Annotated in this window: 37 protein-coding genes and 1 pseudogene; 24 read left to right on the plus strand and 14 right to left on the minus strand. The window is 47.3% G+C overall.

Annotation, left to right across the window (positions count from 1 at the left end):
• Positions 1–138: 138 nt before the first annotated feature.
• Complete coding sequence (locus tag H6F56_RS19380; RefSeq protein WP_190671443.1) at positions 139–447, minus strand: nucleotidyltransferase family protein; 309 nt, start codon at positions 445–447, stop codon at positions 139–141.
• Positions 448–641: 194 nt separating this feature from the next.
• Positions 642–863, minus strand: coding sequence for a hypothetical protein (locus H6F56_RS25920; protein WP_199313093.1), 222 nt, complete (start codon positions 861–863; stop codon positions 642–644).
• Between H6F56_RS25920 and H6F56_RS25925 the strand changes: the two genes are divergently transcribed.
• The 4 genes from H6F56_RS25925 (at position 838) to H6F56_RS19400 (ending at position 3,143) form a co-directional block, all read left to right on the plus strand.
• Positions 838–1,080, plus strand: coding sequence for a GNAT family N-acetyltransferase (locus H6F56_RS25925; protein ID WP_309236580.1), 243 nt, complete (start codon positions 838–840; stop codon positions 1,078–1,080). The genes H6F56_RS25920 and H6F56_RS25925 overlap by 26 nt on opposite strands.
• Before the next feature lie 147 nt (positions 1,081–1,227).
• Positions 1,228–2,226: an alpha/beta fold hydrolase gene (locus H6F56_RS19390; RefSeq protein ID WP_190671445.1), complete on the plus strand. Its 999-nt coding sequence runs from the start codon at positions 1,228–1,230 to the stop codon at positions 2,224–2,226.
• A gap of 86 nt (positions 2,227–2,312) precedes the next feature.
• Positions 2,313–2,612 (plus strand): hypothetical protein, encoded by a 300-nt coding sequence (locus H6F56_RS19395; RefSeq protein WP_190671447.1) that lies wholly within the window; start codon positions 2,313–2,315, stop codon positions 2,610–2,612.
• Positions 2,613–2,672: 60 nt separating this feature from the next.
• Entirely contained in the window at positions 2,673–3,143 is a 471-nt protein-coding gene (locus H6F56_RS19400) for a cupin domain-containing protein (protein WP_190671449.1), read from the plus strand.
• A gap of 443 nt (positions 3,144–3,586) precedes the next feature.
• On the opposite strand, the gene H6F56_RS19405 is transcribed toward H6F56_RS19400, so the two are convergent.
• Both H6F56_RS19405 and H6F56_RS19410 read right to left on the minus strand, forming a co-directional pair.
• Positions 3,587–4,192, minus strand: a complete 606-nt coding sequence (locus H6F56_RS19405; protein ID WP_190671509.1) for an RloB family protein — start codon at positions 4,190–4,192, stop codon at positions 3,587–3,589.
• Positions 4,185–5,468, minus strand: a complete 1,284-nt coding sequence (locus H6F56_RS19410) for an AAA family ATPase (protein WP_190671451.1) — start codon at positions 5,466–5,468, stop codon at positions 4,185–4,187. Before H6F56_RS19410 ends, H6F56_RS19405 begins: the two co-directional genes overlap by 8 nt.
• Positions 5,469–5,808: 340 nt before the next feature.
• Here H6F56_RS19410 and H6F56_RS19415 point away from each other — a divergent pair, with 340 nt between their 5' ends.
• Positions 5,809–6,102 carry a tannase/feruloyl esterase family alpha/beta hydrolase gene (locus tag H6F56_RS19415; protein ID WP_190671453.1) on the plus strand — a complete coding sequence of 98 codons (294 nt, stop codon included), beginning with the start codon at positions 5,809–5,811 and terminating at the stop codon, positions 6,100–6,102.
• 376 nt (positions 6,103–6,478) lie between these two features.
• Complete coding sequence (locus H6F56_RS19420) at positions 6,479–6,889, plus strand: thiol-disulfide oxidoreductase DCC family protein (protein WP_190671455.1); 411 nt, start codon at positions 6,479–6,481, stop codon at positions 6,887–6,889.
• A gap of 47 nt (positions 6,890–6,936) precedes the next feature.
• Here H6F56_RS19420 and H6F56_RS19425 read toward each other — a convergent pair whose 3' ends face one another.
• Complete coding sequence (locus H6F56_RS19425; RefSeq protein ID WP_190671457.1) at positions 6,937–7,365, minus strand: hypothetical protein; 429 nt, start codon at positions 7,363–7,365, stop codon at positions 6,937–6,939.
• A 135-nt stretch (positions 7,366–7,500) separates the two neighbouring features.
• On the opposite strand from H6F56_RS19425, the gene H6F56_RS19430 reads away from it, so the two are divergent.
• Positions 7,501–7,887, plus strand: a complete 387-nt coding sequence (locus H6F56_RS19430) for a histidine kinase (RefSeq protein ID WP_190671459.1) — start codon at positions 7,501–7,503, stop codon at positions 7,885–7,887.
• Between the two features lie 103 nt (positions 7,888–7,990).
• Here the strand turns inward: H6F56_RS19430 and H6F56_RS19435 are convergent, their stop codons facing one another.
• Both H6F56_RS19435 and H6F56_RS26950 read right to left on the minus strand, forming a co-directional pair.
• Complete coding sequence (locus H6F56_RS19435) at positions 7,991–10,417, minus strand: GAF domain-containing protein (RefSeq protein ID WP_190671461.1); 2,427 nt, start codon at positions 10,415–10,417, stop codon at positions 7,991–7,993.
• Between the two features lie 341 nt (positions 10,418–10,758).
• Positions 10,759–10,884, minus strand: a complete 126-nt coding sequence (locus H6F56_RS26950) for a hypothetical protein (RefSeq protein WP_255513756.1) — start codon at positions 10,882–10,884, stop codon at positions 10,759–10,761.
• Between the two features lie 129 nt (positions 10,885–11,013).
• Between H6F56_RS26950 and ffh the strand changes: the two genes are divergently transcribed.
• The 11 genes from ffh (at position 11,014) to H6F56_RS19490 (ending at position 20,109) form a co-directional block, all read left to right on the plus strand.
• A complete protein-coding gene (gene ffh, locus H6F56_RS19440; protein ID WP_190671463.1) occupies positions 11,014–12,492 on the plus strand; it encodes a signal recognition particle protein in 1,479 nt (492 codons plus the stop codon).
• Between the two features lie 266 nt (positions 12,493–12,758).
• On the plus strand, positions 12,759–13,142 hold the full coding sequence (locus H6F56_RS19445) for a nuclear transport factor 2 family protein (protein ID WP_190671466.1): 384 nt from the start codon (positions 12,759–12,761) through the stop codon (positions 13,140–13,142).
• Positions 13,143–13,336: 194 nt separating this feature from the next.
• The gene (rpsP, locus tag H6F56_RS19450) at positions 13,337–13,585 is read left to right on the plus strand and encodes a 30S ribosomal protein S16 (RefSeq protein WP_190671467.1); all 249 of its coding nucleotides are present in this window, start codon (positions 13,337–13,339) and stop codon (positions 13,583–13,585) included.
• The gene (locus H6F56_RS19455; protein ID WP_190671470.1) at positions 13,560–13,988 is read left to right on the plus strand and encodes a KH domain-containing protein; all 429 of its coding nucleotides are present in this window, start codon (positions 13,560–13,562) and stop codon (positions 13,986–13,988) included. Before rpsP ends, H6F56_RS19455 begins: the two co-directional genes overlap by 26 nt.
• A 109-nt stretch (positions 13,989–14,097) precedes the next feature.
• Positions 14,098–14,271 (plus strand): 30S ribosomal protein S21, encoded by a 174-nt coding sequence (gene rpsU / locus H6F56_RS19460; RefSeq protein WP_190671472.1) that lies wholly within the window; start codon positions 14,098–14,100, stop codon positions 14,269–14,271.
• 269 nt (positions 14,272–14,540) lie between these two features.
• Positions 14,541–15,494 (plus strand): PhoH family protein, encoded by a 954-nt coding sequence (locus H6F56_RS19465; protein WP_190671475.1) that lies wholly within the window; start codon positions 14,541–14,543, stop codon positions 15,492–15,494.
• Positions 15,495–15,506: 12 nt separating this feature from the next.
• A complete protein-coding gene (locus H6F56_RS19470) occupies positions 15,507–15,911 on the plus strand; it encodes a ChuX/HutX family heme-like substrate-binding protein (RefSeq protein ID WP_190671477.1) in 405 nt (134 codons plus the stop codon).
• Between the two features lie 186 nt (positions 15,912–16,097).
• A complete protein-coding gene (locus tag H6F56_RS19475; RefSeq protein WP_190671479.1) occupies positions 16,098–16,940 on the plus strand; it encodes a DUF6816 family protein in 843 nt (280 codons plus the stop codon).
• A 238-nt stretch (positions 16,941–17,178) separates the two neighbouring features.
• Positions 17,179–18,264, plus strand: coding sequence for a DUF262 domain-containing protein (locus H6F56_RS19480; RefSeq protein WP_190671481.1), 1,086 nt, complete (start codon positions 17,179–17,181; stop codon positions 18,262–18,264).
• On the plus strand, positions 18,251–18,979 hold the full coding sequence (locus H6F56_RS19485) for an MAE_28990/MAE_18760 family HEPN-like nuclease (RefSeq protein ID WP_190671484.1): 729 nt from the start codon (positions 18,251–18,253) through the stop codon (positions 18,977–18,979). Before H6F56_RS19480 ends, H6F56_RS19485 begins: the two co-directional genes overlap by 14 nt.
• An 11-nt stretch (positions 18,980–18,990) precedes the next feature.
• The gene (locus H6F56_RS19490) at positions 18,991–20,109 is read left to right on the plus strand and encodes a DNA cytosine methyltransferase (RefSeq protein WP_190671485.1); all 1,119 of its coding nucleotides are present in this window, start codon (positions 18,991–18,993) and stop codon (positions 20,107–20,109) included.
• Positions 20,110–20,291: 182 nt separating this feature from the next.
• Here the strand turns inward: H6F56_RS19490 and H6F56_RS19495 are convergent, their stop codons facing one another.
• From H6F56_RS19495 to H6F56_RS19505, 3 genes are all read right to left on the minus strand, one after another.
• The gene (locus H6F56_RS19495; protein WP_190671487.1) at positions 20,292–22,451 is read right to left on the minus strand and encodes an MASE1 domain-containing protein; all 2,160 of its coding nucleotides are present in this window, start codon (positions 22,449–22,451) and stop codon (positions 20,292–20,294) included.
• Positions 22,452–22,919: 468 nt separating this feature from the next.
• Positions 22,920–23,627, minus strand: a complete 708-nt coding sequence (locus tag H6F56_RS19500) for a pentapeptide repeat-containing protein (protein WP_190671490.1) — start codon at positions 23,625–23,627, stop codon at positions 22,920–22,922.
• Positions 23,628–23,689: 62 nt separating this feature from the next.
• Complete coding sequence (locus H6F56_RS19505) at positions 23,690–25,363, minus strand: GspE/PulE family protein (protein ID WP_190671511.1); 1,674 nt, start codon at positions 25,361–25,363, stop codon at positions 23,690–23,692.
• A gap of 537 nt (positions 25,364–25,900) precedes the next feature.
• On the opposite strand from H6F56_RS19505, the gene cysH reads away from it, so the two are divergent.
• The 3 genes from cysH (at position 25,901) to sbcD (ending at position 28,765) form a co-directional block, all read left to right on the plus strand.
• Entirely contained in the window at positions 25,901–26,632 is a 732-nt protein-coding gene (cysH, locus tag H6F56_RS19510; protein WP_190671491.1) for a phosphoadenosine phosphosulfate reductase, read from the plus strand.
• A 205-nt stretch (positions 26,633–26,837) separates the two neighbouring features.
• Positions 26,838–27,410 (plus strand): Uma2 family endonuclease, encoded by a 573-nt coding sequence (locus H6F56_RS19515; protein ID WP_190671493.1) that lies wholly within the window; start codon positions 26,838–26,840, stop codon positions 27,408–27,410.
• Positions 27,411–27,418: 8 nt separating this feature from the next.
• A complete protein-coding gene (gene sbcD / locus H6F56_RS19520; RefSeq protein WP_190671495.1) occupies positions 27,419–28,765 on the plus strand; it encodes an exonuclease subunit SbcD in 1,347 nt (448 codons plus the stop codon).
• A gap of 202 nt (positions 28,766–28,967) precedes the next feature.
• Here the strand turns inward: sbcD and H6F56_RS19525 are convergent, their stop codons facing one another.
• Positions 28,968–30,611, minus strand: coding sequence for a Ppx/GppA phosphatase family protein (locus tag H6F56_RS19525; RefSeq protein ID WP_190671497.1), 1,644 nt, complete (start codon positions 30,609–30,611; stop codon positions 28,968–28,970).
• A 210-nt stretch (positions 30,612–30,821) separates the two neighbouring features.
• On the opposite strand from H6F56_RS19525, the gene H6F56_RS19530 reads away from it, so the two are divergent.
• The 3 genes from H6F56_RS19530 to H6F56_RS19540 all read left to right on the plus strand — a co-directional run bounded on the left by H6F56_RS19530 (position 30,822) and on the right by H6F56_RS19540 (position 32,818).
• Entirely contained in the window at positions 30,822–31,706 is an 885-nt protein-coding gene (locus H6F56_RS19530) for a 4-hydroxybenzoate solanesyltransferase (RefSeq protein ID WP_190671499.1), read from the plus strand.
• Positions 31,707–31,787: 81 nt separating this feature from the next.
• Positions 31,788–32,285 carry a TIGR00725 family protein gene (locus H6F56_RS19535; RefSeq protein WP_190671501.1) on the plus strand — a complete coding sequence of 166 codons (498 nt, stop codon included), beginning with the start codon at positions 31,788–31,790 and terminating at the stop codon, positions 32,283–32,285.
• Positions 32,282–32,818, plus strand: coding sequence for a glutaredoxin family protein (locus H6F56_RS19540; RefSeq protein WP_190671503.1), 537 nt, complete (start codon positions 32,282–32,284; stop codon positions 32,816–32,818). Before H6F56_RS19535 ends, H6F56_RS19540 begins: the two co-directional genes overlap by 4 nt.
• An 84-nt stretch (positions 32,819–32,902) precedes the next feature.
• Here the strand turns inward: H6F56_RS19540 and wecB are convergent, their stop codons facing one another.
• The 3 genes and pseudogenes from wecB to H6F56_RS19555 all read right to left on the minus strand — a co-directional run.
• Positions 32,903–34,030: a non-hydrolyzing UDP-N-acetylglucosamine 2-epimerase gene (gene wecB / locus H6F56_RS19545; RefSeq protein WP_190671505.1), complete on the minus strand. Its 1,128-nt coding sequence runs from the start codon at positions 34,028–34,030 to the stop codon at positions 32,903–32,905.
• 435 nt (positions 34,031–34,465) lie between these two features.
• Positions 34,466–42,133: a DUF4347 domain-containing protein gene (locus tag H6F56_RS19550; RefSeq protein ID WP_190671507.1), complete on the minus strand. Its 7,668-nt coding sequence runs from the start codon at positions 42,131–42,133 to the stop codon at positions 34,466–34,468.
• A gap of 49 nt (positions 42,134–42,182) precedes the next feature.
• Positions 42,183–42,556 (minus strand): annotated as a pseudogene (locus tag H6F56_RS19555) (hypothetical protein); the annotation flags it as partial.

Consider the following 42,556-nt stretch of genomic DNA (forward strand, 5'->3'; position numbering starts at 1 on the left):
TCTGGAGTTGATGGTTTAATTAAACTAGCACTTCAATTAATGAATCTCGAACATCTCAAAAATTGGTTTACACATTGCTGCTACTGTACCTCATAGACTTCGAATTTGCTGTATCTTGCAGCCGTTCGGCTTCTCGCCTCATAGTAGTACAGCTTCCTGCAAAACGCGCTCGCGAATGCGTTCTTTCAACATATCCACTGTGGCGATATCGACCTTGCGATTGAGTAGTTGTTCTAAATCAAGCAATAGCCCACCTGGAAACCAAGGCGTAATTTTTTCTAAATCGTAATCCACTAACAAATCAATATCGCTTTCTGGGGTCGCTTCGCCCCGCGCTACTGAACCGAATACGCGCACGTTGTAGGCTCCGTGCTTTTGGGCAATGGCGAGAATTTGCGATCGCTCATAATACAGTAATTCTTGAATACCTAATCCTGTTTTTTTCATCAAGCCCTCCTCAACTGGGGTCATTGCTAGTTAATCAGCGAAAGTAGCCTAAAAGTTATCTGTAAGCATTCAAAGCCAAGCTATCAGACTTTGTAGAGTATTGTAGTATGCTCGATAAAGCTTTCAGAGTTAACAGGAGTTGATGTGGGAATGCAAATTGAACCCTACGATCCTCACGACCAAGATGGCTGTTATTAGTCTTTCGCTTCGGGCATGGACTCCGGTCTTTGATTCGATTCAGAAGGCGATGAACGCGCTCTGTGTACCAGGCATTTTATCCCAATTATTGGCGTGTGAGCCGGCAAAAAGCTGCCCTTGGATGTCTGTGCTGCGGAAGAGAGGAATGTATAGGTTGCTATCGATGCCGGTTCTACTGTGGGCTTTGTCGCCGTGAAACTACACTCAGAGGACAGCATGGGTGAAATCTACATGGTTGCTGTCGATCCAGACTTTCAAGGTCGCGGTATTGGTAGTGCTTTGATAGAATTCGCTCTGGTTTGGATGAAAGATGCGGGGATGTCTATTGCGATGGTTGAGACTGGAGGTGATGCCGGTCATGCCCCAGCCCGTCACACCTATGAAAAGGTGGGCTTCGAGCTATTTCCAGTCGCCAGATACTTCAAGAAGCTCTAAGTGCAGATGTTAAGTCTCAAGGTTTACTTCCTTCTATAGCTAGTCAATCGCGATTCTGCTATGCAGACGCTACGCGAACGCCCCATCGAGTTAGAAAAGGCATCTGTGGGAAAATTGCAAACGTACTTAAGCTTGGGGATCAACTGAATGCTATGGCTTGTTGTGCCCCTTGGGGTATTGATTGCAGTAGTCGGGCTTGGAGCAATTTATCAAGCACTTGCCACAAGTCGGGATAGCCGAAGGTTTCTGCCACCTGGAAAATTAATTCAAATCAATGGTAAAAATTGGCACTGTCAAATTATGGGTAAAGGTCACCCGACAGTCATTGTAGATAGTGGAACTGGAGGTACTCACCTAGACTGGCAATTAGTGCAGCCTGAAGTTGCAAAATTTACAAAAATCTTGACCTACGATAGAGCCGGCTATGGCTGGAGTGCTATAAGTTCAGAACCACGCACGGCTGAGCAAGTTGTTAGTGAGTTGCGGCAACTTTTGAGAAAGGTCGAAATTGAGCCGCCTTATGTCTTGGTGGGGATGTCTTCAAGTGGTCTATTCAGTCGCTTGTTTGCCTATCACTATCCAGAAGAAGTGGCTGGAATGATTTTAGTAGATGTTGCTCATGAGAAAATGTATGAGGATACACCAGTCCAATGGGTTGAATTAAACAAACGACTGGAAGGACTGTTAACTCATGTAGTGCCGATTATAGGACGTATTGGTCTGCTTCGTTTGCTTGTCACTTTTGATTCTGTGCCTATGGCAGCCGGTTTATTCCAAAAATTTCCACCTTCAATTCGACCTCTTGCTAAAGCGCTCTATTCTCAAACTCAGTTTGGGAAAACTTTTGCTCAGGAATCGGCTGCGGTATCAGTCAGCATGAACCAGGTTGAACAAGCACGGCAGATAAAGCCGTTTCCTGACATTCCTCTCATTGTTTTGTCGGCTGGAAAGCCTGACTTCGACATAACACAAGATGTGCTTCAGAAACTGCAAGAATTACACGCAGATCTAGCCAATGAGTCGCCCCAAGGCGTTCACATTGTTGCTAACGAAAGTGGACATGCAATCCAACTTGATAAACCAGAATTAGTCATTGATGCAATTCGTCAAGTTGTTGAAAAAATGCGTTGCAGTAGTGATCCTTAACGACCCTGTTAGAGCGGACTATCGATTTAGCTTTTTCACCCAACATGAGGTGATACAACTCAAAGACGATCAAAGCATGGAATGTAATGATAGAGAAACATACGTGGACAGACTTGCAACAACGGCAATGGATTTGTGATGTTGAAGATGTAAACCTGATACCACAAGGAGCTTCATTTGTTAGCTTGTGGAAACAGTATACAAATGGCGTTGCTATTACGCTCTCTATTCACTCTGAGAACGGTCAGTTTGTGTTGTATCACGATGTCGGTCATGCGGCATCTGGAACAAAAAGAACGAATTGCGGTACATTTTCAACCGCAGATGCTGCGATACATCAACTGATTCAAGAGTGCTATAGCTGGGATAATACGTGGGGTATGTAATAGCAAGCAGAAGGAAATAACGGCTTGTTACGCCATTAACATAGCAAGGAAGGGTGAGTTGTGAAGGAATCGCCAATTTCAGCTGAATCGATTTCAGCACCGATCGGTAAGACGATATATCCAGAACCTTATGCTTCCCTTTTGAAGGGACGACAAAAGCGAAAACTGGGTGAGTATTTTGGGTTGACTCATTTTGGAGTTAATTTAACCCATCTCTCACCAGGTGCAATTTCTGCACTTGCTCACAGCCACTCAAAGCAAGAAGAATTTATCCTGGTATTGGAAGGCAGCCCAACGCTGGTACTAGGCGAAGAGGAATTTGTTTTGCATCCGGGTGACTGCTATGGATTTAAGGCCGGCACGGGTATCGCACATCAACTGATTAATCGATCTGAAGAAAACGTAACCTATCTTGAGATTGGTGATCGCACTGAAGGAGATGAAGTCGAATTCCCAAATGACGATCTCAAAGCAACACAATTGCCGAACGGTGAATGGGCTTTAACGCATAAAGATGGTCGAGCTTATTAATAGCACCGCCATCGAACCGCGCTGCACCAGAACGTTGGGCGACCGCATTGTATCCTTCTAGTTAATGCGATCGCCCGATCTTGTAGGTTGGGTTGAAGGATGAAACCCGACACTCATCACTGCTTCTCCACCTCCACTCTAGTGCGCTCGCTCCTCGTTGTAGATTGAAGCAAACATAAATCGATGGGGCGATCGCACTTGAAGATATGCGGAAAAATTCAACCTATCCGCCAGAAACCGACTAATATACTGAACAATTCTACCTATCTACTTAATTTGGAATGATATACGGGAAGCTCCGGCCTTTGCGCTGAAACTGAATGCATAGACCGAAACTTTCAGCCTAATAATAGTTAGGCCGCAAGTTAATAATTGACTGTGCGCGAAGGTAAGCTTTGACTAGAAAGAAACAGTGTCACAATTCAAAAATATTGAAAATATCTTCATTGAACAAATTTATTGAGTTCTTGTACTAACAGATGCACTGTTGTAGAGGGATTATCTCTAGCAGGGGTGCGCGGATTATATTGATTGAGCAAATTTATAGCATTTTTAATAGCAGCCGCCTGTTTTTCAAATAGCTCTTCATAGATTGTTTCACTATTTTTTTGATAGTTTTGTTTAAGGAAACAATTCAATCTCTTACGATACTCGCTTCGAGGAATACTAGTATCGAGAAAGTCAAAATGAAGGACGTACCATAGTTCAAATGCTTCATTAGAATAAGCTACTTTGAACCCCTCACTCTCAGCATTTTTGATAGCATTATTAAAATTTTGTGGACTCCAATCATCTCGATCAAAAACGCACCATACCTGATCATACTCTTCTTGTTGTTTTAGTTCCTTTGCACTGTCTACCAGCTTGCTAGGGTCTTTTCCTAATCCTTTAACATCTATTTCAGCAACATTCTTTGGAACGGGAAAACTTCTAAAGTAGTTAGGTTCGGTTTTCTTTCCTTCACACACAATTAAGAATCTTTGTCTAATGTCCCTAGTATCAACTTTTCTAGGAGAATATCCACGTGAATTTATCCTTCTTCTAGACATTGGATTCAATCAACTGGTTTAGATTGCCAATATATGGGATTGCACCATATCTTCCCTTAATGTAATCACTTTCAAAAGATGCATCATTACCTATTTTATATTCTGCTAAAGAATACAAATCTGTTGCACCGTATCTATTTTTTTCAGTAAACCAAACTTGATCTCTACGAAAAACCTTATTATTAAGTAAGTTGGTATCATGTGTCATGAAAATTAATTGAGCATTGTTTGGGTTTGCTTCTTCAGAGTTGAATAATTTAACAATTGCAAGACTAATCAAGGGATGAAGTCTTGCATCAAACTCATCAATAATTAAGATTTCTCCTTCTTTGAGAACGGTTATGAGCGCTCCAGCCAAGGCAAAAACCTTTTTTGTACCCTCAGATTCATGACTTTCCAAATCGAATTTTTCAATTGACTTGTAGTTGCCATCAGCGTCGAACTTTCGATGAGAAGTACCTAGTGAAATTGCTTTAAATCCGCCTTCGACAATAGATTTCTTAAGCTCATCTGGCATTTTATCAGGCAAGGAATCAATTGTAAAATCTTTTTTTTCAATGTGTACCTCGCTGATTCCTAAATCCAGCTTCTTGATCAACTGAATAATATCAGCCTTGTTCTTATTGTTTTGGAAACATTTGAGTGTATAACTTAAGTAAGCTTGATCGTGTAAACCAGAAATAATATTTAACTTATCACTTATCCACTCTAAGATCTTCTTTGCAAGATCAACATTAAATTGAGCAGAAACAGATAAAAAGAGTGCGTTACTTCTAGTTTTTTGTTGAATACCATTAGCATTATAATTTTTGAATGTCTTAATCTTGTCAAGGTTGCGCTCAAATAGCTTAGTTTCCTTCACTTTGGGAACATAAAATAGCCATTCAGATATAACTCTTTCTTGAGTTATCTTAAATCCATATCTATATTTGCGTTCACCCATTAAAAACACCAATTCAAAGTATGAGGGGGTGCCTTCAGTTTCTGTACTTAGCCTAAAAGTTTCTACGCCTATTTTCTCGGTACTTTGAGTTTCTTTAGACGAATTAATCATAAACCATTTCATAAAGTCTACTGCTTTGGCAAGATTACTTTTGCCACTAGCATTTGCTCCGTATATCGCAGCACTCTTAAGTAGCTTTAGTTCTTGATCTATAGCAAAGACGTTAGTTGTATCAAGGCTTTTGTCTTTCGACACAATATTAGCTGCCACCATACTGAAGGTGACTTGTTCTTTAAACGATCTGTAATTACCAACACTAAACTCGATAAGCATGACTCATCTCTTAGGTTTACCTCGGGAATTTGTGAAAAAATTACACAAACCTACTTTAAGGTTAGCAGTAATTAGCTTAGAATATTAAGGTATAAGATTGTCTTACCTCGTACATGGGTACTACTCTTATATAGCATAAGAACCCAGTTAGAGCAGACTACCAAGAGAGCTTGGTGTAAATGCGAAGGTTGCTTGCAGCCGCTCAACCGGAACGTTAGGCTGCTTAGTTTATTCCCCAGCGAATGTATCCTCTGCTAGTAGATGCATAACCTTACGCCATGCAGTCTCCCCTTTTAGTCCGACAACACGGGACACGTTGGCGGCGGCATAAGCATCGGGAGTGTACTCTGAGGACTCGATCAACCAACTACGGATTGACTTCGGCTATCGCTCAGAAGACGTTACGGCACTAGCGGCAAAAGCGATCTCCACCGCATTCTATGGAGAAAGTCCGCGTTACTCTTACTTCCAGGGCTGTTCCAACGGAGGTCAGCAAGCCCTGATGGAAGCACAGCGAAACCCAAACGACTTTAACGGCATCATTACTGGGGCACCGGCTGCCATCCTAGCGCTGATGTCTAATCAGTGCTGTTTTTTCAACCCAATCAATTACCTGAAATTAAGGACAATTTAGAGAGATTAACAGTTCTCGCTGTAATAGAAAGCTGGAAAATTTCTAGTACAGATATTTTGATTTTTTTTTCAAATTAAATAAAATGTAAATATCAGCATCTAATTTTTATGAGAAAAACAAATAAATTCGCATTAAATAGGATAAAAAAACACTAGAACAAATCTCTTGTTTCTATCATTAGCGTTGAAGTCGCCGGCACATTTGCTTCAAGGACGCTTTGCTTACCAATGAGATGAGATCGCTCGCTAATCGTTTAATTTTACTATAAATTTAAAATTTACTCCGTAATGGATCATGAGGCAAAACAACAATTATTTAAAACTCTAGAATTACAATAGGAGTAGGTAGTTTATATTATTAAGGAATTTGGGTTTTCATGCCTTACCACGTTATTTATGATGGCAATTGCAATCTGTGTGTCACCTTGGTGCAGCAGCTAGAAAACATAGACAAAGGCCAGCTATTTACCTACATTCCCATGCAAGATCCACAGGCACTCACTCAGTTTGGCGTCACGCCCCAAGATTGTGAACTGGGGATGATTGTAATCGACGCCGGCAATCCCCAACGCCGGTGGCAAGGCAGTGATGCAGCAGAAGAAATTGGACGGCTGTTACCCGCCGGCTACGTGTTTGTGGAAGCCTATCGGGCACTGCCGGGGCTAAAGTGGGCCGGTGATCGCTTCTACGAACAAATTCGGGATAACCGCTACACCATATTTGGTAAACGCTCAAGCACCTACCAATCTACTTACCCCAGCAGTTGCAGCAACAACGCTTGTGGCTAGTGCCCCATCCCCCTACCTTTAGGTTGGCGAAGCCTTGCCCGATGCCCCTAATTCCCCGGACTGTTAAACACATCTAAAACCTGCCGGCAAAAGTGTTTCAGCATATCCGCAGCGCTAGGTGCCGGCTCAGATAGTCCCACAAACTGCCAGCTATCGACAGTGGAAAATCGCCACTGTTTGCCTTGATGGTCAAATCCAGCCGCTTCTACCCCGATCGCACGCCGGTGTTCATCTAGCGGATCTTCATAAAAGCGAATCTGAACCAAAATACTGCGACTCTGAAACAACCGGCTTCTGCCGGGGAAATGGAAGCCAATATCAATAGAATCTGGATCGACGAGTTCCAGAGTATCCGGATCATTCATCCAGGGCTTAAGATCTACCCTTATATCTGGAAACTCTGACTTAAATAAATTAACCACCGTCGCAATCTTGCTGGCCACTTCAATATTTCGAGCCTTCTCAGCTGCGTTCACTCCAAACCCTCCTACTAACGTGCTATCAGATGTGATCTAATGGTTTCAGATGGGCAAAGACAAGTTTTTCATATCAAGATAGCTCATACCCCTGCCAAAGAAGCGGCAATCAACTGAAGACTAGGAGTCAAACAGATGGCCACCCCCTGCCACATTATTGTTGAAGGGAATCCCGTAATCATCTACGCCAGTCGGAATGGAAGCCCCGACAAAGTGCGACGTATCCTCAAACCCTTTCTAGAAAAATTTTTGCAAGAGAGAGAAACCGCTGGAGAATACTGTGATACACCTGAGTGTTTAGTTGCTCAAATTGTTGTCCGCTTTGGGTTTGAGATTTGTGAGGATGATTTCTCTAATTTAAAAGTGAGCTTGGCTTACGATCCAACGGTGGATTACGTTTACTCCGTTGCACCGGATCAACAGGTGAGTGTTTGGGTTCCAGAGGAAGAATATCGCCAAAATCCCAGCTTGGGACTGAAAGCGTGCCGGCAGTTGGAGGGGGAAGGCTGGCGCATTGACTAATTTGCTGTGATTTTAACCCCATTTAGCGATTTGCCTGGGAGTTGAATCCCAGGCGTGATTGCTCGATGCTATTGAGAATCGGCCAACTTATCCGGGAAACTGTTTAAAGCACGACGGTGGCAGATGAGTGCTTAACATCGGGTTCAGGCTGCGGTTCAGTTGCCGGCAACACGCGAACACGGGCAAATTTAAGACCACTGACGCCTTGCAATTGCTCCACGATGCCGGTTTCAATTTCCTTATCCACCCAACCTTGACGGGCTAAATAACGTAGATATTCTTGGTATTGCGCCCACTCAGCATCCGTAGAATAAACCACCGTTAACATTGCTGGTTGTGTGATGCGAATTCGGGTTTGAGCATCAACGCCTTTATCAATGCGCTTTTTCACAATTTCATAGCGGGTATCGCGGCTGCCTCGCACATCAAAAAGGTTCTCCGTTTGTTCGTCGTGAAAAATATCGACGGTTGAATCCTGTACTAAAACCAGATGCGTGACTTGCATCAAAGTCCCGCATTCTTCTTGAATCCGAAAGGCTGTCCGGGCGCAGTCACAGACGGCACAAAGCTGTTCGTAACGCAGGCTGCGTAGCTGAAATGAGGTAAATTTAGGGTCAATCGACGCGCCGGCATAAATCATGTGATCCATGCCATCGGTAAATTCAACGTCGCAGTAGTGAGGGGTAATTTTCTGCATCCGAATTTGCCAGCGTTCCCACGTCTCGCGCAGCAACATATTAATCTGGTTGATCGTTTGGTCATAGCGGGCGCGGGCAATATAAACACATCCATGTTCGTTGGCACAGCTTTGCCGATAAGCTTCCACCGCAGCAAGTGCTGCCGGCCCACATTGGACAAAATAATCAAAATAAACTTCTACCCGATCTTTGAGATATTGCGTCGCCGTGACTTCGGCATCAACCATTACCTGACCATGCAATTGTTCAATACAAGTGAGCAAATCAAGCCGTAACTGTTCGCCAAAAGGTGTGGGTTGGAATTGGCAAACCGCCTCTACAATCACGAGTGCCAGCCGAAATTGTTCAAGCAAATCAAGCTGAATTGCCCGATTACGCTCATCCGATGAGCCGCGAATATCAGAAATCCCATACAGTGGGTAAACATCCGTAAACACGATGGGTTCAGGCGGCAGTCCCCAACTGCGGCGTTCCGCTTCCTGCAAAAACCGCCACTCAACCGATGCGTGGATATTGTGCAGGGTTGTCACACGCTGCTGAATGGCTTGGCGCAAAGCAGCAATAAAAGCCGGCGTCAACACTTCCGCGTGTTTACAATCTACCCCTGTGAAGTTGTGGGGGCGATCGCTCGTCAAACCAACTAAACCGGCAAGTTGGCCGGTTCCTGGCCCTCCTTCTACGGCTTTGACGACGAGCGGAATGAGCAACATCGAGCGAATACCCATTTCTAATAATTTCCGCTCACAATCCGTTTGGCAATCTAAACTTAAATCCGGTACATTCCAAACTTGATTCGCTTGGGCAGATCGTAGGAAGTGTGAGCCTCGCAGAGACTGCATTGGGTAAACACTGGGCTTTAATTCTCCCCGGTAATTGCCGAAAAACAGTTGGGCTTGATCGCGTTCCGCACTCAAAAGAAGTGTGTTCTGAGCGCGAAACAAGGATTTCATGCGCCGGTTAATTTGTTTAAACTTATTCGGTCGCAAAATTGAATCTCGCTCGATTAGCTGCTGAGTCAGCCGGTGCATGGTTTCCTGAGCAGTAACATCAAATCCCTCAAGCAGCAACAATCCTTCGACTTGGTAATTATCTAAACGCAGTCGTTGTTCTAAAGCCGGCAGATCGCTAGCAAGTAAACCGATGGCATCTTTTAATTGGAGTTTGCCTTCTTGCATCGACAGCTTGTGTAGCTTTAAATCGGCAAATTCATCGATTTTGGAATTGCGCCGGCTCACTTTTAAGCGATCAGAAGTTAACCAAAATTCAATAAAGCGGGGTTCCTGAGCATTGGGACGGTTGAGTGTGCCCACCAGTGGCTCATCAAGCAAGTGCAATTCCCGTAAATCAATGTGATATAAATCTCTGAGAACTAAATGCAAAACATGACGCCGATATAGTTCTTCAGCAGCCGCTTCACTAATATCTTGGAACAGATCCAAGAGCCGAATTTTCTTGCCAGCACTCATTCCATTACTCATGTCTGCCGGCGGCACTTCAATGCCAGCGAGTCGGCACAAAGCATCATTGCCATAGCGGATGATCAAATCACCAGCTATATGTGCCTTTGCTGCCTCCTCCCAGGCAATTGCTGCCATCAGCAGCCGGCTAGAGCTTTGAAAACAACTGAACCAATCCTTCTCTCGTTTCCAGGCTTTGAGTTCTTCTAATTCAGGGGATGGAACTCGCGCCGCCAAAGTCTGCAAAATCCGGTCTATATTGTCTGTGTCGCTTGCAAGATTTTGCTCAATCCCTGAGTTTTCGTTATTCCTCATCGCCAGCTCTAATGCGCTGTTGCTGTTCTCCAGATCGACAATTGGCTCGGAGGTAGACATGGGTCTGCACCTTATTCAATATTGAAAGAGTTTGATAACGTGTAACCCTGATTGAAAAAAGCCTGCCGGCGCTGAATCCACTCAATTATGGGCGATTCGTAACATAGCAGGGGCTAAAGAACCCAAAGTTTTTCGAGCTTTTTGCCCTATCTGGATAACTGAGTTTGCTTCCTTGTTTCCCCTTACGCTCTGAGCTTCGCTTGATGTCAGGCTGGCATCGAGCTAGTTGGGGGATTGACCAGGAAAGTCGGCTCAGTTTGCTCCTAGATGTCATAGATGCTGTGAGAAAATTGTAAAAAATTTCCGCTTTAATTAGTTAAATTTAGACGAATTAGTAATGGCTAGGGAAATTTCAATCGACTTTTTGCCGGTGCCGGTTCCTGTGTTGACGGATGGTTGCCGGCTCTTAATTCTGGTGTCAAATTGAAAGCGTTGGTGATGGGCATTGGGGATGGGGCATTGGGCATTAAAAACTTCCCCCCAGCACTAAGAACTCGCACTCAGCACTAAATCCCGCCCTTGCTACGGCTCAAACCCCATAAAAGGTTATCCTAATCTATAAGTCTTAAAGAAAATTATCTAGAAACAATCCTTCCATGTTCGACGCACTTGCCGACCGCTTAGAAGCTGCCTGGAAAAAACTGCGAGGTCAGGACAAAATCTCGGAATCCAATATCCAAGAGGCTTTGCGGGATGTTCGCAGAGCGCTTCTGGAAGCCGATGTTAACCTCCAGGTGGTTAAAGATTTTATTGCTGAGGTAGAAACCAAAGCCCAAGGTGCTGAGGTGATTACCGGCGTGAGGCCGGCTCAGCAGTTCATTAAAATTGTCCACGACGAACTCGTGCAAGTAATGGGGGAAACGAATGTTCCCCTCGCCACTGCTGACACGAAGCCGACAATCGTGCTGATGGCCGGTTTGCAAGGGACAGGTAAAACGACGGCATCTGCCAAGCTGGCGTTACACCTGCGTAAAACCAATCGCACGACGATGCTGGTGGCGACAGACATTTACCGACCGGCTGCGGTTGACCAATTGGTGACACTGGGTAAGCAAATTGGCGTGCCGGTGTTTGAAATGGGCACCGGCACCGATCCGGTCGAAATTGCCCGTCAAGGGGTCGAGAGAGCGATCGCAGAGAACGTCGATACGGTGATTATCGATACTGCCGGTCGTCTGCAAATCGACCAAGACATGATGGCGGAATTAGCACGAATCAAGGAAACTGTCAAGCCCCACGAAACCTTGCTCGTCGTGGACGCGATGACCGGCCAAGAAGCCGCCAACCTCACGCGCACCTTCCACAACCAAATCGGCATCTCCGGCGCAATTCTCACCAAGCTAGATGGGGATAGCAGAGGCGGTGCAGCCCTTTCCGTGCGGCAAATTTCCGGCGCACCGATTAAATTTGTCGGCGTCGGAGAAAAAGTCGAAGCACTGCAACCGTTTTACCCAGATCGGATGGCGTCTCGGATTTTGGGGATGGGAGACGTTCTTACCTTAGTCGAGAAAGCCGCTGAGGAAGTCGATCTCGCAGATGCCGAGAAGATGCAAGAGAAAATCCTCACGGCAAAGTTCGACTTTACGGACTTTCTCAAGCAAATGCGGCTAATGAAGAACATGGGTTCTCTCGGCGGTTTGCTCAAGCTAATTCCGGGGATGAATAAAGTTTCAGACGAGGATTTGCGAAAAGGCGAATCCCAGCTGAAACAGGCAGAGGCGATGATCAATTCCATGACGATTGAAGAACGCCGCAACCCCGATGTATTAGCCGGTTCACCCAGCCGCAGGCGACGAATTGCCAAGGGTTCGGGTTATGGAGAAAAGGAAGTCACCGATTTGGTGACCAACTTCACCAAAATGCGAGCAATGATGCAGCAAATGGGCCAAGGCCAGTTTCCAGGGATGGGAATGCCGGGAATGGGTGGCATGGGCGGCATGGGCGGCATGGGCGGTGGCCCTTGGGGTGGCAACAATGCCCCTCAGCCAGGTTGGCGAGGATATCCGGGTGGAAATCCAGCCGCTAACAAGAAAAAGAAAAAGGAAAAAAAGAAGAAAGGTTTCGGCCAACTGTAGCTATCAGCAACAACCGCTAACTGCGCGGTTACGGAGTGGGGGAATCCACCAAAATCTCCCCCACTCTCTTTCTCTGTTACTCTCCCCCACTCAGGACTCCAGCAATTCTCATTTTCAAACCCTTGCACTATAAATTGAGCTTTCAATCCTCGATTGCTAACGAGGAAATAAGGGTTTCAAATACCGAAATTCCTCAAAATAGCGAGTTTGGATGGGAATCACTCTCATAATCTTGCATAATGAGACCTCCTGTCACCATACCTCTTATGTCAGATCAACCTGCACCAGAAATCGAACTGCTCCATGCGGCGTACGCAGCCTTCAACGCGCGAGACATTGACGCTGCCCTTGCCCTCATGACTCCGGACGTGGCTTGGCCAAAAGCGTTCAAAGGCGGTTTTGTCCGTGGATCTGAAGAAGTTCGCGCTTACTGGACGGAGCAATGGAGCGAGATCAATCCGCACGTCGAGCCGGTTTCCTTTTACTCGGAGGAGATCGGGCGCATTTTGGTCGATGTGCATCAGGTCGTACGTGACTTGGCTGGAGCAGTTCTTGTCGATGAGCACGTGGGTCATCGATTCACCCTTGAGCACGGCTTGATTCAAGCAATGGAAGTCTGTCCACTTCCATCGTCCACCCCAGAGTCCTAACCAGTTCAAACTTCTCTGCCATAACAGCAATTCTCATTATGAAAAATTAACTACAGTTGGGTGGTAGTTCCAACTCCAGTCCTTCAATACTCTAGTAAGTGGTATAATGGGGAACTCTCAGGCAAATGAAATTTAGAAGCTGGTAGCTGATAGCTGATAGCTTAAAATCTTAAACGGAGCATAGGGTATCAAACATGATCAAATTGCGCTTAAAGCGGTATGGCAAAAAGAGGGAAGTGAGCTATCGGATCGTAGCGATGAAAAGCAGCGATCGCCGGGATGGCCGTCCCTTAGAAGAACTGGGCTTCTTCAATCCCAGAACCGATGAAGTCAGACTGGACGTTCCAGCGATTGTCAAGCGTCTGCAACAAGGAGCACAGCCCACGGAGACAGTGCGTGCCCTTCTGAAAAAAGCCAATGTCTTTGAGCAAGTCAGTGGTTAACCCACAAGCGATATCACAAAGCGACTCCCCCTCAGCCGGTCCACAATACGATGAACTGGTACGTTTTTTAATCCAGCCTTTTTTAGACGAGTCAGACGCCTTGAAAGTGGATTGCGAAATCTCTCCCAGCAGACCCCGGATTTGGGTACGTCTGGCTATTGAGGGCGAGGATAAAGGACGTGTATTCGGTCGGGGCAGACGCAATATAGAGGCGATACGCATGGTGTTGGAAGCGACGGCTCAAGCTGCCGGCCAGTCCATTCACCTGGATATTTACGGGGCAGGGGCTGCCAGAACGGATACGCCGCCGCCCACTCGCGAAGCGAATCCGAGAATCCCCAGACCTCAATCTCGCCAGTCTGGTTTACCCAGACCGTCTTCTCAACCACGCTCTCCCGAATGAGTCAATTGAGCGAAGAAAAAACCCGCTCATAAAATTGAGCGGGAAAGTCTTATAGCTAATAAATTAAGTCCCTAACGGAAGAAAAAACGTAAGGAGGTGGATATAGAGATTGGCAGAAGTCCGTTTGGCAGAAAATGAGTCGATTGAGTCGGCTTTAAGGCGCTTTAAAAAGAAAATTCAAAAGGCTGGGATTTTGTTTGAGGTTAAACGTCACGAACGTTATGAAAAACCCAGCCTGCGTCGTAAGCGCAAAGCGGAAGCTACCCGCAAGTACCGTCAATAAGATCGTCGCTCGGAAACCGGGCACCCCAACACTTCACAAATCGGTGGGGTTGCCGGCTAAAAAGACGCCTGAAGGGCAAGAAGACTCGCCATCATTCAGGCGTCTTTTTGCAAATTTACGAGCTAGAATTATTTTTTTAGCCGGCAACATAGGGAAATCAGGGAATTTGAGATTGTCTGATTTGTTTAGGAAAAATTGACAGTACGCAACGTAGCACTCAAGCATCTGAGGAGGGAATATTTGGCACAATCAAGAGGAAGAATTCAGGCATGATAGAAGCATTTAAAATAGAACTACCAAATGTTAGCAGCGCCCTTGCGCTAGCCGGCTATCAAGAAGAAAATTTAAAAACACTGGCACGGCAAACCGGCGCACAACTCGTGTTGCGTGGGCAAGATTTGTTGATTTCCGGAACAGAAAATCAAATCGATTTGTGTCGCCGGCTAGTGCGTTCCTTAGAAGATTTTTGGAAACACGGTAAAACCATTTCTCAAGTCGATATTCTCACAGCCCGTCATGCTTTAGACACGCATCAAACTGACGAGTTGCAAGATTTGCGGCACGATGTTTTGGCGAAAACTCGTCGCGGAGAAGAAATTCGAGCCAAAACCTTTCGTCAGCGGCAATATATTCAAGCGGTACGCAATCACGATCTGACCTTTTGCATCGGCCCTGCCGGCACCGGCAAAACCTATCTCGCCGCAGTTCTTGCCGTCCAAGCACTGCTGGCAAATCAGTATGAACGGCTGATTTTAACTCGCCCCGCCGTCGAAGCCGGTGAAAAGTTGGGCTTTTTACCGGGAGATTTGCTGCAAAAAGTTGATCCCTATCTGCGCCCTCTCTACGATGCCCTCTACGAATTTATCGAACCTGAAAAAATTACCAATTTGATGGAGCGGGGGGTGATAGAAATCGCTCCCTTAGCTTATATGCGAGGCCGTACCCTCAACCACGCCTTTGTAATTTTGGATGAAGCCCAAAATACAACACCGTCTCAGATGAAAATGGTATTAACTCGCTTGGGATTCCGTTCTCGCATGGTTGTCACCGGCGACATCACCCAAACCGATTTGCCGGCGAACCAAGCCTCAGGATTGGCAGCCTCTCAAAAAATCCTACAACACGTTGAGGGCATTGCTTTCTGCAACCTTACCCAAGCCGATGTTGTGCGCCATGCCCTGGTGCAGCGCATTGTCGCCGCTTATGAAAAGTATGAAAATTAGCCAGTTAATCGAATGAATAGCACCCTGAAAGATTTTCTAGAATCTTGCCACACCCTCGGCCTATTACGCCTGATTGTTACTAGCAGTGCAGCAGTTTTAGAAGCCCGTGGAACCGTTGAGAAATTGTTCTACGCCGAGTTGCCCAAAGGCCGGTATGCGAATATGCATACAGAAGGCTTTGAGTTTCACCTGAATATGGACAAAATCACACAGGTGAAATTTGAAACCGGCGAAGCGAAACGAGGTAATTTTACTACTTATGCAATTCGCTTTCTCGATGAAAAACAAGAGCCGGCTTTAAGCTTGTTTCTCCAGTGGGGCAAGCCTGGAGAATACGCACCAGGACAGGTGGAAGCATGGCATCAAATGCGAGAGCAATACGGCGAGATTTGGGAACCTGCGCCTTTGGAGGTTTGAGCGAGGAGTGCTGAGTGCTGAGTGCTGAGTGGGAGAGGGGGAGAGTGGGAGAAATCCCCAATGCCCGTACCTTTAGATTGGCGAAACCATGCCCCATCCCTCGCCTGTGGTGAATTACCACAGACTCGCCCAATGCCCCATGCCCCATGCCCAGGAGTTTTGAGGGAAGTCTTTAAGCCCTAAGTTATGAGAATTATTTGGAATTTGTGCTTAATTTTGCTTTTGTCGCTCTGGGGGGCTGCCGGCGCGACGGCTGGGCCGCTGGCTGAGCGGATGGCGCAATTTCCTGATTGGCAGAATAAGCCGCCGGTGAAGGCTGCTCAAGGAGATTTAATCTATCCAGATTGGATGGCAGGAACTTGGCGCGTTACCAGTACGCTGGTAGATACCGTGGCACCTTTGGCACCGGCTCTTGTCACGCCTGGATTTGAGGGGAATCGTCAGTATCTCAATCAGCCGGTGACCTTTCCTGTGCGGTTTGTAGGGGAAATCTCCCTAAAGCGCCGCACCCTTAATGCAAATCTTTTCACACCATTATTTAATACTTTAGTCAATAAAAATTTAACGCTTCAACCCGCTACAACAAAAGGGCAAGCTGTCAAAACCGGCCCTGTGGTTGCAGATAGAGCCTTCAATGGGTTAAGTATCGCACGAGCCTATTTGGGTGAGAGCGCTGTCTCTAGTGTCAAAGTCGATCCTGATTCTCCCAGCCGGCAGATTACTCAACTGCGAGGCGGAAGTCAGCTCGTTTCAGTCGTTACAGGTCGAGCAAGTGAGACACCGGCAGCTGATCAATTTATAGCCACTGAAGTCAGCCAGCAAGTGTTTCGAGGCGGGACAACGCTTTACTTCAACGAAGTGGAGACAACTACATCCTATCAGCAACAGTCCTTAGAGATGCCGCTGATTCAAGCACAACAGGTCAGCGCCATCTATTTATCACCCCAAGATCCAGACTACTTTGCAGCCAACGGACGCCCTGTAGCGCTTTATCGCTATAATTTGGAACTATTGCCGGCAGCAGATTAAATTGGTATTAGCAGGTGATGCAGTACGAAATAGAATTTGGTGATCGCTATTTTGCGATGAGTGTCAGTTAGTTATCAAGAATACTTTGAAAGGAAGTTGGGGCAATATCAGCAGAAGAATCAGAGCAGACCAGTAAAAGTAACTTTGTCTGCCTGCACTTGCCGACTGATATGAGTTTTGCTTACCCACAATGTTCATCAACGAGGTCATTCAATGAAGCATGAAAGGATATTCAAAGATGAGCGACGAGAAACAATCTAAGTTCACTGATGACCAGGTTGCCGCTGCCGAAGAGCAAATCGTTGAGCAGTCGAAAAGAATTGAATTCTACATAACAGAATTTTCTGTTGAGCTTCTGGCTTCAAAGATGCAAAATGGGGATTTCGAGGTTCCAGATTATCAACGCGAAGACACTTGGGAGGATTGGCGTAAGTCCCGGTTCATTGAGTCACTTTTAATGGGGCTTCCGATCCCTTTCCTCTTCTTCTGGGAAAGCCCAGCAACAGGTAAGCTCGAAATTGTTGACGGATCACAACGCTTAAGGACGATTGAGGCGTTCCTTTTGGGCGACTTTGCTCTAGGTACGTTAGAAGAGATGACACTGCTATCCGGATTTAGATTTATAGATCTCCCTGAATCTCGGCAACGAAAAATCAAGAACCGTTCTATTAGAGGGATCGTACTCAATGAGCACGCCGATGAGGCAGCACGATTTGATCTTTTTGAGCGAATTAACACAGGAAGCAAAATAGCGAACAAAGCTGAGGTGCGTCGAGGTGCCCTGGGAGGGCTTTTCCAAAAGCTTGTTGTCTCGCTTGCCAAAGAATCACTTTTTGAGGAGCTTGCACCTGTTTCAGATAAGCAACTTAAGGAGCGAGAGAGGGAAGAACTCGTTACACGCTTTTTCGCTTATAGCGACGGTCTTGAAGGCTATAAGGACAGACCATCTGAGTTCCTATTCCAGTATACGAAGAAGATGAACGCCCATTTTAAACAGCACCCGGAGGAAGTTAAGGTCTATGAGCAACGGTTCAAAGACACCATGAAATTTGTATCACGCAACTTCCCGTGGGGCTTCCGCAAAACAGCTAGAGGTAAAGCATCGCCACGATCACGTTTCGAGGCTATCGCTATTGGAAGCTATCTCGCCCTGCAAGAAAGACCTGAAATAGCTAACCTACCAATCCAAGTCGAAGAATGGTTGACCAATGAAGAGTTTAGGGATGTGACTGGGGCAGACGGTGCGAACGCAATAGGCAGACTAAGAAACCGTATCCATTTTGTTCGCGATCATCTACTCGGAGTTGAGGATGGACGATTTTAGTCAAGCTTTTGAAGAGCGACTACAGGAGATTGAGGCTTACCTTGAGTTACTTGAGTCCTTAGAAGAGCAAGTGCAACAAGGACCCCCACGAATCGGGCAAGAGGGACCTACGATCACTGTACAACAGCAGAGAATCCTCTATTCGAGTGTTTACCTACAGCTCTACAATCTTGTAGAGTCAACTGTTACTCGGTGCATAGAGGCCATAACTAAGGCGGTTGGTAATCAAAGCTGGCGACCTAATGACTTGTCCATTGAGTTACGCCGCGAGTGGGTGCGTGCTGTGCAACGCACCCATACTGATATCAACTATGAAAATCGCCTGGAATCTGCATTGAACCTTTGCGATCACTTAATGCAGGCGCTTCCGATATCAACCTTTGAAGTTGAAAAGGGTGGCGGTGGTAATTGGGACGATGAGGAGATTTACAAACTTAGTAAACGTCTAGGCTTACCCTTAAACATAAGTTGTGAAGCTAATCGTGCTGTCAAACAGCCCTTTCGGGATGGCAAAGGCGCACTTTCCCTGATCAAAAGTCTTCGGAACAAACTCGCACACGGTAATCTATCATTTGCTGAATGTGGTGAGAATATCACTGCTCACGATCTCCGTAAACTAACAGACCAAGTTGCTCTGTATATGAGAGAAGTTGTAACTTGCTTCAAATCATCTATGGATGCTCATGAGTTCCTACTGCCAGAGCGGCGGCCTTAAAAAGCAAAGCCATGAATCTAGATGCAACTGTCCTCAGCACTCACATAGCTAATGAGCCTCATCCTGATAGGGGGAGTGCAGCGATTAGCTGCGTTGATCTATTTTGCGGTTTGGGCGGTCTTACGCACGGACTTATTAGAGGAGGTATTGAGGTTGTTGCAGGCATTGACATCGATCCGCAATGTCGCTTCCCATACGAGAGCAACAACGACGCGGTTTTCATCAACCAGGATGTAAATGATCTTTCTGGTGCGGAGCTTTCAGAGATTTTTGGGGATAGGAAATTACGGTTGCTGGCGGGCTGTGCCCCCTGCCAACCATTCTCGACTTACAGTCGCAAAGGACGTAAGGAGCGCCAAGACACCAAATGGGAACTTGTATCCGACTTCGGTCGGCTGGTACGGGAGACTCAACCCGATTTCGTCACAATGGAGAATGTACCGCAGCTCCTAGAGCATGAAGTTTTCAAGGAGTTTTTGAAGGAACTAGAAGGCTATGCGACCTGGTGGAGTGTTGTCGATTGTGTTCAATATGGCGTTCCACAGACTCGGAAACGGCTTGTGCTGCTAGCGTCCCGATTGGGAGCAGTGGAGTTACTCCCTCCCATCTCTTCTACAGAGTTCTGCACAACTGTGCGTGAAGCGATTTCCCATCTACCCGCTTTAGCAGCCGGATGCTGCGATCCAAATGATGCACTTCATGCCGCGCCCTCACTAAGTGAGCTGAACCTTCGCAGAATTAGAGCATCAAAACCCGGAGGTACATGGCATGATTGGGATGCTTCGCTGATAGCACAATGTCATCGCAAGATATCTGGACAGACTTATCCTAGTGTGTATGGTCGTATGGAGTGGGATTCCCCGGCCCCAACGATAACAACCCAATGCTTCGGCTACGGAAATGGTCGGTTCGGACATCCGGAACAGGATCGTGCAATCTCTCTTAGAGAGGCCGCTATCCTTCAGACCTTTCCTGAAAACTACCGCTTCCTAGCTCCTGGCGAGCCTGTCCGTTTCAGCAAACTGGGTCGCTTAATCGGAAACGCTGTTCCTGTCCAAATTGGCGAGGTAGTGGCGCAAAGCCTGCTCGCTCATGTGCAGAAGTATGATAGGTGGCTGACCTTAACCTAACTGTGCGTTAAGCGTACTTGGTTCAGCTTCTTTACCAAGCGCACGGTTCCGACGTTGCCGGCACATTACGCTCTCATCTGTAGCTTTTATAAAAAATACCCGCATTTGCAAAAACCTCTTTATTTAAAAAAAGAGAAATATAAAAAAAGGTGACTGCATTGGTATCCGATAGCCTAAAATTATCAAACATTTGAGTTTGACCGTGAAGGCTGAGAATTGGATTCTATTTGCGATTCACTTAGCTTCACCGGCAGCCAAATTGTAAACGTCGATCCATGACCCAATTCACTGCTAACTGTAATATCTCCCCCCATCATTTGGCAAAACTTTTGGGTAATCGTCAGTCCCAGTCCTGTGCCGCCATAATTGCGAGTTGTCGAGTTATCCGCTTGGGTAAAAGGCTGGAACACCTGAGCACTTTGCTGCGGAGTCATCCCAATGCCGGTATCGGTGACAGAGAAAATGATCCAAGGCGAGGGAGAATTTGAACCGGCCAAGTTATGAGAAAGTGAGGGAGCAAAAGATTGCAGATTCTCTCCTACCCTTCCATTATCGCGTTCAACGGCTTTGTAATTCAGTTCCGCTGCCGTATCTACTGTTAGCGTAATTTTCCCCTGCTTAGTAAACTTAGCCGCATTACTCAGAATATTGAGCAGCGCTTGCCGAACCTTACTCAAATCAAGCTGCATTGAGCCAATATCATCAGGACAATGAACCGTAAGTGTATTGGCATTTTTGTCTGCTAGCGGCTGAATGGTAGTAACAACTTCCCAGATCAGCGTCGATATTTCAAAAGTTTCTACATGAAGCGTCATGCGTCCCGCTTCAATCTTAGATAAATCCAGAATATCGCTAATCAAAGAAAGCAGTTGTTTGCCGGCAGAATTAATTTTCAATAGGTCTTCAACAAATGCGTCCTCACCGGCATCTTCGGCTTCCTCTTGGAGCATCTCACTGTAACCAATAATTGCATTCAGCGGCGTCCGCAACTCATGACTCATATTCGCCAAAAACGCACTTTTCGCACGGTTGGCTTCTTCAGCAGCTTCTTTCGCCAAACGGAATTCTTCGGCCCGTTGGCGTTCTGTAATGTCCTGAACCGTGCCGGTGAGACGAACTGCCTCTCCTACCTGGTTTAGAATAATTTCCACTTGCTCGTGAACCGTACGTTGAGTGCCATCTGAGCGCACAATTCGGTAGTCAATACTGTAAGGTGTTCGCTCGTTCAATGCCTGACTGAAAGACTCACTGACCAACGATTGGTCATCAGGATGAACTAATTGCAAAAAAGTCTCGTGTGCAGGGCGAATCGTACCGGGAGAAAATCCGACCAGGCGATAAACTTCATCTGACCAAGATAAATGCTGTTTCATCAAGTCTAAGTCCCAGTTTCCCACTTGAGCGATCCGCTGAGCATTCGCCAAACTCGCTTGATTTTCCCGCAGCGATACCTCCGCACGCTGGCGGCCGGCAATGGCAGCAGCCAAAACCAGAGAAGTCAGAGCAAGTACCGCTGTAAAGGCTTGTAAAGTCAGAATCGCCTCGCCGTTATTGCTCGTATGCTTGAGGAAAGGGCCACTTTCCCTGGCGACACCCCACAGGGCAAAACCAGAAAAAATCAAGTTAGCGAGAACCGTTCCCCCCTGGCCAAATCGCAAAGCCCCCCACACCATAAATGGAAACGGCAGGTACTCAAGGGGATAGCTGGCAATATACACCCGCGTTCTCGAACAGAAAACAATCCAGCCGATGCTCAACAGAAGACAGAGCCAGCTACTCACTTCAATGAGGTAGCCAAAACGTTTAGGGTCGGGCCACTCACGCCATTTGAGTAACAGGGGCGTCAAAATTGCGACACCCATCACGCCTCCTACCCATACACTCCACCACAGTGACTCAAATTCGGCCCAGGGTTGGATGCCGGCTAAGCACAAGGTTAATGTATCGAGGCTAGCATTGATGAGCATCGATACCATTGCGCCCGAAAAGAGGGAAACCACATCTCGCGGGCGTTCAAATGAAGGGCGAAACCCCATGCGGTTGAGCAGCTTTAACCCGGCTACCGCTTGCAAGGCACTGCTGGCGCTGATGCCTAAAGCCACAACCCATGAGGCACGGCATGAGAATGCAAAGAAAAAAGCACCCAACCCAACCCCAGGCCACAACCGTTCTCCGTGGACGAGAAGGGCTGCTAGGGCAATACCGGCAGGCAATCCCACGGGCGACGCCAACACATTCATTCCCGGAATTTTAGTTGCGAGAACTGCCGCGCCAAAGTAAACCGCAGTGAGAACACCCACCGAAATCAAATACCGCCACTGCCGGGTCTGGAGCCAGGTCATATCTATTTACAGTTCCCTATAATTTGAGCGAGGAACCTTTTTTTTCCGCGCCAAAATGCACCCGTTATTTCCCAATCTTATTAATACCTCTATAAAAATTGCTCTGGATAGGGTCGCTAAATTTGGATTAATTTTTAGGTGAAGGCTGCTAAATAGAGAGTCCAGCAATTTTAAACATTACGTCTGAAGAGGGGGCCACAGGCGAGGATCGGGTGCTGCACCACGCCCCTGAGATGGGGCAAGGCTGCGCCAACCGAAAGGTCGTGTGTTTATGAATGACCGTGCTTTTAGCCCCTGGATTTGCCTGTGCCGGCCACCTGAATATGCACCCTCACTGGAAAACTCTCCCCTGTAGGGATAGAGCATCCAAAATATTATCGCCGATATGCTTGACGATTGCTTCAGCGTTAATACTTCTCTTAACTCCTGTGTTGAGAATGAAAAACAAGCGACCGAAGGACTAGAAGACTATCCTGGGTTCATTGTGCCATCGGGCATCGTTGCGCCATTCATCGCGGCACCGGCTAGATTTGTGTGGTCGAGGATGGCATCTGTTAAATTGGCATTCCACAGGATCGCTTTGACTAATTTTGTGCCGCTTAAGTGTGTGCGAGTTAAGTCTGCACTTGTTAAATTTGCCTCGCTTAAGTCTGCACCTGTTAAATTCGCTCCCGTTAAGTTGGCTTTTTGCAAGATCGCTGAGGTGAGTTTGGTGAAGGTGAGATGGGTGCCGGTCAGATTTGCTTCCGTTAAATCTGCACCGGCAAGGTTGGCTTTATTTAAATCTGAGCCGGTGAAGTTGACAAATTTCAAATTTGCACCGGCAAGGTTGGCACTGAACAGCCGTGAGCCAATAATTTGCATTTGTGCCAGCGATAACCCACCCAAGTCAGCGCCGGTTAAATCTGCGCCGATTAGGTTTGTCTCACAGAATTTTGCCTGAGTGAATTTGGCCCCGATCAGACAGGCACTCGCTAAATTTGTGCCCACCAACTCTGCGCCAAAAAGGTTCGCGCCGGCTAAATTTGTCCCCACTAAGAAAGCGTGATTAAGTTTTGCCCCAGCAAGATTTATGCCGGTTAAATTCGTGACTCTCAGATCGGCTCCGCTCAGGTCTACCCCGCAGAAATTCCTTTCCCCGCCGACATATCGTTTTAGAAGTTCTTCACTTTTCATGAATTGTCTGTATTTTACACAAAATAAGCTTTGCAGGAGCTTGCTATGAAGATTAATAACATTTAACTTGCTATTCCAGGCTCAATGCCGGCGGCTACAACGGTTCCCCCTTTACGTCGCAAGGCGCTACGGTGCAGCACTCGCAAAACTTCTTCCACCGTTGTAATGCCGGTTGTCACTTTGTCTATAGCAGCCAACCGAAAGGATGCAAACCCACTTTGATTGAGGTAACGGTGCAGTTGGGTCATTGTCCCTTCATAGATTAGCTGTTGCACCATCTCATCAATATCCAAAATTTCTACAATCGCTTCACGCCCCAAATAGCCCGAACTAAAACAATTGGCGCACCCCCGCCCCTTGCGCCAGCTATCTGGCTTTGCCTGATCTCGTTCTAAGCCCAGCACTTGCAAATCTTCATCGCTGGGGATATAAGATTCACTACAGTGGGGACAAACGCGACGCACCAAGCGCTGGGCAACGATTCCTAACAGGGCATCACTAATCAAACCGGGATCAGGGCCAATATCTTTTAAACGGGGAATGGCACCAACCGCATCGTTGGTGTGCAAGGTGGTAAAGACTAAGTGGCCGGTAAGGGCTGCCCGGATGGCTGTTTCGGCGGTTTCTTGGTCACGAATTTCCCCAACCATGATAATGTCTGGATCTTGACGCAAAATTGCCCGCAGGCCGGCGGCAAAGGTCATGCCGGCTCGTTCGTTGACTTGGGTTTGCGTGATCCGGGGCAAAACGTATTCTACCGGATCTTCGACTGTGACGACGTTCACATATTCTTTAGCAACTGATTGCAAACTGGTGTAAAGTGTGCTTGTTTTTCCAGAGCCGGTCGGGCCGGTGAGGATGATCATGCCTTGGGGCTGGCTTAACCAATTTTTGAAAGTCGCCAGGTTTTTTTGAGAAAAGCCTAAGTCTTCCATATTGGAAAATGGGTTCTGTTGGGGTAATAACCGAATCACGGCTTTTTCCCCGCCCACACAAGGCAGGGTACTGACGCGCATATCTAAACCCACTTCATCTTGACCGGCAGCATAATTTTCTCCGATCCGCCCATCTTGAGGCCGCCGGCTTTCCGCAATATCCATATTGGACATAACTTTAATCGCGACAACCATTTGCCGGCTAATTTCGCGCGGCAAAGTTGTAATATCCCGCAGCACACCATCAATGCGATAGCGTACCTTTAAGCCTTCTTGCATCGGTTCTAGATGAATATCGCTAGCCCGATTGCGTAATGCCCCAGAAATTAACGTTCTAATCCGCCCGATTTGGTTAACTGCTTTGGAGAGATAGATTTCGGTGGTTTCGCTGAGATCTTCTCTCTCTTCTTCGCCGGTGAGGGGATTCACCAAAGGGGCGGAACTAATGCGGTTGGGATCAAGCTTTTGTGTGTGATACCAAGAGCGATAGCTTTTGTCGTCAATTGGTATGATTTTGATGTTGCTGAAGGTGCGTTCGCTGAGATAGTCCATCTCTTCATTTAAGACTTCTACAGGACTGCCCAAATAGTAACAGTTGCGCCACAGCAGCAAGGGAATCACCGGCGGCAACTGTTTTCTGTCAGGAAATTCTCGAAAAAAGCGATAACTAACTTCTCGATCAAGCAGTCTCAGGTTAAGCAAACCGTTTTGATCGACCAGCAACCGAAGTGCTTGTTCGCAAGTGATCACCTGATTTCTAAGCTGTTGCCAAGCAGATTGGATAGCTGGAGAAGTTTGCATAGGGGTTGCCGGCATCGGGGGCGGTAGTGCTGATTGTCAGGATAACAGAAAGCTTACGGGCTGTTGATTTAACGGCAGATTGGAAGGTCAATTTGCTGCCGGCAACCCCTATGGGAGGGTATTATTTTTAAATATCGGCATTTTTGCTCACTTCTTTAGTCAAACTCTGCCTTAAGCAAGCTATACTCCCTTTTAAGTTAGGCTATCGCAGCCATGCCCAATGCCCCATCCCTCGCCTGTGGTGAATTACCACAGACTCGCCCAATGCCCCTACCTTTAGTAGTAGCGGATTTCTACTAATTTTCATTAAGTGCGTGAGATTGAAAACCTGTAGTTCCAAATATAGAAACACTACTGGTTAAAAATATCATGCGAGTTTTTTGCAAAAACTTTAAGAATCAGATCCTTACACTGTAGATGATTTGAGGCGATTTCGGGTGTTGCGCTTAAAATACGGATACCCGATCAGGTTATGTGCCTTTATCGGCTACAATAAAAACTGTAAAAAATGTAAGCAGTTGAGAGTTAAAAGCAAGCATGGTCTGCTCCGAAGAAGTTCAAATTCAAACTTCCTCTCTTGACCTGGATGAACTCAACCAGAGATTTGAAACAGCCCACCCAAGAGAGATTCTCGCCTGGTGTATCAGAAATATTCCGACAGGACTGGTGCAGACCAGTGCTTTTGGAGTCAGTGGTATGGTGACGATGGATATTCTATACCGCGAACTCAAACCAGAGCCGCCCGTGCCGGTGCTGTTTCTCGATACGCTGCATCATTTCCGCGAAACCTTAGAACTTGTTGAAAACTCCAAGAACCTCTACAACTTGGATCTGAGAGTCTATAAAATTGAGGGCGTAGATTCTCGCGAAGCCTTTGCCGAAGAGTACGGTGAGGCGCTGTGGGACAAAGACGTTCAGAAATTTCACTACATCACTAAAGTTGAACCGCTGCAAAGAGGTTTGGCAGAACTCAACACCGTCGCTTGGCTGACCGGCAGGCGGCGAGATCAAGCAAGCACTCGCACCGTGATGCCGGTGTTTGAGCGCGATATTAAGCATCGGATTAAGGTGAATCCTTTAGCCAACTGGACACGCAACCAGACTTGGGCTTATGTGATGGACAATAACGTTCCTTACAATGTCTTGCATGACCGAGGTTATGGCAGCATTGGCGATGAACCGCTGACAACGCCAATCGCAAAGGGCGAAGATGAACGTGCCGGTCGGTGGCGTGGCTCAGCGAAAACTGAGTGTGGAATTCACATTTAGGCCGGCAGTCATAATAAGAAAAACCCCGCCCTTGCTGTTAAGTTGGGCGGGTTTTTTTCTTTTATTCTATTGCTAACCCCGTTGAACCAAGTGCCGGCAAGCTAGAATAACTATTTATAGAATCAAGCGATAGCAGTCCTGTGCCTGAAAACCTTGGAGTGCCGGCATCTTGTCCGCTACAACTCTGATAACCTAAATTAACCAAATGAGTGTTAGCAAAAGCTCTTTCTACATTTCCCCAGAACTTTATTTAGAAGGAGAACGAGAAAGTCCTATTAAACATGAGTACCGGCAAGGTCACGTCTTTGCAATGACAGGGGCTAAAAAACCACATATTATTATTGCCGGCAATTTAGTTACCCTATTAAACAATCATCTACGCGACACGCCCTGTATTGTTCTTACCTCTGATATAAAAGTTAGACTTGAAGCGGCAAATTGCTATTACTATCCTGATGTAGCAGTCAGTTGCGATGAGCAAGATACTACTTCTACTGAAGACTTTATTCTTTTTCCGTCTTTAGTGGTTGAAGTGCTATCTCCCTCAACAGCAAGTTTTGACAGAGGTGAGAAATTTGCTGATTACCAAACTTTACCCAGTTTGCGAGAATATGTACTGATCAACCAATCTGAGATGAGGGTGGAGTGTTTTCGCCTGAATGAGTTGGGAAGTTGGGTGTGTCAAACTTATGAAAAAGGGGATGAAGTTTACTTAGCAAGTGTAAATTTTAGTTGCACAATTAGCGAAATCTATCAAAAAGTTCCTGGCCTCCTGTAAGTGAGACAATGATTAAAATTCTGCATTTATCAGATATTCACATGGGGAGTGGTTTCTCCCACGGACGGATCAACCCAGAAACGGGATTAAATACACGATTAGAAGATTTTGTCAAAACATTGTCCCGATGTATTGATCGAGCGCTGACAGAGCCTGTGGATTTGGTGTTGTTTGGCGGGGATGCCTTTCCTGATGCCACTCCTCCTCCTTTTGTGCAGGAAGCGTTTGCCAGCCAATTTCGCCGGCTTGTTGATGCCCAAATCCCCACGGTATTATTAGTTGGCAATCACGATCAGCATTCCCAAGGACAAGGCGGCGCGAGTCTGTGCATTTACCGCACATTAGGAGTGCCTGGGTTTATTGTGGGCGATCGCTTGGAAACTCACCGGATCGAGACAAAAAGTGGGCCGGTGCAAGTGATGACGCTGCCTTGGCTGACACGCTCAACATTAATGACACGCGCGGAAACAGAAGGATTGGCACTCTCAGATGTTAACCATTTATTGATTGATAAACTGCGCGTGGTTCTGGAAGGGGATATCCGGCAGCTCGATCCAGAGGTGCCAACGGTTCTGCTGGCGCACTTGATGGCAGATAAGGCGGAATATGGCGCAGAACGGTTTCTGGCTGTGGGCAAGGGTTTCACGATTCCGATGTCGATGCTGATTCGTCCTTGCTTTGATTATGTGGCTTTGGGACATATCCATTTACACCAAAACCTTAATCCGTCTAATGAACCGCCTGTTGTTTATCCCGGCAGCATTGAACGGGTGGATTTTAGTGAGGAAAAGGAAGATAAAGGCTATGTGATGGTGGAGATTGAGCGCGGCAAGACAAAGTGGGAGTTTTGTGCGCTGCCGGTGCGGAAGTTCCAAACGATTCGGGTTGATGTGTCTGAGTCAGCCGATCCCCAGGCAACGTTGCTCAGTGCGATCGCGAAAAAAGACATTAAAGATGCGGTGGTTAGGTTAATTTATCAGGTTCGGTCTGAGCAGCTTGATCGCATTGATAATACGATGTTGCATGGCGCACTCGTCGAGGCGCATAACTATACGATTCAACCGGAGCTAGTAAGTCAGTTAGCTCGGCCTCGTTTACCGGAGTTGGGTTCAAGTGCGAGTATCGATCCGCTGGAAGCGCTGAATGCTTATTTGGGCAGTCGGGATGATTTGAGGGATATTAAGGTTGAGTTGTTAGAAGCGGCGCAAAATTTGTTGGCGGGGGAGGAGATATGGTTGGAAACGGCTGAGGTTGAGGAAAAAAGTCAAGCCATAGAAGTGGGAGAATTGGAAGTTTCAGTGAGTAATGAGAAGCTGCCGATTGATGATGGTGATCGTCAATTGCGTTTGCTTTAAGGTAGAAAAAGGTTAGTAATTTTAGACTTCTTGTGGGTGTTGAGGTTTTTGTTTATTAACCGCAGATGATAGCGCAGCGTGCCGCAGGCATACGCAGATGATAGCGCAGCGTGGCGTTAGGCATACGCAGATGATCATGTCGCTTGCCGGCACGTCTGTGTGTTTACAAGTGATCTGTTTCAGGTGATCAAGTAATAACCGGCTAATTAGCAATAACCGACGCTGAAAGTAAGGTTGCGACCAATTTAACGCCGTATTCTGCTTCAAAAACGTCTTTCTTATAATCCAAACTCCAGCGCTCTAAAATACACTCATCGTCTGGGTTTGCCGGCTGCAACCACAAATGAAGTTCCTGAAATTCATGACTGTATTCGCAATTGACGCGTTCGACTGCACCAATTTGCCGACGATCTAGTGCGACAGCTAAGCGGAGTAATGCGCTGAGTTGGCTTACCATCTGCCGATATCTTTTAGTCGGCAAATTGCGGTAATTATCATGCTTTTTCTTAGGAGCGCTTTTGCGATGGTAACGTGCTAAATTCGCAATCACTTCTATCTCGGTTTCTGTATAGCCGAGAAGTTCACTATTGCGAATTAGGTAATAAGAGTGTTTATGGTGAGAGGAATGGCTGACATGAAGACCGCAGTTGTGTAAGATGCCGGCAGCCCAAAGCAGTTCGCGTTCTTCTATACCCCAGTTGTGAAGAATGCCTTGGGTTTGGTCAAATAAACTGAGGGCAAATGTTGCGACTCGTTCACTGGCTTCTAAGTTGACTTGGTATTTTTGGGCGATTTTAAAGGTATTACGTTCGCGGACTGAGCTTTGATAGCGCAGCCGATCTTCTATCAAGCCGTGGGTGAGCATCCAATCTACGATGACGCCTTCACGCAGGGAACGCTCGCAAATGGTTAGGGATTCCATGCCTAACAGGGTCATGGCTTCTTGTAAAATTAGGGCACCGGCAAGGATGATTTCTGACCGGCGATCAGACATCCCTGGAATCGCTAATCGTTCTGTGTAGGAAAGCTTCCGCAGGCGAGTGACTAACTCTCTGAGGTCTTTCAGGCTCAATTGGTAGCCGCTGAGGGGGTTGGGCACCATCCCCAGTTTTTCACGGGCGTTAATTGTAGCCAACGTTTCAATCGTGCCGGCTGTCCCCACTAAACGAGGGTACTCACCGGGCAGCAATTGGGCGCGTAACTCGTCTACCGATCGCTCCAGCGTCCCCCGCACATAGGCTTGCAGGCACTGAAACTCTGGGTTGCTGATGGGATCTGTGGTGATAAATTCTGCCGTGAGTCGCACCGCGCCTACTTTGGTGCTGCTGAGAGAGCGAGGTTCGTGGCCATCGCCTAAAATTAATTCGGTTGAACCGCCGCCAATGTCAATAATGATGTGGGGTTGGTTGTTAAATTCCATCCCCGACAACACACCGAGATAAATTCTCCGGGCTTCTTCTTGCCCAGAGATTAAACTAACGGCTAAGTCTAATTGTTCTTCGATTTGTGCTAAAAAGTCTCTGCCGTTGGGCGCTTCACGCACAGCGCTGGTGGCAACGGCGATGGTGGTTTCGGCATTCAAGCTTTTGGCGATTTCTTGAAAACGCCGTAGGGCTGCGATCGCACGTTTCATCACCGGCTGTTTGAGATCGCCGGTTTCCAGGCAGCGATCGCCCAAACGCACTGTTTCTTTCTCTCGGGCGATAATGGTAAATGCAGGCAGCGCCGGTTGAATCCGCACTACTACCATGTGGAGCGAATTGGTTCCTAAATCAATGGCAGCGATAATGCGGTCTTGCTCCATTGAAGAAGCAGAATTTTTCACGAACGGAACTGTATTGACCATCCCAATGTATCTAGGGTTACAACCCCAGCCCAGACCTCCAGAATAAAGATATCTTATACAGGTCATAGGTGATAGGCAAGAACCGGCAAAACTGCAATAGGCTAAAATCTTCCTTAATTAGTTGTGGCAAAATAGCCTGCAAGCTGTGTCTCTCAATCGCGCCACATTGCCTAAATATATAGTTAAGCCGCTCATTTATCAGTTAATGCAATGCTGACGACACAAAAACGCCAACCTGAAGCCATCTGGCAAAGCATCTTTCGATTGTTGAGGTGGGACAAGCCGGCAGGACGGCTAATTTTGATGATTCCCGCCCTCTGGGCTGTGTTTTTGGCGGCACAGGGAAAACCCCCGATCCTGCTGGTGGGCGTGATTATGTTAGGAAGTTTAGTCACCAGTGCTGCCGGCTGCGTTGTTAACGATCTGTGGGATCGAGATATTGACCCAAAAGTTGAGCGGACGCGACAGCGCCCCCTGGCTTCGAGAGTGCTCTCGGTGAGAGTGGGGCTTGTGGTTGCGGTGGTGGCTTTTATTTGCGCCGGCATTCTTGCCCTTTATCTCAATACCTTCACCTTCTGGCTGTGCGTAGCTGCCTTGCCAGTGATTATTATCTACCCCCTGACAAAGCGCAAATTTGCGGTGCCACAACTGGTGCTATCGATTGCTTGGGGTTTTGCTGTCCTCATCAGTTGGAGTGCCGTTGCCGGTCGCTTAGAATCGGCCACTTGGGCGCTTTGGGCGGCAACGGTTCTCTGGACTTTGGGATTTGACACCGTTTACGCCATGAGTGATCGCGAAGATGATAGACGCCTGGGGATCAACTCCAGCGCCCTATTTTTTGGCGATTATGCTGCTGAAGCGGTGGTTTTATCCTACGCTGGTGCCTCGGCTTTTCTGGCAATTGTCGGCGGGATGATGCACCTGCGGATTGGATTTTGGATCGCTTTATTTGTGGCTATCGGCTGGTGGGGTTGGCAATACAGCAAACTCAGACAAGACAACCTCCCCAAGTTAGTTTACGCTCAGCAGTTCGGCCAAAATGTCAAAATAGGTTTTATTCTACTTGTCGGCATGATTATTGGTTCTGTGTTTTAACCAGAGGTTTTTACATCAAGGACGCAAAGTTCAGATTTTTTTTGCCTGAAACTTTGCGTCCTTTTGCCTTAAAAAAGTTTGATGAAAAAAATAGTTATTGGGGTGATGGGACCCGGTGCCGGTGCAACGGCAAACGATCTGCAAAATGCAGGTGAACTGGGCAAATTAATTGCTGAAAAGGGATGGGTGCTGCTCACCGGCGGCAGGGATGCCGGTGTGATGGATGCGGCTTCTATGGGTGCAAAAAAGGCAAACGGTTTGACGATTGGTATTCTGCCGGCAGAAGATTGCAGCCATCTCTCTGAGGGGATTGATATTGCCATTGTCACCGGCATGGGCAGCGCCCGTAATAATATTAATGTTCTTTCTTCAGATGTGATCATTGCTTGTGGGATGGGTGTCGGCACGGCTTCAGAAATTGCCCTTGCCCTCAAAGCCAACAAAAAAGTTATTTTATTAAATAACCACGCCGAAAGCCAAGTTTTTTTCCAAACTTTATCACAAGAAAACGTTATTGTGGTTACTACGGCTCAAGAAGCCATTGAACTTACTAGCGAAATTCTCTCAAATTTACAATGAAATTAACTAAATTCCAACTTTTTTTGAGTGGCGTTACAGTCAGCCTGCTGACTTTGACAGGTGCGGTGGGAGTTTACGCAAATGTCCAGAAAATAAACGCCGCATCTAGTTCTAGCAGTGAAGAAACAAACATCTTGGCGCAGGATTCCCCGCGTCGGGAGGAACCGTCAAAGGGAGAAGAAGGGCCACCAATTACCACGACTTCCGGGCCGGCAGAAATAGCTTTAGCACGCCATCTCAAAAGTTTAGATGCCAAATTCTATGGGGCTTATTGGTGTCCTTACTGCCACGCCCAAGAGCAACTTTTAGGCAAAGAAGCATTTGCTGAAATCAATTACATTGAATGCGATCCTAGAGGGAAAAACGCTCAGACTGAGGTTTGCATGGCGGCTAACATTAAGGGATTTCCGACTTGGGAAATTAACAATAAATTCTATTCGGGTTTGCAATCGCTGGATAAACTTGCTGAGATATCGGGTTATCAAGGAGATCGGAATTTTCAGCACTCATTCCCGCCGCGAAGAGGGAAATAATCTTGAGGGGAATGGCGCATGGGGTATAGGGAGAATATAAGCAGCCACAACCTCATCTCAGACTGAGAATTTACCACTCAGCACTCAGGACTCAGCACTTACTTGAAAGTAGTTTTCCACAATTTGCACGATGCGTTCGGCGGCATGGCCATCTCCGAAAGGATTAACAGCCGTTGCCATTGCTTGATAAGCAACCGGATCGCCTAGCAATTCCTTGGCAGCACCGGCAATACGATCACAATCGGTGCCAACCAGTTTAGCCGTGCCGGCAGCGATTGCTTCGGGTCTTTCTGTGGTTTCTCGTAACACTAAAACCGGCTTACCCAATGCCGGTGCTTCTTCCTGTAATCCCCCAGAATCCGTCAGCAGCAAATAGCAGCGCTGAATCGCTCCCACAAGCTCTGCATAATCTAAGGGTTCTGTTAAGAAAACTCTGGGATGCCTGCCCAAAAATGCTTGTAGCGGTTCTCTAACTGTGGGATTGCGGTGCAGAGGCAACAGCAAAGCCGTATCCTCAAAGGTATCTAAAATTTGCAGAAATCCTTGGGCAATACCTTCAAGCGGTTCTCCCCAGTTTTCCCGCCGGTGAACGGTTGCCAGCAGTGTGCGGTATTTATTCCACTCTAAACCGGCAATCTCGCAAGCCGGTTGCCGCTTCGCCACGGTTAGCAGCGCATCAATGACGGTGTTGCCGGTTTGATGAATTTCACCCGTCACGCCTGATCGATGCAGGTTTTCAACCGCAAGGGAAGTGGGGGCAAAGTGCAGTTGCGCTAACTGGGAAATTAAGCGCCGGTTCGCTTCTTCTGGATAGGGATTTAATAAATCATCGGTTCGCAAGCCGGCCTCTACATGACCGATAGGGATTTGCTGGTAAAAGGCAGCCAGGGAGGCAGCAAACGCCGTCGTGGTATCTCCTTGCACGATTACGAGTTGGGGCGCATTCTCTTGGAAAAAGGCTTCTAGTCCCTGTAAACTACGGCAGGTGATATCGGTGAGGGTTTGCCGGTGTTGCATGATAGCCAGATCGTGATCGGCTTTCAAATCGAACAGTTGCATCACCTGATCGACCATTTCTCGATGCTGGCCGGTTAAAACCACCCGCGTATCAAAATAGGGGGAACGCTGAAATTGCTGGATCGCCGGTGCTAGTTTAATCGCTTCAGGACGGGTTCCCAGAGTGATACAGACTTGAATAGGAAACTTGGGCATTGCAGTAGATTTGACAAGTTTGAGACAGGGTGATTGCCAGCGCAGCTATATAAATAAAGACCACCTGCGCGATCTTAAGAATTGTAGCCGGCGCTGACGGATGATTAAAATCGCCTGGGATATTTAATCCCACAATTCACCCCTGCATTCAGGAACTTCTGCCTTAGAAAAATTTGGGCTGGATATTTTTCTGTAACTTGATTCGTTTCGTTTATGGCATTTTAAATTTTTATTTTATAAAATTTTTCACAGCAAGCCGGTGGAAAAGATAATTTTAGAAAAGCTTTTAATTTTTATTTCCTCAAATTTAACCAGTATTATGGCAGTTTTCACTTAAATGGAGGTGTTGACGTACCAGGAGACTTTCCGGTTGGAAAGCCCCTATAGAGATAACTACACACCTGAATTAAATAGCAACAGACGCCATTTATCTAACTACACTTGGGCAAAATTATTGACAGTGATCAAGCCGGCTTGCACACCACTTAAAGAGGCTAACAATTCATCACCGGCAAGAATTAAAGTGACATTATTACTCGAAGAAATCGTGAGATTCTCGAACGTTAAACCGGCACTTAAACCCAGCAAATCTTCCCCATCCGTAAAATCGGCAATCGTATCACTGCCGGCACCAGATTTCAGCACAAAACGATCACTGCCCTCCCCGCCGGTTAAGATATCGTTACCCAAATCACCCTTGAGTACATCATCGCCATTACCGCCAGTCAGGAAATCATTTTCCTTACCACCACAGAGGCTATCATTCCCATCGCCACCATTGAGGGTATCACTCCCTTGATTGCCATAAAGCGAATCCTCACCCAATTCCCCATTGAGCAAGTCATTGCCAACATTGCCAATTAACGTGTCATTATCCTTACCGCCGTAAAGACTATCATCGCCTTCACAGCCATCCATAATGTCATCGCCGGTATTGCCAAAGACACTATCATTCCCCTCGCCGCCACACAGGGTATCATTGCCAATATCACCGAGGAGAATATCATCACCCTTCCCCCCTTTAATGATGTCGTTATCCTTGCCGCCAAAAATCGTATCATTGCCCTCGCCACCGGCAATAAAATCAGCGCCAACATTGCCGAATAATAAATCGTTGCCGACACCGCCAAGAATCGTATCGTTCCCGATATCACCTAAGACAACATCATTGCCATTTCCGCCTAACAAAGCATCATGATCTTTGCCGCCAAAAATAGTATCGTTGCCATCTTCGCCATCAATAAAATCATTGCCTTTGTTGCAGAATAGCAAATCATTGCCGGCACCACCAAAAATCGTATCATTGCCGAGATCACCTAAGGCAATATCATCGCCATCGCCGCCTAATATACCATCCGCATCTTGACCGCCAAAAGCGATATCATTGCCAACACCGGCATCAATGAAATCCGTGCCAATATTGCCAAAGAGTAAGTCCTGTCCTTCACCGCCATACACATTATCATTGCCATTCATAGCAATAATAATGTCATCACCGCTTTCCCCATAAAAGGCTTCACCGGCAGCGCCTCCGACAAAAGAATCTACACCGTTGCCGCCAGTGAAATTGCCTTCAACAACATTGGGAATGATGCTGCCGGCAACTAAATTTGGCGTGGGGAAAAGATCACAAAGACAACTGGTATCGATAGGTGTGGGAGTGGGTGCGGGTGCCGGTGCCGGCGTTGGCGTAGGATTAGGAGTTGGTGCCGGCGTTGGCGTAGGATTAGGAGTTGGTGCCGGCGTTGGGTTAGGAGTTGGTGCCGGTGTGGGTTCAGGTGTCGGAGTGGATGTGGGAGCACTCACCGCCAAATTAAAGCGATCACCAGCAGAAGCACCGGCAGTATCTGATGCAGTCACCAAAACATCAAACGTTACTGCCGCACCTTCAGGAGGTGTCCCTGAAATCGTGCGTGTTTGTGCATTAAAACTCAACCATGCCGGTAAGGGACTGCCATCTGCCAGCGTCAACGTATAAGTCAGCGCATCCCCATCCGCATCAACAAACGTATTTTCCGGGAACGTATAACTAAAGACTGTTCCCGCCGTTGCTGTACGATCTGAAATTGGCGTTGCCACTACCGGCGCAGTATTTGGGGTAGCGCTAACCGTTAAAGTCAACACATCACTAACCGTTGCTACACCATCTGATGCCGTTACTTTTACATTAATTGCGCCTAAATTATCCGCTGCCGGTGTTCCGGAAAACGCGCGGGTTGTCGGGTTAAAGCTTAACCAACTTGGCAAAGCACTGCCATTTTCCAAACTGGCACTGTAAGTGAGAATATCGCCATCAACATCGGTGAATGTAGTGTCTGCAACTGTGAAATTAAAGGCGGTATTTTGCATCGCACTTTGATCAATAATTGCTGTTGATAACGTTGGCAGATCATTAACCGCATTAACCGTTAAACTTATCGTACTCCCTGTTGTCGCATACGCCGTGCCATCTGAACCATTCCAATTAAAAGTAACCGCTCCATTAAAATTAGCATTCGGTGTAAAACTCAAATTATTGAGTTCCGCAATCGCAATTTCTTGATTAACCGTTACCGCAGCGCCGGCTAAACTTAGCGTGCCATTTTGAGGTAGCGAGGTGAGTTGAATCTTCGCTAAACTTTCGACATCTAAATCTCCAAAGGCGTTAGTAAAATCAGTTGCAGAAAATACAAGGTTCGTATCTTCATCGCCTTGTTTAACCACCGTACTGACAATCGGCAGGTTATTAACATTATTGACGGTGAGGTTAACACTCGCAGCAGCCGTTGCGTAGGTGATGCTATCAAACGCATTCCAAGTAAAACTGGTTGTGCCATCAAAATTGGCGTTGGGAGAAAAGACAAGATTTCCTAAAGCCGTTGCTTCAATTTCTTGATTCGCTGTGACAGAGACGCCGCTGAGTTTGAGGGTTCCATTCGTGGGAAGCGAGGTAATTTTAACGAGCGCTAGCGGGTTGTTATCTGCATCGATAAACTGGCTGGTAAAGTCGCCTGCAGTAAACGCAATGTCAGCATTTTCATTCCCGACTTTAGCAATATTCCCTAAAGTTGCCGCGGTGTTAATTACATCAACTGCCAAACTAACATTTGCGCCGGCAGTTGCATAAGCTGTGCCATCAAAGCCATTCCAACCAAAAGTGATAACTCCAGAGAAGCCGGCATTCGGTGTAAAGGCAAGGCTTGCTAAAGCAGCGGTTTCAATTTCTTGATTCGCTGTGACAGCGACTCCGTTTAATGTCAGACTTCCATTACCCGGAAGTGAGGTGATTTGAATCTTGCTGAGCGGATTATTATCTAAATCTCCAAAGGCACTTTGGAAGTCAGCGGAAGCAAAAGCAATGGCAATGCCGGCACTTCCGGTTTTGCTAATTGTACTAACAACCGGCAAATCATTTATCGGGTTGACAGTTAAGTTGATTTGTGCATTCGTTGCGGAATAACTGGTGCCGTCAAAACCATTCCAACTTAAGCTGAGGGTGCCGTTAAAATTGGGGTTAGGCATGAAGGTTAAACCGGCTATTTCGGCAACGGCAATTTCTTGATTGGGTGCAACAGAAACTCCGTTTAAGGTGAGATTTCCCTGTGCCGGCAGTGCGGTAATTTTGATTTTGGTGAGGCTGTCGCCGTCAGCATCCGTAAAGGCGCTGGTGAAGTTAGCGGCTGTGAAGGAAATGGCGGTATCTTCATCGCCTGATAGGCTGATATTACTGAGTGCCGGCAGATCATTGATGGGATTGAGTGTCAGGTTAACGGTTGCACCGGCAACTGCGTAAGTGCTGCCATCAAAGCCATTCCAATTAAAACTGGTGCTGCCGGTGAAATTTGCAGATGGAGTGAAAGATAGATTGCCTAAAGCCGCAAACTCAATTTCTTGATTGGCTGTGACGGCAACGCCATTTAAGCTGAGTGTGCCGTTAGCTGGCAAGGTGGTAATTTGAATTTTGGTGAGGCTGTTGGCGTCAACATCACTAAAGGTGCCGGTGAAGTCAGCGGCAGTGAAAGAAATAGTAGTATCTTCTTCTGCAACTTTGGCAATATTGGTGACGATGGGTGCGTCATTAACGGGGGTGATATTGAGGTTGACGGTGGCGTTGGTAGTGGCGTAAGCGGTGCCGTCAAATCCATTCCAGTCAAAGCTAAGGATGCCGTTAAAGTTGGGGTTGGGAGTGAAGGTGAGATTGCCGAGATTAGCAGTATCAATTACTTGTGCGGCGGTGACAGCGACTCCATTTAATATCAGGCTGCCACTGCTGGGTAAGGAGGCAATTTGAATTTGGGTTAAGCTGTCGCCGTTTGCATCCGTAAATGCGCCGGTGAAATCAGCAGCCGTGAAGGTAATTGCGGTGTCTTCACTGCCGGGTTTGCTGATATTAGTAACTGTAGGGGGTTGGTTGGCGTCGGTGATATTAACAGTGACAGGATTAATGACGAGTGTGGTGAGATATTCACTAGCGGCACTGTCACTGATAGTGTGGGTGATGGTGCCGGCATGGTTATTTTCTACGACATTATCATTAATGGCTCGTACGGTGATTGTTTGAGCGCTGGTGTCGGTACGACTGAAGGTAATACTGTTAGAAAATGTGGTGCCATCTAGACTGATTTCGGTTTGGGTGTCGGCGGTGGCGGTAATTTCTACGCTGCCGGTGGGAATTGTATTTAAGGCGATTGTGTAAGTGTCTGTTGCGCCAGTTTCGGTAACTGAGGTGTTACCGGCAGATTGGGTAATTGTGACGCCGGCAGTGTCGTTGTCGGTGTTGCTGGCAGAAACTGAGGGGAAGATTAATGCGCTGTATTGGGTATCAGTGCTGGAAACAGTGCCGGTGATTTGATAGGCAACATTGCCATCGACAACATTATCATCAATGCCGGTGAGGGTAACAGTTTGGGGGGTGTTCCAATTGGTGGAATTGAATGTGACGGATGGAGTGACTGTGCCTTCTGCATTGTTGCTGCTGGTGAAGGCAATGGTGACATCAGTGCTGGGTTGGGTATTGAGTGCAACGGTAAATGTTGCCGTTCCCCCGGCTTCACTGGTGTTGAAGGTAACCTCGACAGGGGTGATGATAAAATCTGCCGTGTCATCATCGGTGATAGTAGTAGTAACAGAAGTAAAGTCGGAATCGGTTGCTGCCTGAAAACCGGCAGGTGCAGTTGGAGAAGAAAGAGAAACTAGGATCTGTTCGTTCTCTTCATCGGCAACATCGCCTAAGACATTTAAGGTGACGGTTGCAGATGTCGCATCGGCAGCAAAGTTAACGATATTTCCGGTTAAGCTAATGCCGGTGCCGGTTGCTGAGGCTAGGGTGTAATCTGTGTTATTCGTAGCGGTGCCGGCTAAGTCAAGATTGACGCTACTAACTTGATCTGTACCCCCTGTACGGGTGATGGTATAGGTAATCGGGGTGGTGCCGGTGTTTCCTTCCGCGACTGTGGCGTTGTTGCCTGTGATGGCATACTCGATGTCGTTATTGCTGTTGCTGGCAGAAACTGAGGGGAAGATTAATGCGCTGTATTGGGTATCAGTGCTGGAAACAGTGCCGGTGATTTGATAGGCAACATTGCCATCAACCACATTATCATCAACGCCGGTGAGGGTAACAGTTTGAGGAGTGTTCCAGTTAGCAGATGTGAAGGTGACAGATGGAGTGACTGTGCCTTCTGCACTGTTGCTGCTAGTAAAGGCAATCGTGACATTAGCGGTAGGTTGGGTATTTAACTGAACCGTAAAACTTGCTTGTCCCCCGGTTTCTGTGGTGTTGAGGGTGACACCGGCATTCGTGAGGGTGAAGCCTGCCGTATCGTTATCGGTAATTGTTGTAGTGACAGGAGTCGAGTTGGGGATTATTGCTTGAAAACCGGCAGGGGTGGTGCTGGGAGTCAGAGAAATTTGTATAGTTTCGTTCTCTTCATCCACAGTATCGCCTAAGACATTTAAGGTGACGGTTGCAGATGTCGCACCGGCAGCAAAGTTAACGATATTTCCAGTATTGGTAATGCCGGTGCCGGTGGCTTGTAAGTTGTTGTAGTCGCTGCCGTTAGTGGCAGTTCCCCCAAAGCTCAGCTCGACGCTGCCGGCGACATCAATGCGTCCGGCACGAGAGATTGTGTAGGTGGCGTTGGTTGTGCCGCTGTTTCCTTCTGTAATGATATTTGAGTTTTGAAAGAGGAAATATGCGATATCGTTATCTTCAATGGTTAGCCTAGCCGTGTTATTTGGCGAGGCGGCGATGCTGTAGCCGGTGCCGGCGGCGAGGGTGAGGTCAACGGTTTCGTTGAAATCGAGTTGGGTATCGTTAATGGGACTGACATTTATTGTGGCGGAGGTTTGACCGGCAGCAATCGTCACAGCTCCACTTAAAGTGGTGTAGTCTGTGCCGTTGGTTGCACTGCCGGCAATAGTGTAATTAAGGGTAGTGGCGCTCGATGCGGCTCCGCTGAGAGTGACAGTAAAAATGCCAGGGTTTCCGCCTTCTGTAGCAGAAGTGCCGGCGCTGATGCTGGCGGTGGGAAGTTGTAGGTTTATCACCCCATAAACGTCCTCGTTATCTGCTGCAACACCAGAAGTTATGGCGTTAGTGTTGACGTTGTCGGCAGCGTTATTGCCGCTGAAGTTGGGCAGGCTGCCGACAGCATTGACGGTGGGGAGGCTAGAAGGCATTCCCTGGTTATTGCCGTTGGTGTTGGTGACAGATAGCATGGCAAAAATGGCTCCACCTTTACCTTGGCCGCGGCCGGTGCCGCCGGTGGCACTGTTGTTAGTGAAGGTTGTGCCGTTGAGGTTTAAGCGGCCGGTGCGAATAAAGATTGCTCCTCCCAAGCCGGCACCCCCGCCGCCGACGGCGGCGCCGCCGCCGCCGCCGCCGCCATTGCCGCCATTGCCGCCATTGCCGCCGCCAAAGCCGCGTAAGCCGCCATAGGTGCCATTGCCGCCGCCGCCACTGCCACCGCCGCCGCCGCCGCCGCCATTGCCGCCGCCGCCGCCATTGCCGCCATTGCCGCCACTGCTGCCATTGCCGCCATTGCCGCCAAAGCCGCCGCCATAGCCGCCGCCGCCGCCGCCGCCGCCGCCAAAGCCATTGCCGCCATTGCCGCCATAGCCATTGCCGCCAAAAAAGCGGATAAAGCCGGCGCCAAAGCCGCCGCCGCCGCCATTGCCGCCATTGCCGCCACTGCTGCCATTGCCGCCATTGCCGCCGATTGCAGAGTTGTTGGAGAAGCCGACATTACTGAGCGTTACCGTTCCGCCATAAATGAATAATCCGCCTCCCATACCGGCAGCACCGGCACCGCCATTTCCACCTTGCGCTCGGCCTCCCGTAACACGAAGGTTGGAGAAGCTGACAACCCCCGACCTCACAAAGAAGGGGCGCACATCACCGGCATCATTATTGCCGCTATCATTGGCATCCCCACTGACGATATTATTATTGCCAATGATGTTGATATTGCTGTCAATTGCGATTTGCGGGCTACCTGTGAGTCTGACACTGTTAGATAGGGTAATCGTGTCATCTCCTGCCATGTTATTCGCTTGCAAAATTGCCCAGCTTAAGGTGCCAGCAGTATTGCCGATTCCGTTGTCGGTGGCAACCGTAACCGCAAAGTCTGCCAGGGCATACTCATAAGCATCCATCGCTTCCGCAGAGAAAGGAGTTGCCGTTTCAATGCTGCCGATGGCGATTTCTAAATCCCAATCTGCCCCAAGTGCGCTGCTGCCGGTTTTGTTATTAGATGCCGCAATATCCGTGCCGGTAACTTGACTCAGTTTCTGAACAAAATTCAGGCCGGTATCTCCAGAAGCCACATCACAGCCATACAGCAATATATCGCCATCTTCTGTTAAAGCGTTTCCCCAGCTTTGTAGTTGGCTGAGGCTTTCACTATTGAGTGTGTCGGAACCTAGTTTTAAACTCCCTTCGCTGCCGTGCGCGATTAGATGCACCGCGTCCAAGCTGACTCGGTTCTCTAAAATTTCGCTGATTTGCTCAATGTCGCTTCTTTGACTGTCTAAAATCACAATCTCAGCGTTTGGTGCTGCGCCTTGCAAGAGGCTTTGGTAATTTTGAACGGTGGAATCGACGAAAATAATTTGGTTAGGCATTTTAGGATAATTTCTTGGGGAAGTTATTTGATTTAAAACAGAGCGAAACTTAAAGCGCGTCCGCTAATTCTGCGTTAGAAACCGTTGCTTTTGGTTTGGCAATAATCGTGCTGGCGCGGCTGCCGGTTAATTCTGTCCAGAATGACAAGCTGTTATATCGTTCAAATAAGTCGGGTGGCAAAACCGTTTGACGCGGTTTAAATTCGACTTGAGAGCGCACTTTATGTAAGCCTTTGGTATTCAGGCTGAGGTCGAATTCAGGTTCGTCATACTCAACATTTTTAAAATCATGCTCAAAGTATTCTTCTCTAATAAATTGGTAAATCAGGTCAATTGTTTTGTCTGGATTTTGGGCCAATAAATCGTACTCCACCAGCAGCAATGAGCTACTTTCTTCACTGTAAAATGCTTCTTTCAGAGCGC

The organism is Microcoleus sp. FACHB-672 (assembly GCF_014695725.1).
Classification (GTDB): Bacteria; Cyanobacteriota; Cyanobacteriia; order Cyanobacteriales; family Oscillatoriaceae; genus FACHB-68.

Coding starts and splice junctions, on each gene's coding strand:
- H6F56_RS19380 (WP_190671443.1), bottom strand. CDS start 447: ATGAAAAAAACAGGATTAGGTATTCAAGAATTACTGTATTATGAGCGA.
- H6F56_RS25920 (WP_199313093.1), bottom strand. CDS start 863: ATGCTGTCCTCTGAGTGTAGTTTCACGGCGACAAAGCCCACAGTAGAA.
- H6F56_RS19390 (WP_190671445.1), top strand. CDS start 1,228: ATGCTATGGCTTGTTGTGCCCCTTGGGGTATTGATTGCAGTAGTCGGG.
- H6F56_RS19395 (WP_190671447.1), top strand. CDS start 2,313: ATGATAGAGAAACATACGTGGACAGACTTGCAACAACGGCAATGGATT.
- H6F56_RS19405 (WP_190671509.1), bottom strand. CDS start 4,192: ATGTCTAGAAGAAGGATAAATTCACGTGGATATTCTCCTAGAAAAGTT.
- H6F56_RS19410 (WP_190671451.1), bottom strand. CDS start 5,468: ATGCTTATCGAGTTTAGTGTTGGTAATTACAGATCGTTTAAAGAACAA.
- H6F56_RS19420 (WP_190671455.1), top strand. CDS start 6,479: ATGCCTTACCACGTTATTTATGATGGCAATTGCAATCTGTGTGTCACC.
- H6F56_RS19430 (WP_190671459.1), top strand. CDS start 7,501: ATGGCCACCCCCTGCCACATTATTGTTGAAGGGAATCCCGTAATCATC.
- H6F56_RS19435 (WP_190671461.1), bottom strand. CDS start 10,417: ATGTCTACCTCCGAGCCAATTGTCGATCTGGAGAACAGCAACAGCGCA.
- H6F56_RS26950 (WP_255513756.1), bottom strand. CDS start 10,884: ATGCCCAATGCCCCATCCCCAATGCCCATCACCAACGCTTTCAATTTG.
- ffh (WP_190671463.1), top strand. CDS start 11,014: ATGTTCGACGCACTTGCCGACCGCTTAGAAGCTGCCTGGAAAAAACTG.
- H6F56_RS19445 (WP_190671466.1), top strand. CDS start 12,759: ATGTCAGATCAACCTGCACCAGAAATCGAACTGCTCCATGCGGCGTAC.
- rpsP (WP_190671467.1), top strand. CDS start 13,337: ATGATCAAATTGCGCTTAAAGCGGTATGGCAAAAAGAGGGAAGTGAGC.
- H6F56_RS19455 (WP_190671470.1), top strand. CDS start 13,560: ATGTCTTTGAGCAAGTCAGTGGTTAACCCACAAGCGATATCACAAAGC.
- H6F56_RS19465 (WP_190671475.1), top strand. CDS start 14,541: ATGATAGAAGCATTTAAAATAGAACTACCAAATGTTAGCAGCGCCCTT.
- H6F56_RS19470 (WP_190671477.1), top strand. CDS start 15,507: ATGAATAGCACCCTGAAAGATTTTCTAGAATCTTGCCACACCCTCGGC.
- H6F56_RS19475 (WP_190671479.1), top strand. CDS start 16,098: ATGAGAATTATTTGGAATTTGTGCTTAATTTTGCTTTTGTCGCTCTGG.
- H6F56_RS19480 (WP_190671481.1), top strand. CDS start 17,179: ATGAGCGACGAGAAACAATCTAAGTTCACTGATGACCAGGTTGCCGCT.
- H6F56_RS19485 (WP_190671484.1), top strand. CDS start 18,251: ATGGACGATTTTAGTCAAGCTTTTGAAGAGCGACTACAGGAGATTGAG.
- H6F56_RS19490 (WP_190671485.1), top strand. CDS start 18,991: ATGAATCTAGATGCAACTGTCCTCAGCACTCACATAGCTAATGAGCCT.
- H6F56_RS19495 (WP_190671487.1), bottom strand. CDS start 22,451: ATGACCTGGCTCCAGACCCGGCAGTGGCGGTATTTGATTTCGGTGGGT.
- H6F56_RS19500 (WP_190671490.1), bottom strand. CDS start 23,627: ATGAAAAGTGAAGAACTTCTAAAACGATATGTCGGCGGGGAAAGGAAT.
- H6F56_RS19505 (WP_190671511.1), bottom strand. CDS start 25,363: ATGCAAACTTCTCCAGCTATCCAATCTGCTTGGCAACAGCTTAGAAAT.
- cysH (WP_190671491.1), top strand. CDS start 25,901: ATGGTCTGCTCCGAAGAAGTTCAAATTCAAACTTCCTCTCTTGACCTG.
- H6F56_RS19515 (WP_190671493.1), top strand. CDS start 26,838: ATGAGTGTTAGCAAAAGCTCTTTCTACATTTCCCCAGAACTTTATTTA.
- sbcD (WP_190671495.1), top strand. CDS start 27,419: ATGATTAAAATTCTGCATTTATCAGATATTCACATGGGGAGTGGTTTC.
- H6F56_RS19525 (WP_190671497.1), bottom strand. CDS start 30,611: ATGGTCAATACAGTTCCGTTCGTGAAAAATTCTGCTTCTTCAATGGAG.
- H6F56_RS19530 (WP_190671499.1), top strand. CDS start 30,822: ATGCTGACGACACAAAAACGCCAACCTGAAGCCATCTGGCAAAGCATC.
- H6F56_RS19535 (WP_190671501.1), top strand. CDS start 31,788: ATGAAAAAAATAGTTATTGGGGTGATGGGACCCGGTGCCGGTGCAACG.
- H6F56_RS19540 (WP_190671503.1), top strand. CDS start 32,282: ATGAAATTAACTAAATTCCAACTTTTTTTGAGTGGCGTTACAGTCAGC.
- wecB (WP_190671505.1), bottom strand. CDS start 34,030: ATGCCCAAGTTTCCTATTCAAGTCTGTATCACTCTGGGAACCCGTCCT.
- H6F56_RS19550 (WP_190671507.1), bottom strand. CDS start 42,133: ATGCCTAACCAAATTATTTTCGTCGATTCCACCGTTCAAAATTACCAA.